54 protein-coding genes (2 of these 54 only partly in view) are annotated in these 56,387 nt (G+C 69.6%); 13 read left to right on the top strand and 41 right to left on the bottom strand.

Annotated features, from left to right (window positions below):
* Positions 1-124 carry the start of an IclR family transcriptional regulator gene (locus ACT541_RS12750; RefSeq protein ID WP_476137414.1) on the bottom strand. It extends 638 nt beyond the left edge of the window, so 124 of the gene's 762 nt are visible here — the first part of the coding sequence; the start codon lies at positions 122-124; its stop codon lies beyond the left edge, outside the window.
* A 229-nt stretch (positions 125-353) separates the two neighbouring features.
* On the opposite strand from ACT541_RS12750, the gene ACT541_RS12745 reads away from it, so the two are divergent.
* The 3 genes from ACT541_RS12745 to ACT541_RS12735 all read left to right on the top strand — a co-directional run bounded on the left by ACT541_RS12745 (position 354) and on the right by ACT541_RS12735 (position 4,869).
* Positions 354-1,262: a dihydrodipicolinate synthase family protein gene (locus ACT541_RS12745; protein WP_476137412.1), complete on the top strand. Its 909-nt coding sequence runs from the start codon at positions 354-356 to the stop codon at positions 1,260-1,262.
* Between the two features lie 53 nt (positions 1,263-1,315).
* Complete coding sequence (locus tag ACT541_RS12740; protein ID WP_476137410.1) at positions 1,316-3,292, top strand: YjhG/YagF family D-xylonate dehydratase; 1,977 nt, start codon at positions 1,316-1,318, stop codon at positions 3,290-3,292.
* Between the two features lie 227 nt (positions 3,293-3,519).
* Positions 3,520-4,869, top strand: a complete 1,350-nt coding sequence (locus ACT541_RS12735; protein WP_476137408.1) for a gluconate:H+ symporter — start codon at positions 3,520-3,522, stop codon at positions 4,867-4,869.
* Positions 4,870-5,408: 539 nt separating this feature from the next.
* Here ACT541_RS12735 and chrA read toward each other — a convergent pair.
* Positions 5,409-6,767, bottom strand: a complete 1,359-nt coding sequence (chrA, locus tag ACT541_RS12730; protein WP_476137406.1) for a chromate efflux transporter — start codon at positions 6,765-6,767, stop codon at positions 5,409-5,411.
* Between the two features lie 179 nt (positions 6,768-6,946).
* On the opposite strand from chrA, the gene ACT541_RS12725 reads away from it, so the two are divergent.
* The 4 genes from ACT541_RS12725 to ACT541_RS12710 all read left to right on the top strand — a co-directional run bounded on the left by ACT541_RS12725 (position 6,947) and on the right by ACT541_RS12710 (position 10,144).
* A complete protein-coding gene (locus ACT541_RS12725) occupies positions 6,947-7,291 on the top strand; it encodes a hypothetical protein (RefSeq protein ID WP_476137404.1) in 345 nt (114 codons plus the stop codon).
* A 112-nt stretch (positions 7,292-7,403) separates the two neighbouring features.
* Positions 7,404-8,225 carry a cupredoxin domain-containing protein gene (locus ACT541_RS12720; protein ID WP_476137402.1) on the top strand — a complete coding sequence of 274 codons (822 nt, stop codon included), beginning with the start codon at positions 7,404-7,406 and terminating at the stop codon, positions 8,223-8,225.
* 13 nt (positions 8,226-8,238) lie between these two features.
* The gene (locus tag ACT541_RS12715; protein ID WP_476137400.1) at positions 8,239-9,942 is read left to right on the top strand and encodes a cbb3-type cytochrome c oxidase subunit I; all 1,704 of its coding nucleotides are present in this window, start codon (positions 8,239-8,241) and stop codon (positions 9,940-9,942) included.
* 10 nt (positions 9,943-9,952) lie between these two features.
* Positions 9,953-10,144, top strand: coding sequence for a hypothetical protein (locus ACT541_RS12710; protein ID WP_476137398.1), 192 nt, complete (start codon positions 9,953-9,955; stop codon positions 10,142-10,144).
* A 423-nt stretch (positions 10,145-10,567) separates the two neighbouring features.
* On the opposite strand, the gene ACT541_RS12705 is transcribed toward ACT541_RS12710, so the two are convergent.
* The 23 genes from ACT541_RS12705 to ACT541_RS12595 form a co-directional block, all read right to left on the bottom strand.
* Positions 10,568-11,185: a TIGR04282 family arsenosugar biosynthesis glycosyltransferase gene (locus tag ACT541_RS12705; RefSeq protein WP_476137396.1), complete on the bottom strand. Its 618-nt coding sequence runs from the start codon at positions 11,183-11,185 to the stop codon at positions 10,568-10,570.
* Between the two features lie 5 nt (positions 11,186-11,190).
* Positions 11,191-11,844: a TIGR04283 family arsenosugar biosynthesis glycosyltransferase gene (locus tag ACT541_RS12700; RefSeq protein WP_476137394.1), complete on the bottom strand. Its 654-nt coding sequence runs from the start codon at positions 11,842-11,844 to the stop codon at positions 11,191-11,193.
* An 11-nt stretch (positions 11,845-11,855) separates the two neighbouring features.
* Entirely contained in the window at positions 11,856-12,809 is a 954-nt protein-coding gene (locus ACT541_RS12695) for a radical SAM protein (protein WP_476137392.1), read from the bottom strand.
* A gap of 5 nt (positions 12,810-12,814) precedes the next feature.
* The gene (locus tag ACT541_RS12690; protein ID WP_476137390.1) at positions 12,815-13,228 is read right to left on the bottom strand and encodes a rhodanese-like domain-containing protein; all 414 of its coding nucleotides are present in this window, start codon (positions 13,226-13,228) and stop codon (positions 12,815-12,817) included.
* 38 nt (positions 13,229-13,266) lie between these two features.
* Positions 13,267-14,256 (bottom strand): lysylphosphatidylglycerol synthase transmembrane domain-containing protein, encoded by a 990-nt coding sequence (locus ACT541_RS12685; protein ID WP_476137388.1) that lies wholly within the window; start codon positions 14,254-14,256, stop codon positions 13,267-13,269.
* Positions 14,253-15,008: a TVP38/TMEM64 family protein gene (locus ACT541_RS12680; protein WP_476137386.1), complete on the bottom strand. Its 756-nt coding sequence runs from the start codon at positions 15,006-15,008 to the stop codon at positions 14,253-14,255. The genes ACT541_RS12685 and ACT541_RS12680 overlap by 4 nt, the downstream gene beginning before the upstream one ends.
* Positions 15,009-15,117: 109 nt before the next feature.
* Positions 15,118-16,053 carry a sulfurtransferase gene (locus tag ACT541_RS12675; protein ID WP_476137384.1) on the bottom strand — a complete coding sequence of 312 codons (936 nt, stop codon included), beginning with the start codon at positions 16,051-16,053 and terminating at the stop codon, positions 15,118-15,120.
* A 344-nt stretch (positions 16,054-16,397) separates the two neighbouring features.
* Complete coding sequence (locus tag ACT541_RS12670) at positions 16,398-17,729, bottom strand: NAD(P)/FAD-dependent oxidoreductase (RefSeq protein ID WP_476137382.1); 1,332 nt, start codon at positions 17,727-17,729, stop codon at positions 16,398-16,400.
* Between the two features lie 35 nt (positions 17,730-17,764).
* The gene (locus tag ACT541_RS12665) at positions 17,765-18,667 is read right to left on the bottom strand and encodes an ABC transporter permease (protein WP_476137380.1); all 903 of its coding nucleotides are present in this window, start codon (positions 18,665-18,667) and stop codon (positions 17,765-17,767) included.
* A gap of 9 nt (positions 18,668-18,676) precedes the next feature.
* Positions 18,677-19,627 carry an ABC transporter permease gene (locus tag ACT541_RS12660; protein ID WP_476137378.1) on the bottom strand — a complete coding sequence of 317 codons (951 nt, stop codon included), beginning with the start codon at positions 19,625-19,627 and terminating at the stop codon, positions 18,677-18,679.
* A gap of 180 nt (positions 19,628-19,807) precedes the next feature.
* Positions 19,808-21,445 (bottom strand): peptide ABC transporter substrate-binding protein, encoded by a 1,638-nt coding sequence (locus ACT541_RS12655; protein ID WP_476137376.1) that lies wholly within the window; start codon positions 21,443-21,445, stop codon positions 19,808-19,810.
* Between the two features lie 84 nt (positions 21,446-21,529).
* The gene (locus tag ACT541_RS12650; RefSeq protein WP_476137374.1) at positions 21,530-22,864 is read right to left on the bottom strand and encodes an NAD(P)/FAD-dependent oxidoreductase; all 1,335 of its coding nucleotides are present in this window, start codon (positions 22,862-22,864) and stop codon (positions 21,530-21,532) included.
* Between the two features lies 1 nt (position 22,865).
* Entirely contained in the window at positions 22,866-23,561 is a 696-nt protein-coding gene (locus ACT541_RS12645) for an SDR family NAD(P)-dependent oxidoreductase (protein ID WP_476137372.1), read from the bottom strand.
* A gap of 23 nt (positions 23,562-23,584) precedes the next feature.
* Positions 23,585-24,067, bottom strand: coding sequence for a MarR family winged helix-turn-helix transcriptional regulator (locus tag ACT541_RS12640; protein WP_476137370.1), 483 nt, complete (start codon positions 24,065-24,067; stop codon positions 23,585-23,587).
* Between the two features lie 277 nt (positions 24,068-24,344).
* A complete protein-coding gene (locus ACT541_RS12635; protein ID WP_476137368.1) occupies positions 24,345-25,961 on the bottom strand; it encodes an ABC transporter ATP-binding protein in 1,617 nt (538 codons plus the stop codon).
* 285 nt (positions 25,962-26,246) lie between these two features.
* Positions 26,247-27,275 (bottom strand): ABC transporter permease, encoded by a 1,029-nt coding sequence (locus tag ACT541_RS12630; RefSeq protein WP_476137366.1) that lies wholly within the window; start codon positions 27,273-27,275, stop codon positions 26,247-26,249.
* Positions 27,272-28,789 carry a sugar ABC transporter ATP-binding protein gene (locus ACT541_RS12625; RefSeq protein WP_476137365.1) on the bottom strand — a complete coding sequence of 506 codons (1,518 nt, stop codon included), beginning with the start codon at positions 28,787-28,789 and terminating at the stop codon, positions 27,272-27,274. The genes ACT541_RS12630 and ACT541_RS12625 overlap by 4 nt, the downstream gene beginning before the upstream one ends.
* 68 nt (positions 28,790-28,857) lie before the next feature.
* Positions 28,858-29,937, bottom strand: a complete 1,080-nt coding sequence (gene torT, locus ACT541_RS12620) for a TMAO reductase system periplasmic protein TorT (RefSeq protein WP_476137363.1) — start codon at positions 29,935-29,937, stop codon at positions 28,858-28,860.
* 124 nt (positions 29,938-30,061) lie between these two features.
* Positions 30,062-31,036, bottom strand: coding sequence for a 5-oxoprolinase subunit C family protein (locus ACT541_RS12615; RefSeq protein ID WP_476137361.1), 975 nt, complete (start codon positions 31,034-31,036; stop codon positions 30,062-30,064).
* Positions 31,033-31,902: a 5-oxoprolinase subunit B family protein gene (locus ACT541_RS12610; protein WP_476137359.1), complete on the bottom strand. Its 870-nt coding sequence runs from the start codon at positions 31,900-31,902 to the stop codon at positions 31,033-31,035. The genes ACT541_RS12615 and ACT541_RS12610 overlap by 4 nt, the downstream gene beginning before the upstream one ends.
* 10 nt (positions 31,903-31,912) lie before the next feature.
* Positions 31,913-33,283: an acetyl-CoA carboxylase biotin carboxylase subunit gene (locus ACT541_RS12605; protein WP_476137357.1), complete on the bottom strand. Its 1,371-nt coding sequence runs from the start codon at positions 33,281-33,283 to the stop codon at positions 31,913-31,915.
* 10 nt (positions 33,284-33,293) lie between these two features.
* The gene (locus ACT541_RS12600) at positions 33,294-33,536 is read right to left on the bottom strand and encodes an acetyl-CoA carboxylase (protein ID WP_476137355.1); all 243 of its coding nucleotides are present in this window, start codon (positions 33,534-33,536) and stop codon (positions 33,294-33,296) included.
* A gap of 27 nt (positions 33,537-33,563) precedes the next feature.
* Entirely contained in the window at positions 33,564-34,382 is an 819-nt protein-coding gene (locus ACT541_RS12595) for a 5-oxoprolinase subunit PxpA (RefSeq protein ID WP_476137353.1), read from the bottom strand.
* Positions 34,383-34,641: 259 nt separating this feature from the next.
* On the opposite strand from ACT541_RS12595, the gene ACT541_RS12590 reads away from it, so the two are divergent.
* Positions 34,642-35,556: a LysR family transcriptional regulator gene (locus ACT541_RS12590; RefSeq protein ID WP_476137351.1), complete on the top strand. Its 915-nt coding sequence runs from the start codon at positions 34,642-34,644 to the stop codon at positions 35,554-35,556.
* Between the two features lie 38 nt (positions 35,557-35,594).
* Here the strand turns inward: ACT541_RS12590 and ACT541_RS12585 are convergent, their stop codons facing one another.
* From ACT541_RS12585 to ACT541_RS12565, 5 genes are all read right to left on the bottom strand, one after another.
* Positions 35,595-36,926: a DUF2325 domain-containing protein gene (locus ACT541_RS12585; RefSeq protein WP_476137349.1), complete on the bottom strand. Its 1,332-nt coding sequence runs from the start codon at positions 36,924-36,926 to the stop codon at positions 35,595-35,597.
* A 377-nt stretch (positions 36,927-37,303) separates the two neighbouring features.
* Positions 37,304-37,855, bottom strand: coding sequence for a heme utilization cystosolic carrier protein HutX (hutX, locus tag ACT541_RS12580; protein ID WP_476137347.1), 552 nt, complete (start codon positions 37,853-37,855; stop codon positions 37,304-37,306).
* Positions 37,852-38,199 carry a heme-degrading protein HmuQ gene (gene hmuQ / locus ACT541_RS12575; protein WP_476137345.1) on the bottom strand — a complete coding sequence of 116 codons (348 nt, stop codon included), beginning with the start codon at positions 38,197-38,199 and terminating at the stop codon, positions 37,852-37,854. The genes hutX and hmuQ overlap by 4 nt, the downstream gene beginning before the upstream one ends.
* A 27-nt stretch (positions 38,200-38,226) precedes the next feature.
* On the bottom strand, positions 38,227-39,174 hold the full coding sequence (locus tag ACT541_RS12570; protein WP_476137344.1) for an energy transducer TonB: 948 nt from the start codon (positions 39,172-39,174) through the stop codon (positions 38,227-38,229).
* 150 nt (positions 39,175-39,324) lie between these two features.
* Positions 39,325-41,508: a TonB-dependent hemoglobin/transferrin/lactoferrin family receptor gene (locus ACT541_RS12565; protein ID WP_476137342.1), complete on the bottom strand. Its 2,184-nt coding sequence runs from the start codon at positions 41,506-41,508 to the stop codon at positions 39,325-39,327.
* A gap of 210 nt (positions 41,509-41,718) precedes the next feature.
* On the opposite strand from ACT541_RS12565, the gene hemP reads away from it, so the two are divergent.
* The 4 genes from hemP to ACT541_RS12545 are packed head-to-tail and all read left to right on the top strand — an operon-like array spanning position 41,719 to position 44,788.
* Positions 41,719-41,931, top strand: a complete 213-nt coding sequence (gene hemP, locus ACT541_RS12560; RefSeq protein WP_476137341.1) for a hemin uptake protein HemP — start codon at positions 41,719-41,721, stop codon at positions 41,929-41,931.
* Positions 41,932-41,937: 6 nt separating this feature from the next.
* Positions 41,938-43,056, top strand: coding sequence for a FecCD family ABC transporter permease (locus ACT541_RS12555; protein ID WP_476137339.1), 1,119 nt, complete (start codon positions 41,938-41,940; stop codon positions 43,054-43,056).
* Entirely contained in the window at positions 43,053-43,892 is an 840-nt protein-coding gene (locus ACT541_RS12550; protein ID WP_476137337.1) for an ATP-binding cassette domain-containing protein, read from the top strand. The genes ACT541_RS12555 and ACT541_RS12550 overlap by 4 nt, the downstream gene beginning before the upstream one ends.
* A complete protein-coding gene (locus ACT541_RS12545; RefSeq protein WP_476137335.1) occupies positions 43,889-44,788 on the top strand; it encodes a heme/hemin ABC transporter substrate-binding protein in 900 nt (299 codons plus the stop codon). The genes ACT541_RS12550 and ACT541_RS12545 overlap by 4 nt, the downstream gene beginning before the upstream one ends.
* Positions 44,789-44,861: 73 nt before the next feature.
* Here the strand turns inward: ACT541_RS12545 and ACT541_RS12540 are convergent, their stop codons facing one another.
* The 11 genes from ACT541_RS12540 to ACT541_RS12490 form a co-directional block, all read right to left on the bottom strand.
* Positions 44,862-45,890, bottom strand: a complete 1,029-nt coding sequence (locus ACT541_RS12540; protein WP_476137333.1) for an ABC transporter substrate-binding protein — start codon at positions 45,888-45,890, stop codon at positions 44,862-44,864.
* A 28-nt stretch (positions 45,891-45,918) separates the two neighbouring features.
* Entirely contained in the window at positions 45,919-46,707 is a 789-nt protein-coding gene (locus ACT541_RS12535) for an ABC transporter permease (protein WP_476137331.1), read from the bottom strand.
* The gene (locus ACT541_RS12530; protein WP_476137329.1) at positions 46,704-47,537 is read right to left on the bottom strand and encodes an ABC transporter ATP-binding protein; all 834 of its coding nucleotides are present in this window, start codon (positions 47,535-47,537) and stop codon (positions 46,704-46,706) included. Before ACT541_RS12530 ends, ACT541_RS12535 begins: the two co-directional genes overlap by 4 nt.
* Before the next feature lie 192 nt (positions 47,538-47,729).
* Positions 47,730-48,887: a CaiB/BaiF CoA transferase family protein gene (locus ACT541_RS12525; RefSeq protein ID WP_476137327.1), complete on the bottom strand. Its 1,158-nt coding sequence runs from the start codon at positions 48,885-48,887 to the stop codon at positions 47,730-47,732.
* A gap of 37 nt (positions 48,888-48,924) precedes the next feature.
* A complete protein-coding gene (locus ACT541_RS12520) occupies positions 48,925-49,731 on the bottom strand; it encodes an IclR family transcriptional regulator (RefSeq protein ID WP_476137325.1) in 807 nt (268 codons plus the stop codon).
* Between the two features lie 49 nt (positions 49,732-49,780).
* Complete coding sequence (locus ACT541_RS12515; RefSeq protein WP_476137323.1) at positions 49,781-50,569, bottom strand: enoyl-CoA hydratase-related protein; 789 nt, start codon at positions 50,567-50,569, stop codon at positions 49,781-49,783.
* Positions 50,570-50,595: 26 nt separating this feature from the next.
* Positions 50,596-51,318, bottom strand: coding sequence for an ABC transporter ATP-binding protein (locus ACT541_RS12510; protein WP_476137321.1), 723 nt, complete (start codon positions 51,316-51,318; stop codon positions 50,596-50,598).
* A complete protein-coding gene (locus tag ACT541_RS12505) occupies positions 51,318-52,025 on the bottom strand; it encodes an ABC transporter ATP-binding protein (RefSeq protein WP_476137319.1) in 708 nt (235 codons plus the stop codon). Before ACT541_RS12505 ends, ACT541_RS12510 begins: the two co-directional genes overlap by 1 nt.
* Positions 52,012-53,007 (bottom strand): branched-chain amino acid ABC transporter permease, encoded by a 996-nt coding sequence (locus ACT541_RS12500; protein WP_476137317.1) that lies wholly within the window; start codon positions 53,005-53,007, stop codon positions 52,012-52,014. Before ACT541_RS12500 ends, ACT541_RS12505 begins: the two co-directional genes overlap by 14 nt.
* A gap of 10 nt (positions 53,008-53,017) precedes the next feature.
* Positions 53,018-53,890, bottom strand: a complete 873-nt coding sequence (locus ACT541_RS12495) for a branched-chain amino acid ABC transporter permease (protein WP_476137316.1) — start codon at positions 53,888-53,890, stop codon at positions 53,018-53,020.
* A gap of 64 nt (positions 53,891-53,954) precedes the next feature.
* Positions 53,955-55,133 (bottom strand): ABC transporter substrate-binding protein, encoded by a 1,179-nt coding sequence (locus tag ACT541_RS12490; protein WP_476137315.1) that lies wholly within the window; start codon positions 55,131-55,133, stop codon positions 53,955-53,957.
* Between the two features lie 366 nt (positions 55,134-55,499).
* On the opposite strand from ACT541_RS12490, the gene ACT541_RS12485 reads away from it, so the two are divergent.
* Positions 55,500-56,387, top strand: partial view of an AMP-binding protein gene (locus ACT541_RS12485; protein ID WP_476137313.1) — the start only. It continues 2,859 nt past the right edge of the window; the window shows 888 of its 3,747 coding nt (coding positions 1-888); its start codon is at positions 55,500-55,502; its stop codon lies beyond the right edge, outside the window.

Raw genomic sequence — 56,387 nt, 5'->3', positions numbered from 1 at the left:
AATGCAGGGTGCTCTTGTGGAGCCCCGTCTTCTGGCTGATTTCGGTGATCTTCAGCTCGGTCTCGCGCTCGTTGAAGAGATCGAGAATGCCGAGCGCACGCTCGACCGACTGGATGAGAGGCATCGTCCACCTGCGTCGCGAAAGGGCTCGCGCCAATCGAGGGCGCTCCATGGCCAGTCCTACATCATCGAACCGCGTCTTGCGACGCGGGGCGATCCCGCATGCCTCTGCGTTCGATCGGCGGCGGCACATCGAGCGCTTTTACGGATTTACGGCCTTCGTCGGACCATGTAAGTTTCTTTATGTCGAACACAGTTCTATAATATAGAACTCCACAGAGAAGGAGGTCCTGGTGACCAAGGCACTGTTCTCCGGCATCATCCCGCCGGTTTCCACCATCTGGACGCCCGACGGCGCGTTCGATCCGGTCGGCCAGACGGTGGTGATCGAGAAGCTGATCACGGCGGGCGTCGATGGGTTGTTCATGTGCGGCACCGGCGGCGAGTTCTCGCAGATGACGTCGGCCGAGCGCATGGCGGTCGCGGAGTTCGCGGTGAAGCTGACGGCCGGGCGCACCAAGGTGATCGTCGGCGTCGGCTCGAACGACCCGCGCGAGGCGATCGCACTGACGGAACACGCGAAGGCGATCGGTGCGGATGGTGTCGTGGCGGTCAATCCGTCCTACTGGAAGGTCACGGAGAGCAATCTCTTCAAGTACTTCTCCGACATTGCCCGGGCCTCGGACCTGCCGGTTCTGCTCTACAACATTCCCTTCCTGACCGGTCAGGACATCACCCCCGAGTTCGCCAGGTCGCTGGCCACGGCCCACGACAACGTCGTCGGCATCAAGGAGACGATCGACTCGATCGGGCACGTCCGCTCGATGATCAACACGGTCTGCGCCGTGCGTCCGGACTTCGCGGTGTTCTGCGGCTACGACGATCATCTCCTGACGACGCTGCTGCTCGGCGGCGCCGGGGCGATCACCGCCAGCGGCAACTTCGCTCCGGAACTGTCGCTCGCCATTCACCGCGCCTTCGTCGCCGGGGATCTCGCCACGGCGACGCGCGAACATGCTCGCCTCGTCCAGGTCCCGGCGATCTACGGACTGGATGCGCCCTTCGTGAACGTGGTCAAGGAGGCCATGGTTCTGGCCGGGGTCGGCATTTCCACCCACTGCCTCGCACCGGCGACGCCGCTCGCCGCCGACAAGATCGCGACGGTCGCGGAGATCCTGCGCCGCGCGAAGATCATCGACTGAACGATCGAAGAGACGACCAACGAAAACGCATAGGCCACATCAGGGAGGCCGACATGGCGATCGCCAGCATCTATGGACGCGAAACGGAAGAGCTGTATGTCGCGACGACCAACGTTCCGGGGCCGGAGGGCAAACTGCCCCTGACCCCGGAAATGTTGATCCAGCGCCCGAGCGGCGACATCTTCGGCATGACGCTCAACGCCGGAATGGGGTGGGATCCGACCAGACTGGTCGGCCCGGAAGTGCTGATGATCGGCACGACCGGCGGCATTCGCGGCGCCGACGGCAAGCCGGTCGCGCTCGGACTGCACACCGGACACTACGAGACGCCGCTGCAGTTCGCGGCGGCGGCCGAAACGGTGGCCGCGGCGGGAGGCATTCCCTACGCGGCCTATGTCTCCGACCCGTGCGACGGACGCACTCAGGGCACCACCGGCATGTTCGACTCGTTGCCCTACCGCAACGATGCGGCGGTGGTCATGCGTCGGCTGATCCGCTCGACGCCGGTCCGCAAGGCGGTCGTCGGTCTGGCGAGCTGTGACAAGGGCCTGCCGGCCGTGATGATGGCGCTCGCCTCCCAGCACGATCTGCCCACCGTGGTGGTTCCCGGCGGGGCCACGCTCATGCCGACCACGGGCGACGACGCGGGCAAGGTTCAGACCATCGGCGCGCGTTTCGCCGCCGGCGAGCTGTCGCTCGACGAGGCCAGCGTGCTCGGCTGCAAGGCCTGCGCGTCCGCCGGTGGCGGTTGCCAGTTCCTCGGCACGGCCGGCACGTCGCAGGTCGTCGCGGAGGGCCTCGGTCTGGCATTGCCGCACACGGCGCTGACGCCTTCGGGTTCGGCCGTATGGCTGGAGGCGGCGCGTCAGGCGGCGCGGGCGGCGCTCGAGCTCCACGAGGCCGGAATCACCACGAAGGACATCCTGACCGACAAGGCGATCGAGAACGCGATGGTCATCCACGCCGCCTTCGGCGGTTCGACCAACCTCCTGCTCCACGTGCCTGCGATCGCCCATGCGGCGGGGTTGAAGATCCCCTCGGTCGACGACTGGACCGAGATCAACCGCCGGGTTCCGCGCCTCGTCAGCGTCATCCCGAACGGCCCGGTCTATCACCCGACGGTCCGCGCCTTCATGGCGGGCGGCGTGCCGGAGGTGATGCTGCACCTGCGCAAACTCGGGCTGCTGCACGAGGACGTGCTGACCGTCACCGGCGAGACGCTGAAGGCCAATCTCGACTGGTGGGAAGGCTCCGAGCGCCGTCGCCGCTTCCGCGCGATGCTGCTCGCGCAGGACGGTGTCGAGCCCGACGACGTCATCATGTCGCCTTCGCAGGCGAAGACGCGGGGGCTCACCTCGACCATCACCTTCCCGATCGGCAACGTCGCGCCGGAGGGTTCGGTGATCAAGTCGACGGCGATCGACCCCTCGGTGATCGATGCCGACGGCGTCTATCGTCACAAGGCCCCGGTGAAGGTGTTCACCTCGGAGGCCTCGGCCATTCGTGCCATCAAGTCGGGCGGCATCCAGGCCGGTGACCTGATGATCGTGATGGGCGGCGGACCTTCGGGGACCGGCATGGAGGAGACCTATCAGCTCACCTCCTCGCTGAAGCATCTCTCCTACGGCAAGCACGTGGCGCTCGTCACCGACGCCCGCTTCTCGGGCGTATCGACGGGGGCGTGCATCGGCCACGTCGGGCCGGAGGCGTTGGCCGGAGGTCCGATCGGGCGCCTGCGCGACGGCGACGTCGTCGAGATGGTGGTCGACACCCGCAAGCTCACCGGGTCGTTGAACTTCCTCGGTTCCGTCGAGGCGCCGGTGAGCCCGGAGGAGGGGGCGAAGATCCTCGCCGCCCGCCCGGTCCATCCCGACCTGCGGCCCAATCCGGCGCTGCCCGACGACACCCGCCTCTGGGCGGCGCTGCAGGCGGCGAGCGGCGGCACTTGGCGCGGTTGCGTCTATGACGCCGATCGCATCATCGCAGCGCTCGGAGCCGGGCGAGCCGCGTTCGCCGACGCCGCGGAGTGAGCGGTGGGGGGACGGGAGGAGCCGCACCCCCGCCCCACCCGATGAAGACCCGTCGCGCCCCGAGGCGCGGCGGATCGCTGCGGCCGGCCGACCGGGCTCGGCGCTCCTTCCCACGACGATCGAAGACGGGCTCGCGGCCCTACCGGCCGCGGTCGGCGACGGCGTGCGCGCGAGCGACCCGGACCGGAACCACGAAGACATCCCGTATCATCGGGGGGAGTGAAGTCATGCCAATTCTCATCGTCGTAGCCGGCATCGTTCTGCTCTTGCTTCTGATCATGAAGCTGAAGCTCAACACCTTCGTCTCGCTCATCATCACCTCCTTCGTCGTCGCGCTGGCGCTGGGGCTGCCCTTCGACAAGATCGTCAAGTCGATCGAAGGCGGCATCGGCGGCACGCTCGGCCACATCGCCCTGATCTTCGGCCTCGGCGCCATGCTCGGCCGCCTGATCGCCGATGCCGGCGGTGCCCAGCGCATCGCGGTCACCCTGATCGAGAAGTTCGGCGAGAAGAACGTCCAGTGGGCGGTCGTCGTGTCGTCCTTCATCATCGGCATCGCGTTGTTCTTCGAGGTCGGCCTCGTCCTGCTGATCCCGATCGTGCTGACGATGGCCAAGCAGATGCGCATCTCGGTGCTGCATCTCGGCGTGCCGATGTGCGCCGCCCTGCTCGCCACCCACGCCTTCCTGCCGCCCCACCCCGGCCCCACCGTCATCGCGGGTGAATACGGCGCCGACATCGGCAAGGTGCTCGTCTATGGCATCCTCATCGCCATCCCGGCGGTGATCATCGGCGGCCCGGTCTACAATGCGATCGCCAAGAAGCTGGTGCCGGAAGGCTTCACCAAGAGCCCGGATCTCGATGCCATCGGCGGTCAGACGCTGATGGCGATCGAGGCCACCCCGGCCTTCGGCGTCTCGGTCTTCACCGCCATGCTGCCGGTCATCATGATGTCCTTCGCGGCGATCGTCGCGGTGGTGCGCTCGTCCTATGGGATCGGCGACAATGTCGCTTTCCAGATCATCCGTCTGGTGGGTGACGCCTCGGTGTCGATGGTCGTGTCGTTGCTCTTCGCGATCTGGACCATGGGCCTGAAGCGCGACATTCCGATCAAGGACGTCATGGCCTCGTGCTCGACCGCGGTCGCTCACATCGGCATGATGCTTCTGATCATCGGTGGCGGCGGCGCCTTCAAGCAGGTGTTGATCGACGGCGGCGTCGGCAAGTACGTGGCGCAGCTCTTCGCGAACTCGTCGGCTTCGCCGCTGCTCTTCGCCTGGGGCGTTGCCGCGATCCTGCGCATCTCGCTCGGTTCGGCCACGGTGGCGGCGATCTCCACCGCCGGTCTCGTCATTCCGATGCTCGCGACGCACCACGTCAATCTGGCGTTGATCACGCTGGCCACCGGCGCCGGTTCGGCCATCTGCAGCCACGTCAACGACGCCGGCTTCTGGATGTTCAAGGAGTATTTCGGCCTGTCGATGAAAGAGACCTTCGCGACCTGGACCGTGCTCTCGACGATCGTTTCGCTGGTCGGTCTGATCGGGGTGTTGCTGCTCGAGGGCTTCGGCCTCTGACGCACCACGAGCGAAACGACCGATACTCTCGCGGGCCCGGCGAAGACCGGGCCCGCGCATCATGTCGATGGCATTTGGTCGCCGACATGGAAACGGCCTGTCTGCTCCGGCCGAGAAGCCCGCACGGGAGGGGCGAACTCGTGGACGCGATCCGGAGGCCGCGGCGTTTCACGGCCGGTCGGCAATTCGATCGGATCGCGGGCGATCGCCTTCAGAAGAGATGGAAGGCCTGCGGCGCCGGGAGGCGGATCGCGGCGAAGGCGATGCCGAACGGTCCGAGGCCGCCGGCGACGACGGCGAAGGAAGGCCGTGCCGGCGATCGGTCCGATCCCTGAAGACCCGATCACTTCGAGTTCTCGGCCTCATCCCCCCGAGGCAGGGAAGGAGCAGGGCCGACGACGGATTCCAGATTCGGCGCAGCCGTCTCGCTTCCCTGTTCGGCCGAGACCGCGATGCTGCGGTTCCCTGAATTCTCTCCACCGACCCGCTGTTCGGGGACCCAGGGAAATCGAGCGTATCTATCGGAAATTGCGCACGTTTCAGATGCCGACCAGGGACGAGACCAATCCGATCAGTCCGCAGGCGGCGATGACGACGGCGACGTTCTGCTTGAACCGGAAGAGCGCCAGTGCCGCGCCCAGCGCGATGAGCGCGGAGAACCAGTCGAAGCGACCGCCCCAGCCCGCCGGCCACAGGACATGGCGGCCGAAGAACAGCGCGAGATTGAGGATCACGCCGACGATCGCCGCGGTGATCGCGGTCAGTGGCGCCGTGAGCTCGAGGTTGCCGTGGGAGCGCTCGACGAGAGGTCCGCCGGCGAGAATGAAGACGAAGGACGGCAGGAAGGTGAACCACGTCACCAGAACCGCCGCCGCGACCGCCGCGAGGAGCTTCGCCTCCGGGCCGAACGGCGCCTGCGTCCAACCGCCGACGAAGCCGACGAAGGTGACGACCATGATCAGCGGCCCCGGCGTGGTCTCGCCGAGCGCCAGACCGTCGATCATCTGGGCCGGCGTCAGCCAGCCGTAGTGCCCGACCGCGCCCTGATTGACGTAGGGCAGCACCGCATAGGCGCCGCCGAAGGTCAGCAGCGCCGCCTTGGTGAAGAACCACCCCATCTGCGTCAGCGTATGGCCCCAGCCGAAGGCCGCCGTCAGGCTCGCCATCGGCAGCAGCCAGAGGAGGGCACCGCCGACGGTGACGACGGCGAGGCGCCCCCACGAGAAGAGTGCGTGCGGTGGCGTCGCCGTGTCGTCGTCGATGACGGCGGCGCCGAAACGCGCCTGCGCCGCCCCGTGACCGCCGCCGGTCCGAAACGCCTCGGGCAGGGCGCGCGATCCGATCCAGCCGATCAGCGCCGCAATCGCCACGATCGCCGGAAACGGCACGTCGAACAGGAAGATTCCGGCGAAGGAGGCGGCGGCGATCGCCCACAGGACGCCGTTTCGGAGGGCGCGCCGGCCGATGCGATACGCCGCCTGCAGGACGATCGCGGTGACCGCCGGCTTGATGCCGAAGAAGAGCCCGGCGACCAGCGGCACGTCGCCGAAGGCGCAATAGATCCAGGAGAGCGCGATCAGCACGAAGAGCGACGGCAGCACGAAGAGTCCACCGGCGACGATCCCGCCCCAGGTCCGATGCATCAACCAGCCGACATAGGTCGCGAGCTGCTGCGCCTCCGGTCCGGGCAGGACCATGCAGTAGTTGAGGGCATGGAGATACCGACGCTCCGAGATCCACCGCCGGTCCTCGACCAGTTCCTTGTGCATCAGGGCGATCTGCCCCGCCGGACCACCGAAGCCGAGACAGCCGATCTTCAGCCAGACGGCTGCCGCCTGCCCGAGGCTCGGGGCGGGCGGGGGGCCGGAAACGGCATCGGAGGGAATGGGCGCGTCCAAGCGGGGACCTCGTCGGAAGTGACCGGGAATTCGCAGCAGAGCACGGTTCGCCGCGTCTCGACCGTCCTGCCCGTCGGTACGGATCTCTCCGGTAGAATACCCATCGATCGCCGATCCGTCGCCGATCGATTGACCCGGCCCCGTGATCGCCTAGAATCGTGCACGATGGGAGTTGCTCCGTGACGCTGCTTTTGCGCCTCGCACTGGCCTTCGTGATCGTCGTTGCCGGCTCGCTGCCGAACGCAACGGCGTATGCGAACGCGTCGGCACCGTGCGACCACGGTGTCGTCGAGCATCTCGCCCGCAGCAGCGACGAAGGCTGCTCGGGGACCCATGGCGCCGAGGTCGACCATGGTCTCGACCACTGCACGGCAGCCGTCGGCGGCTGTTGCGCGCCGCTGCTCGCGGCGCCCGTGATCGGGGCTCCGGTGACGACGACGGTCGTCGTCGCCTGGATCTCCGCGATCGATCGTGCGCCCGTCGGCCACAGCTTCGCGCCGGCGACACCTCCCCCTCGCGCCTGACCCGTGTCTCGAGGTCTTTCGACCTCGCCGCGTGGCGTGTTCCGCACGTCCTCCACGCATGTGGCGTGCAACCGCACGCCCGTCGACACACGTCTCGTTCGAGAAGGATCTCATGACCAACGACAGACACTTCACCACCCGACGCGGCTTCGTCGGGGCGATGGGCTTCGGTGCCCTCGGTCTCTACGCCACCTGGGCGGCCTATGGCGCGTCGCCTCTGCCCTTCGGCTCCGTCGGATCGTCCGGCGCGCCCGACCCCCATGCCGGTCACGGCGGCCTTGCCGAGCCGGCGTCCGGCGAGCCCCACGAGGTCGCGCGCCTGTCGCCGGCCGAATTCGAGAAGCGGCACGCCGACTTTCTGAAGACCCATCGGCAGGCGGACGGCTCGGTCCGGCCGCACGCCGCCGCGCCCCACGACGAGACGGCCCATGACGAGACGGCCCATGGCGCGACCTCCCACGCGGGACACGCCGGCCACGAGGCGCCGACGCCGTCGCCCGATGCCGGCCACGATGCCCACGCCGGCCACCCGCCGGCGCCGCCCGCCGCGGCCGGACACGATGCTCACGGCGCCCATGGCGCCGCCGCGCCGTCGACGGTCGCCGTTTCGCCGCCGCCCGCTCCGGCCCACTCGGCATCGGCCCACGACGACGCTCCGATCGAGGTCTATCTGAGCGCCGGTCGCTTCGCCTTCGAGCCGGACGATCTCCGCCTGGAAAAGGGGCGGACCTATCGCTTCCACATGATGGCGACGGACGTCGCGCACGGCGCCTCGATCGCCTTCGGCAGCGCCAGCCGCATCGTCCGCCTCCGCCCCGACACCGTCACGACCCTCGACCTGACGTTCCGCGAAGCGGGCCGCCATCTCGTCTACTGCACGGTCTACTGCGGCCCCGGCCACGACGCGATGCACGCGTCGATCACGGTCGCCTGAGGTGGAGGACATCATGACCGACATCACCCTCTCGACCGGGACCGACGACGTCCACGCGGTCGCCCACCCGAAACTCTCCGAGCGGCTCGCGGGCCTCGCTTCTTGCGACCGCCGTCTGATCCTGGCCTGCGTCGTCGCCTCGCTCGCCCCCCTCGTGCTTGGCCTCGGCTTCGGCCTGCTCGTCGTGCTGGCCCGCGGCGGCTTCCTCGCCTTCGACCCGGAAAACGCCTACCGGCTGTTGACGCTCCACGGCACGTCGGCCTTCTTCTGGTGGCTCTATCTCGCCCAGGTGACGCTGATGGTGTCGCTCGCCGCCGGCGAAAGCCCGGACGGGCTGAAGGCGCGTGCGCTGATCCGAGCCGGTCTCGTCGCCCTCGTGATCGGCATGATCCTGTCGGAAGCGACCGCCCTGTCGAAGACCGCGCTGCTCTACGACGCCAACCCCGACCTCGGTCACGAAGACCCGGCGGCGGTCGCGGGCATGGCCGGCGGCTATCTGCTGCTCGGTCTCGGCCTGACGCTCGCGAGCCTCGGTGCCATCGTCACCGTGCTGCGCGCGCGCGACGAGGACGGGTCCATGAGCGCGATGGGCTTCGGCGTGCTCGCCTGGGGCGGCTTCCTGATCGTCTCGGCCATCGCCGCGGTCAACGCCTTCCTGCCGAACCTGCTCTGGGCGCTCGACCGCGGTCCGTTTCCGGTCCATGCCGCGACCGAGTGGCACATCCTCTTCCACAATCTGCACTACCTGCCGCTGATGGCGGCGGTGTTGACCTGGTACGCCATCACCCGCGAGACGACGGGGATCGGATCGGTCTTCGGCGCGACCTTCTCCAAGGTCGTGTTCGCCGCCTATCTCGTCTTCGTGCCGCCGACCTCGCTCTACCACATGTTCCTCGAGCCCGACCTCGCCGAGGGCGTGCGGGTGGTGGGAACGCTGCTGTCGCTCTTCGTCTCGGTGCCGACGCTGATCGCCTTCCTCGTCATCGTCTCCTCGCTCGAGGTGTCGACCCGCAGGAACGGCGAGACCTCCGGTCTCTTCGGCTGGATCGGGCGGCTGCCGTGGCGCAATCCGGCCTTTTCGGCGATGGGCGTGGCGATCGTCTCGACCCTCCTCGGGCTGGTCTTCGCCTTCGTCCTGATCCAGGAGAAGTTCGCGCCGCTGATCTCCGACACGTTCTTCGTGCCGGGCTACTTCCACTTCTTCGCCGTCGGCGCGGTGAGCCAGTCGTTCCTCGCCGCCTTCCTGATGATCCTGCCGCCTCTGACCGGACGGCGGGTGTGGCGACCGCATCTCCTGTCGCTGCTGCCGTGGATCGTGCTCGTCGGCCTCCTGATCTTCGGCGCCTGCGGCATCCTCGCCGGTCTGGAGGGCGTCCCGCGCCGGACCTTCGACATCGGCTACGACGGCGCCGCACCCGCCGCGTGGGGCGTGCTGATGCGCGGCGTGGCGATCGGCGGCGTGGTCTTCGCGGCGGCCCTCGCCGTCGAGGTCTTCGGCGTGGCCATGACCTTCTTCGGCCCGGTGGCGGCCGAAGCGACGTCCGCCCCGGCGCCGGCTTCGGTGGTCACCGAGGCGACGGCGGCTCCGGCCGCCTGGACCGGACCGATCGCCGTCGTCCTGCTGGTCGTCCTGATGACCGGCGCGACGATCGGCGCCTTCGAACTGATGCACACGCTGCCGATCGTCGCCGTCGGCGGCGGCGGCCACGCCCATTGAGGAGAGCGTCATGACCCGTCGAACCATCGGAATCGAGGCGACCCTCGTCCTCGTCGTCGCGGCCGTCTGGGCGATCCTCGCCGCGGTCTACGCGTTGTCGCCGTCACTCGGCATGCCCGGCTACGTCCGCGTCTGGGGGGCCGGAGCCCTGGTGTTCCTGGCGCTGGCCGTACCGCTCCTGCGACGACGCAGGGCGAGGTGAGAAGGAACGGCCCTCGAGACGGGCCGCTCCGCACCCCAGAGGGTTCCTCCTGCCGATCGAAAACCGGCACGGGGAGTTGGGCGGTCGCTCCTGCGTTCGACGGCTCGAAGTGTTTGATCCTCACGGGAGGAAAGGATGACGGCCAGGCAGCCATGCGGGTGCAGGGGCCGTTTCGATCCACCCTCCGCGAGGGGGCGACGACACCGGCTCGCCGACCATGCGGGGCATGACGTCGTTTCGATCCACGCCCCCCACCGCCACCAGCCCTCGACGACGAGGGGCTTTCTGTCTTTTCGCGTGCCACGCCGAGGCGTTCCGACACGTCTGCGACCTGTGCGGGTGCGTCCTCGAGCTCCGCGCCTCGAGACCGGCTCGGTACGGGAAACGCGCCTTCACGGAACCCTCCTCGTCCCGATCGCGGGATCACGATCGGAAAGTTCCGGCCCGGATCGGTCCGGGCCGGCGCGCGTATTCCATGAAGGCCGCTCCGTCGTCGACGTCCGCGCGCGTTTCGACGAATGCCACGCGCGCGCTCCGGAGGTTTGCCGACACGTCGGCCAGCGTGTGCGGGCTCGACCAACGAACGTCGGCGAAGGGATCGACGAACCTCGGAAGGCGCTTCCATCCGACGAGCCAGAAACCGCCGTCGACCGCGGGGCCGAAGACGAGGTCGTGGTTCCCGAGGGCACGGAATGCCGCTTCGATGTGGTGGGGGCGTATGCCCGGAACATCGGAGCCGACGAGCACGACCGGGCCGGGTGGCTGGATGCGGGCGACCCCGGTCATCCGCGTGCCGAGATCGCCCCCCGGCTGGACGATCCGGGGAATGCCCGGCGGCCAGGGGCCGCTTCCCGCCGGGGTCACGGCGAGTAGGGTCTGCCAGCGCGGGTCGCGCCCGACCGATCGAATCGTCTCGGCCAGGATCTTGCGCTGAAAGCCGACGGCGGCGACCGCGCCGATGTCGCGGGCGAGGCGCCGCTTGCCGGCCCCCAGACGTGGCAGACGCGCGAAGACGAGCAGATGGCGTCGGATGGGAGCCATGATCCTCACCCGTAGAGACGTGCGATGGTGGTCGCCGGCACACCGGCGAAATGGAGCGTCAGGCAGGTGAGATTGCGCGCCGATCGCCGCCACCAGCCGTCACGCTCCCAACGCTCGGCCGAGGTGATCGCGGCGGTTTCCAGGGAAACGATGCGGGACCGGCCGATCCGGCGCACCAGATCGACGTCCTCCATGATCGGCAGGGCGGAAAAGCCGCCGATCGCCCGGTAGAAGGCGCGCGAGATCAGCAGGCCCTGGTCGCCGTAGGGCAGGCCGAACCAGCGGACGCGAAGCGCGACCAGCCGTTCGAGGCGCCGGGCCGCAGGCGTCGCCGTGTCGAGTGCGAAGCGAAAGACCGCCGCGCGTTCGCGGTTCGCGTCGTCCGCGATGAAACGCTCGACCTCTTCGCGCCAGGTCGGCGCGAGGACGGTGTCGGCGTGGAGGAAGAGAAGCCAAGCACCCTTCGCCTCCTCGGCGCCACGCGCCAACTGGGTGCCGCGCCCGCGCGGGCCGACGACGAGCCGGGCGCCGGCCCGTCTCGCGACATCGACGGTCTCGTCCGACGAACCGCCGTCGACGACGATCACCTCGTCGCCCGAGCCGAGCGCGGCGAGGGTCGCCGGCAGGTGCGCAGCGGCGTTCAGGGCCGGGACGATCACCGACAGCACGATCAACCGGAGCAGGAGGCGCCGCCGAGCACGCAGAAGCGGGCGCAGTGGCGATGGTTGAGACTGACGGGACGCGCCGCTTCGGCGAGCGAGCCACCGAGATCGAAACGGCGATCGTCGGGCAGCAGGGTGCAGGCGACCACGCGCGGGCCGGCGTCCTCCTTGCGGCGGACCACCATGCGCGACGTCGCGCACATGACGGTCTCCGGCGCCTTGCCGAGGATCCCCCAGCAGGCCTCGGAGATCTCGGGCACCTCGACGGTGTCGTCGAGATCGGGAAACAGCACCAGCCGCCCGGGGTGGTGCGCGTCGATCGCGAGCCCGAGCGTGTCGAACAGGCGCCGAAACCCGTCGCGGACGGTCTGCTCGTGCTGCCCCCGTGTCAGACGTGCGGCGACCGACGTGTCGAACCCCTGAGCCGCCAGCCAGCGCAGCCCTGCGATCGCCGGCGCCCAGGAGCCGGCGCCTCGGATCGCCTCGTGTTCCTCGGGTGTGGGACCGTCGAGCGAGACGCGGAGCGCGATGCGCCCGGGGTGGGCGCGCGCCAGTGCGACGAGTTCGGCCTCGAGGCGGCGCATCGGTCGCATCGCATTGGTCAGGATCAGAACACGGAATCCGAGATCGAGCGCATCCTCGAGCATGCCGATCAGGTCGGAATTGACGAAGGGCTCGCCGCCGGTGAAGCCGATCTCGCGGACGGCGGGTCGGAGCCCGGCGGCCTCTGTCAGAAACGGGCGGACCTCGTCGCGGCGGATCGACGACAGGCGGTCGTTGCGCGGCGAGGAGTCGATGTAGCACCCGGCGCAGGTCAGGTTGCAGAGCGTTCCGGTGTTGATCCAGAGCGTCTCCAGCGCCTCGAGCCGGACGTGTGCCCGCGGCAGTCCGGCCTGGGTCCACCTGGGATCCGAAAACCGCTCCAGAGGGACGATCGTCGACAGGTTCGTGCGCTCGTTCATGACTGTCACCGCACCTCGGGCAGCCCGGCCCGCCGCCAGGCGAGGATGCCGCCGGCGATGTTGTGGAGATCGGAAAAGCCCTGTCCGGCGAGCCGCTCGCAGGCCGTCGCCGAGCGCTTGCCACCGTGGCAGATCACCACGATGGTCCGGCCGCGATGGGGCTCGAGTTCGCCCACGCGATCGACGACCTGCCCGAGCGGGATCAACAGGCTGTCCGGCACGTGGCCGATCTCGTATTCGTGCGGCTCGCGCACGTCGAGGACGAGCGCTCCCATCTCGATCAGGGCCTGAGCCCGGCGCGGGTCGATGTCCTCGACGCCGCGCAGAATGTTGACGAAGCGCTTCCACACCTCGCGGGGGCCGTCGACGAGCGCGGCGAGAGCGGAAACGGCGGGTGAGCGAGTGGTCTGGGTCGTCATGATGCGGGATCCTCGGGATTCGGGTGTGATCATCGATCTCAGATCGGCGCGGGGACGCTCCCTTGCGGGTCGGCGGTCTCCGGTCGGCGACGGTCGAAGGCGAAGAGGCCGGCGCCCGGCAGGCTGGCGAGCCCGACGATGACGAAGAAGGCCAGCGACGCGCCGACGGCTTCCACCTCGCCGACACCGGCCTGGGCGAAGAAATAGAGGTAGGCCGCCTCGCGGACGCCGAGGCCGGAGATCGACACCGGCAGCATGGTCACGGTGAAGATCATCGGCGTGTAGACGAGGCAGGCGGCGAGGCCGACCGGTATGCCCATCGCCTCGAAGATGCAGGCGTTCACGGCGGCCACGAACACCTGGAACAGGATCGAGAGCACGAAGACGCGCAGGAACAGGGCTCTGTTCCGGATCGTCGCGCGGACGGCGGCGACGGTCGCGCGCGCGGTCTCGCCGATGCCGGTGAAGCGCGGCGGCAGCAGCTTGGTGACCGCCGCTTCGGCGACCCGGGGGACGAGGAACAGCGCGACGAGGGCGAGGTCGATCGCCAGGAACAGGGCGACGAGAGCGGCGACCCGTCCGCCGACCGCGACGAAGGGGAGGCCGAGCAGTGCGGTGAAGCCGAGCGCCACGCCGGCGACGAGCCGTTCGGTGATGACCGATCCGACGGCTTCCGGCGTCTCGCCGGTATCACGGGTCGTCGCCCAGGCGCGCACGGCGTCGCCGCCGACCGTCGTCGGCAGCACGTTGTTGAAGAACAGGCCGACGAAATAGTGGCGGAGCAGCCGCGCGAACGGCAGGGCATGGCCGCGCGCGGCGAGGATCAGTCCCCATTTCCAGGCCGAGACGGCGACGGCGACGAAGACGGCCACGAAGGCGAGTGCCGTCCAGGCCGGATCGAGAGCGAGAAGCCTGCCGCCGAGGCTGCGCAGGTCGAGCCGCCACGCCACGACGCCGATCAGGGCGAGGGTCACGACGGTGCGCGGCGCCCAGGTTCGGAACGCCGATTTTTCGCGCGGGGTGCTCATGGTTCGACTCCGGTCGGTTGCGCGGCCTCGATCAGGGCGCGCCGGGCGCGCAGGCTCCGGACGACGAGGGGGGCGACGGCGGACCCGGCCAGCGTGATCGCCACCGTGATCGACAGAGCCCAGAACAGAACCTTGGCCGACTGCGTCAGCTGCCCGCCGAGACAGGCGTAGAGGAGGGTGCCCGGCAACTGCCCCAATCCGGTCGCCGCGAGGTAGCGGGTGAAGGACATCGGCGTCAGTCCGGCGGCATAGCTGACGGCTCGGAACGAAACGAAGGGCAACAGTCGGGCGATCAGGACGGCGCGATTGCCCCAGCCGAAGAAGAACAGGTCGGTGACCTCCAGCGCCCGCGTGTCGCCGACCAGCCGCTGCACGACGGGGCGGCCGAGGCCCCTGGCGATCCAGAAGCAGATCGCCGCCCCCACCATCGAACTCGCCCAGGACAGACCGGCACCGGCGAGCCAGCCGAACAGCAGCCCGTTGGTGAAGGTGACGAAGAAGGTCGGAACCGGGATGAAGGCGACCTGGATCGCCACCATCAGCGCGGCGGAGACCAGCGGCGCCCACAGGCCGAAGCTCAGGAAATGGTCGCGCAGCCCGCGGATCGTCTGTTCGACGTCGCCCTCCGAGACGACACGGATCGCCCCGGCGATGCCTTCGCGCACACCCGGTACGATGAGACAGAGCCCCGCGCCGGCCGCGAGCAGTGCGATGACCGCCAGGGTGGCGCGTCTGGAGACGGCGACTTGCATGGATGAGAACTCCGGGATGGGTTCCGATCGGATGAGGGACGGTGTCGTCGCGTGCGATCGCGGTGAGGGGCGGCGCCGGCGATCCTCTCGCGGCACCGCCCCGTCCGGTTCACTTTTCGAGCGGGTACTGGGCCGGATCGGCCGACGACCAGTCCCACATCGAGCCGGCGTAGTTGCGGATCCTGTAGCCGGCGTCGGTCAGGGTCGAGGTGAAGAAGCCGGAGCGGATGCCGCCGGTGCAATAGGCGATCACCTCGGTGTTCCGGTCGATGCCCAGCCCTTTCAGCCGTTCGGCGAGCTGCTCCCTGGTCAGGAGATGGCCGTCGGTGCCGATGAGGTCCTTGTACCAGATGTGCCTGGCGCCGGGGACGTGACCGCCGCGGCTCTCGCCGTAGGGGGTCTTGCCCTCGTACTCGCGCGGCTCGCGGGTGTCGAGGATGACGACGCCCGGCTTGCCGATGGCGGCCTTCACGTCCTCGCGCTTGACCTCCCACCTGGCGGTGCGGGCGACGACGAAGTCGCCGGGGGTCTTCGGCGCGGTGACGGTCGGGATGCCGCCCTTCACCAGGGCCTGATAGCCGCCGTCGACGAAGACCGCGCCGGGGTGGCCGAGCGTGCGCAGCGCCCAGGTGACGCGACCGTCTTCGCCCCAGCCGTTGATCGGATCGGCGATCGCCACCACCGGCTTGTCCCTGGCGATGCCCGCTCCCTGCAGCACCCTGGTCAGAGCCCGATCGTCGTCGAGCAGCTTTCCCTTTTCGGGAACGTTCGGATAGGTCAGTTGCGGCCAGACCAGCGGAACGGCATTGGGCAGCGGATCCTTGGCGCTCAGCTTGGGATCGCGATTGTCGAGAACGACCGCACCGTCGGCGATGAGCCGGCGCGCCTCTTCGGCACTCACCACCCATTTGCGATCGAGCGTCTCGACCCCGGTCGGCGAGGCGGCCGACGCCGGACGAATCCCGACGTGCGGCGCCATGCCGACCGTCGCGGCGATCAGAGCGCTCGCCAGGAAGCCGAAGAGTATTTCACGACGGTTCGACATGTTGCTCTCTCTGTTGGACAAATCTGACTGTTTCTATATATTTAGTAGACTATCAGTGCGGCGCCGCCGGCGCAGCGGACGAAATCCCATTCTCTCGCCGAGAAGCGAAATACGTTTGCGCCGCGCTCGGGGCTCCGAACGGTGGCGATTTCCGGCGGCGTGTGTGGCGGGAGGTGCGTCGGTTCCGCGGGGTTGCTCGGCGGCGGCGAGCGCCGAGGCGAGGAAGTCCATCGTGTCGGTGGTGACCCGACAGCCCGACGTCGGCCGGCGCCGGGGCCGATGATCGTCTTCGACGACGATCACTGCGACATGGGCGGCATCTTCGCCGAACTCCTCGCCTCCGGCTAGGCATGGGGCGGCAGGGGGACACCTGCCGCGCGGGCGCGGATGTTGTCGCGCAGGCGGTGCCATCGCAGCACCGTCTGCGGGGCGAAGCGCATGTGGAACGGGGCGGAGCGGAGTGGTTCGACGCGCAGGGCGAGGTCCTGTTCGCGGACGCCTTGCGCCCATTCGGCGAGGATGCCGCCGAGCATGCTGCCCGTCGGCACGCCGCGTCCCGACAGTCCGGTCAGTGCGGCGACGCCCGGCGCGAGGTCGTAGAGGCGCGGGACGGTCCGCGACTGCATGTCGAGTTCGCCGAACCAGAAGAACGGCCACTCGATCGGTCCTCGGATCTGCGGATGGAGCCACTTCAACCGGTCGGTCATGATCTGCCGGGTGTGGGCGAGATCGCGCCCGCGCCGTCCCATCGGGAACATCGAGGCGACGATCCGGCCCGCGGCATCGTACTTGTAGACGTAGATGTCGCCGCGGCCGTCGTGGATGGTGGTGTTGCGCGGCAGCACGCTGCGACGTTCCTCCGGCGGCAGCGGCGCCGTCGCGGCGACGAAGACCCGCATGATCCGAAAGGTTCGATCGAGCCCCGGCCAGCCGCCGACCGTGTAGGCCCCGGTCGCGAACAACACCTTGTCGGCGACGACGGCACCGCGCGGGGTGACGACGCGCCAGCCGGCCGCGGTGCGATCGATGCCCGTGACCGGCGTGTCCGGATGGACGCTGCCGCCTTCCGAGAGAACCGCCCGGGCGAGGCCACGGGCATAGCCGAGCGGGTTCAGGTGGCCGGCCTCGGCGTGGAACCAGCCGCCGTGGAAGCGCGGGCTGCCGGTGATGCGTTCGGCCTCGTCGCGGTCGATCAACCGTGTATCGGCACCGACCGCGTTGTAGTCGCGGACCTTGTCGGCGAGACGCGGCAGATCGCCGGGCGTCGCCGCCGCCATCACGTAGCCGTTCTGCTGCCATTCGCAGTCGATGGCATAGTGCGCGATCATCGCCGAGACACGCCGGTTCGCCTTGGTCTGGCGATCGATCAGGCGCTCCGCCCAGGGCTCGCCCAGCATCCGACGGATCTCGGGAAGTTCGTAGTGGGTGAAGGTCGGCGTGCAGTGCCCGGCATTGCGCCCCGACCCGCCGAAGCCGATCTCCCGCGCCTCGAGGAGGACGACGCCGACGCCGGCTCGCGCCAGTTCGAGCGCCGTCGTCAGCCCGGTGTAGCCGCCACCGACGATGCAGACATCGGTCCTGCGATCACCGTCGAGCGGCCGCATGTCGGGAGGCGGCGCGGCGGTGGCGTACCAGAGGGTGGTCTCGAACGGCGAGAGCTTCGGATCGGCAGCCATGATCGGAACCCTCCGTTTCGGGCGGGAGCGCCCGCTCAGCCGGCATCACTGCGTGCGTCGAGCGCGTCGCGCAGACCGTCGCCGATGAAGTTGAAGGCGGTGACCGCCATGGTGATGGCGACGCCCGGCACGACGGCGAGCCAGGGCGCGCCGGCGAGATACTGCTGGGCTCCGTTGAGCATGTTGCCCCAGCTCGGCACCGGCGGCTGGATGCCGTAGCCGAGGAAGCTGACGTAGGCCTCGAGCAGGATCGCGCGGGCGATCGTCAGTGTCGCCGCGACGATGATCGGGCCGGCGACGTTGGGCAGCAGTTCGCGGAACATGATCCAGCGGTTCGACAGCCCGAGCATGCGGGCGGCGAGCACGAAGTCGCGGTCGCGCAGCGAGCGCACTTCCGCCTCGACGATGCGGGCGACCTCCATCCAGCTGGTCAGGGCGATGATGACGGTGATCATCGCCGGGCTCGGCTTGATGAAGGCCGCGAGGGCGAGCAGCAGGAAGATGCTCGGAAACGACAGGATCGCATCGACGAACCGCATCAGGACGGTGCCGACGAAGCCGCCGCGATAGCCGGCGGTCACGCCGACGATCGAGCCGATCGCCGTGCTCATCAGCATCGCCATGAACCCCACCAGCAGCGAGATGCGTCCGGCCATGAACAGGCGCGCGGCGAGATCGCGGCCGAGCGGGTCCGTGCCGAACACGTGGGCGCCGGTCATCGGCGGCGCGAAACGGGCGCGCAGGTCGATGTGGAGATCGTCGAAGGGCAGCAGCAGCGGCCCGAAGACACAGGCGACGATCAGGACGAGGATCATCCCGACCCCGATCAGTGCCAGACGATGGCGTGAGAAACGGCGCACCGAGCGATGGCGCCACCACCGTTCGGGCGGCATCCGGTCGGGCGCGGGATCATCGGGCATGACGCTGGCGACACTCATGGGGCGCTCCTATCCGAGCCGGATGCGGGGATCGACGAAGGCGACCAGAAGGTCGGCGATCAGGCTCCCGAGAAGCACGAGGACGGCCGAGAACATGAGCAGCCCCATGACCACCGGGTAGTCGCTGTAGCCGAGGCTGTCGAGGAAGAGCCGCCCCATGCCGGGCCAGGTGAAGACGGTCTCGGTCACCAGCGCGCCGCCCAGCATCGCCGGCAGCTGCATGCCGGCGAGCGTGATCATCGGCAGCAGCGCGTTGCCGATCACGTGACGCCGCAACACGACGGCGGGCGCCAGACCCTTGGCCCTGGCCGTGCGCACGAAGTCCTGGTTGATCACCTCGAGCGTGGCGGCGCGCATGTAGCGGCTCCAGATCGCCACGTCGACGAGACCGAGCACGCTCGCCGGCAGGATCAGGTGACGGACATGGTCGAGCACCGAGCCGTCGCCGACCGTGTACATGTTGCCGGCCGGCAGCCAGGCGAGTTCGACCGAGAACAGGTAGATCGCGACGAGGCCGAACCAGAAGGTCGGGATCGACAGGGCGATCATGGCGCCGACGGTCACGGCATAGTCGAAGACCGAGTTGCGATGGATCGCCCCCTTGATGCCGGCGAAGACGCCGACCGTCAGCGAGATGGTGGTCGCGGTCACCATCAGCAGCAGCGTCGCGGGGAGATGGTCGAAGACGACCTGCATCACCGGGCGATTGTCGCGATACGACCGCCCCCAGTCGCCCTGCAGCATGTGGAGCAGCCAGTCGAGATACTGGACCGGCAGCGGGCGATCGAGCCCCATCTGCGCGGCGATCCGCTTCATCTCCGCCTGGGTCATGCCCGGCGTCAGCGCGAACTGAGACAGCGGGCCGCCCGGCGCGAGATGCAGCAGTGCGAAGCCGATCATCGACACCAGAAAGAGCAGGATCAGGCTCTGCCAGAGCCGACCGGCGAGATAGCGCAACATGACGGCCTCCGTCCTCGGCCTGGATCTCGGGGCTCCCGCGATCTGCGATCGCAGGGAGCGATGGCCTCGTCCCTCGCCACCGGGCAGGCCCCCGCCGCCCGGTCACCTCACCCTGAGACGCGCGGCGCGGCGGGCGGCGAGGTCGTGGGTGCCGGTTCGGCGCTCACGACGAGGGGCGGGTCACGAACGGGACCAGTCGCCGATGTTCCAGGTGTCGATCCGGGTGTTGACGTTGGCCTTGAAGCCCTCCACGCCCTTGGCGCGGCCGCGCACCGTCGCGTACTGGAACATCGGCAGGAACGGCAGGTCGGCGCGCATGATCTCCTGGATCTTCAGGTAGGCGGCCTTGCGCTCCTCGGGCTTGAAGCTCGAGGCGCCCTGCGCCAGCAGCTTGTCGACCTCGGGATTGGCATATTGCCAGGTGTTCTGGCCCGCCCCGCCCTTGCCGGCGCTCGACGTCGACAGGAAGTAGTCCGAGGTATCGGGATCGCCGGAGACGAAATCGAGGCCGACGATGACCGAATCGAACTTCGACAGCATCCAGTAGTCGCCCCACATCACGGCCGGCGGCAGATTGGAGATCGTCATCTCGATCCCGATCGACTTCAGGTTCTGCTGGATGAACTGCTGGACCTGTTCCCGGATGTGGTTGCCGGCGGTGGTGGAGTTGGTGAAGGCGAGCTTCACCCCACCCTTGGCGCGGATGCCGTCGGCGCCGACCTTCCAACCGGCGTCGTCGAGCAGCTTCTTGGCCTTGTCGAGGCTGAACTCGTGCTTGGGCAGGTTCGGATTGTAGTAGAACGACTCCTGCGGCATGTAGGTCTCGGTCGGGCGCGGCAGGCCGTAGTAGAGCGCCTCGATGATCGTCGCCTTGTCGAGCGCATGGTAGAGCGCCCGGCGCACCGCCGCGTCCTTGAACTGCGGCCGTTCCATGTTGAAGGTGAAGGATTCGACCGTCGACCCCGGGACGACCTGAACGATCTTGCCGGGCAGCGTCTTGGCCTCGGCATAGTGATCCGGGGTGATCCACTGCAGGCCGGACACGTCGACGTCGCCGGTCTTGAACTGGGTATAGAGGACGGTCAGATCGGGGATGTACTTGTAGATCACCTTCTCCAGATGCGGGCCGGCGCCGAAATAGTCGGTGTTGGCGGCGAGCAGGATGTGGTCGCCGGCGACACGCTCCGACCACTTGTACGGTCCGGTGCCGATCGGCGCGTTGTTGAACGGCGCGTTGTTCTTGTCGGCGACGCCGGCGAAGGCGTGCTTCGGCGTGATGAAGGTCGAGGCGAGGATCGAGGCATAGGGCGCATAGGGCTTCTCGAGCCGCCACGTGATCTCCGTCGGCGAGACGACGGTCAGATCGCGCACCAGATCATGGCCGGCGCGGCGCCAACTGCGGAAGGCCGGATCGACCAGCAGTTCGAGCGTGAACTTGACGTCCTCGGCGGTGAAGGGCTTGCCGTCGTGCCACTTGACGCCGTCGCGCAACTTGACGCGCCAGGACAGACCGTCGGCCGAGATGCCGCCGTTCTCCACCGTCGGCACTTCCGCGGCCAGCGCCGGCGTGAACTTGCCCGTCTCGTCGATGCCGAACAGCGGATCGAAGATGCTGAAGTGAATGCCTTCGTCGACCTCGATGTGCGGCATGTGCGGGTTGAACACCGTCGGCTCCTGCGAGAAGGCGACGGTCAGCTGGCCCTTGACGGCCTTCGCCGCCGCCCAGACGACGGTGTCGGACAACGCGACGCCGGCGGCGGTGCCGCCGAGAAGGGCGAGGGCCTGGCGGCGGGAGAGGGGGGCGAACCTGTCGGTCATGCGTAGGAACTCCTCTGTCTGTCGTCTCGTCGGCGAGCGTGGCGGGTGAGCGGAACGGCGCCGCGGCGCCGCCCCGGATGTCGATCAGAAACCGCTGATCGGCCGGACCTTCGATCCGTCGGTGAAGCGGGAGAACCGGAAATCCCTCGGATCGACCAGAGGCGCACGGCCGATCACCAGATCGGCCATGAGGCGGCCCGCGGCCGGACCGATGCCGAAACCGTGGCCGGAGAAGCCGGTCGCGATGTGGAAGCCGGGTATGGCGTCGACGGCCGAGATCACCGGCACGGCATCCGGCGTCACGTCGATGTATCCGGCCCAGGCCTGCGCGGCCTTGGCGCCCTCGAACACCGGATAGGCCCGTTTCAGCGCCCGCATCGCCTTGTCGACGACCCGTTGCGACGGCGTCGGATCGAGCACGCGGCAGGCCTCGAAGGGCGACGCCCCGTCCATCGACCAGTCCCGCGACTGGCGCGCCTCCTCCAGGAAGCGGGGGCCGACGCGGAACGACAGCGCGCGCCATTCCTGGGCCAGCGCCGGCAGAAAGGCGCGGGCGTAGCGGAAGGACTTGGGAACGATGTCGACGATGTTGGTCCGCCCGGATGCGATCGTGTAGCCGCCGTCCTGACGCTTGCGGAACGCGAAGTCGTCGTCCCACAGGGCGTAGTCCGGGCCGCCTTCGAAGGGTTCGGTGCGAATGACCGAGTTCATGACCTTGAGCTGGGGGAGGTCGATGCCGAACCGGCCGCAGAACAGGTTCGACCAGGCGCCGCCGGCGAGGACGACGGAACTGCAGGCGATGGACCCGCGTTCGGTGACGACGCCGGAGATGCGCCCGCCCGCCGTCTCGATGCCGCGGACCGCGCATTCGGTGAGGATCGCCGCGCCGCGATCCCGCGCCGCCTCGGCGATCGCCGGCGCCGCCTTCTGCGGTTCGGCCCGACCGTCCATCGGGGCGTAGAGCGCCCCCTTGGTCTTCAGCCGGGTGCCGGGATACAGGGCCTCGAACTCCTTGGCGTCGAGCATCCGCATCCCGACCTGATAACGCGCGACGTTCTGGTCGATCCAACGCTCCATCTCGGCGCGGTAGGCGTCGGTGGCGCAGGAGAAGGCGATGCCGGACCGGGTGTAGCCGGTGTCGCGGCCGATCCGTTGATCGAGCCCGGCCCAGATCCGCAGGGCCTCGACCATCAGCGGCACTTCGCGGGGGTCGCGGCGGGCGAGGCGGACCCAGCCCCAGTTGCGGCTCGACTGTTCCTGTCCGATGCCGCCCTTCTCGCAGAGGGCGACGACGAGGCCCGCCTCCGCGAGTTCGAGCGCAGTCGAGGTTCCGATGATGCCGCCGCCGATGACGACGACGTCGACCTTCTTCGGCAGGGCATCATCCCCCTTCACCGGGACGACCTGGGGACCGGGCATGTCAGAACGACTCCTCGAGCTGGCAGTTGAGGGCGAACTCGGCGACGCTCGCTTCGTTCGGCAGATCCAAGAGCATGGCGACGACGCGGGCGAGATCGGCCGGGTTCGTCATCTCGTCGTCCGCCCGCGACGACAGGGTCCTCGCCATGTCGGTCGACACGAAACCGGGACAGACGGCGGTGGCGCGGATGCCGAGGTCCCAGCCGGTGTGGCGAATGCCGTGGGCGAGCGCGACGGCGGCGAATTTCGACAGCGAATAGAGCGACGCGGCGGGCGACTTCACGCGCTTGCCGGACAGCGAGGCGATCACCACCACCCGCCCGCGCCCGGAGGCGCCGAGCGGCGCCCAGGCCGCCTTGGCGAGCCGGCGCGGCGCCTTCACGTTGACCTCCAGCATCGCGTCGAGGTCGGCGTCGTCGGCCTCGATCACCGTCTTCGGGATCATGACGCCCGCATTGGCGACGAGGGCGTCGACCACCCCGAAGCGCGCGAGGGTCGCCGCGACCCAGGTCTCCTCGCCCGCCTCGCTCGCGTCGTAGGCGTGAACGAGCGTGCGGTCCGGATCGAGTTCGGAGGCGAGCTCCGGCCGGCGCATCCCCAGCGAGAGGCGCCACCCTCGCGTGGAGAGCTCGCGAGCGATCGCGGCACCGATGCCGCGGTTCGCTCCCGAAATCATGGCGACGCGCGCTTCCGTCATCACGTCTTCCTTTCCGATCGCACTCAGTCGAGGCCGGCGATCCGGCGGTAGGTCCGCCGCAGCATGTCGAGGAGCAGCTGCTTCTCCGCCTCGGGTACGCCGGCGAAGAAGTCTTCCGACTGTTTGGTGACCCGGGCGCGCACCTCCACGGCGAGAGCGGCGCCCTCGGGCGTGATGTGGAGTTCCTGGACCCGGCTGTCCTCGGCCGAGGTCTCCCGCCGCACCAGGCCGGCGGCGACCATCTGGTCGACGATCCGACCCATGGCGGAGCGGTCCTTGAGCGTCAGCTGCGCCAGGTGGGAGGAGCGGATGCCGGGATGGGAATCGACCAGGAGCAGCGTCGAGATCTTGCCCGTCCCCTTCGCCACCTCGAGACCGTGGAGCCTCTCGTCGAGATCGCGGGACACGGCGATGTTGATCGAACGGATGTAGAAGCTCAGCGTTCCCTCCAGAACGTCGAGATCGATTTCGTCTATCGAGACTGGTGGCTTGTTCTTGTCGCTCATTTTGCTTCGAAAATTTCCAGGCACGAGTTTTCGCGGCACGCGAAGCGGGCTCCGCGCGAGTGAAGGCTGCACATCTGGGTACGTCTCTATGTAACAGTGCTTATAGTTTGCAGGATGGTGGATATTTGCAACCATTTTTTTGACGCTGGCGAATAATTTTCAGCCACTGGAATATCTGCTTAATATTGCGCCATATGCACAGCACCCGTGCCGCTCTGGTGAGCGACACGGGTGCTGCGAGGTCGACGGCGATCGTGGTTTCGAGGGGAGGGCCGTCTCAGGCGGCGGGCTCCCAGCGTCGCCCGGGAATGGCGGCGACGAGCTGGCGCGTATAGGGGTGCGTCGGCGCGAGGAAGATCTGGTCGGGGGTGCCGAGTTCGACCAGGCGACCGCGGTGCATGACCGCGATCTCGTCGGAAATCCGGCTGGCGACGCGCAGGTCGTGAGTGATGAAGATCATCGACACGCCGGTCTCGCGCCGGATCTCGTCGAGCAGGTCGAGGATCTGGGCCTGGATGGACACGTCGAGCGCGGAGACGGACTCGTCGGCGACGAGCAGCACCGGATCGAGCATGAGCGCACGGGCGATCCCGATCCTCTGGCGTTGGCCACCGGAGAACTCGTGGGGGAACCGGTCGTAGCTGCCGGCCCCGAGCCCCACCCGCTCGAGCAGGCGCAGGGCCTTGGCGCGCGCCTCCTTCGCGCTCACACCGTGGGACACCGGCCCGGCGGTGAGGATCCGGCCGATCGTCCGCCGCGGATTGAGCGAGGCGAACGGATCCTGGAAGATCATCTGCACATAGGGACGCAACGCGCGGAACTCGGTTTCCGCCATGGCCGCGATGTCACGACCGTCGAAGAGGATGCGACCGGCGTCCGCATCGATCAGCTTGAGCAGAACGCGCCCCAGCGTCGATTTTCCCGAGCCGGACTCGCCGACGACCCCGAGCGTCCGGCCCTTTTCGAGCGAAAAGCCGACGTCGTCGAGCGCGCAGACCTCGCGGGAGCGGCCGAAGAGACCCTGCGAGACCCTGAACGTCTTGCGGAGTCCCTCGACCTCCAACACCTTGACCCTGTGCGTCGAGGTCTCCGCGCGGCCCGTCTCCAGCCTGGGCACGGCGGCGATCAGGCGCTGCGTATAGGGATGGCTCGGCGACGAGAGCACCTGTTCGGTCGGCCCGGCCTCGACCATCCGGCCCTTCTCCATCACCACGACGCGGTCGGCGATGTCGGCGACCACGCCGAAATCGTGGGTGATGAACAGGACGCTCATGTTCTTGCGGCGCTGGATCTTGCGGATCAGCTCCAGGATCTGCGCCTGGGTCGTGACGTCGAGGGCGGTCGTCGGCTCGTCGGCGATCAGGACGTCCGGATCGAGCGCCAGAGCCATGGCGATCATCACCCGCTGGCGTTGGCCGCCGGAGAGCCGGAACGGATACTGGTGCCGGATCCGCTCCGGGTCGGGCAGACCGACCTCCTCGATCAGGGCCGTGACCCGGCCGGCGCGGCTCTCCGCCGTTCCCACCCCATGGGCTTCCATGACCTCGGCGATCTGCCGGCCGATCGTCATCAACGGATTGAGCGCGGAGAGCGGATCCTGGAACACCATGCCGATCGAGCGTCCGCGCAGCTTCTGCAACACGTCGTCCGCCTCGCCGACGAGATCGTGCCCCTGGAAACGGATCGCGCCGCCGACGACGCTCATCGACTTCGGCAGAAGCCCCATGATCGCGGACGCCGTCACCGACTTGCCCGATCCGGACTCGCCGATGATGCACAGGATCTCTCCGCTCGCGAGGTCGAAGGAGACCTCTTCGACCGCATGCCGGCGTTCCATCTCGCGCGGCAGCGCGACGGTCAGATTCTCGATCGACAGAACTGTGGATCGCGTCATGGACGGTGTCTCCCTCTCTTCCGAAAGCGGCATGCCGGACCGACGGACGACCGGGCCGTCCGTCGACCGACCCGCGGAGCTTAGCAAGAACCCTGCCGTGCCCCGAACGTCGGATCGGGCCCGCAGGCCGAAGGACCCGGCGGCCGGGAAGCCGGCCCCGGATCGCCGGCACCGCCTCGCGCCGCATCTCCGATCTGCTCGGCGCCGAACGTACCGCGAAGTGACGGCACGGACCCGTGCGGGCCTCGGTCCCGGTCGTCGGGGACGACGACCGGGACGTCGTCGTCAGGACCGGGCGCCCAGCAACTGGCGATAGCGGATCTGGTCGGCGACCACGGCGGCGACCAGGAGAAGGCCGATCAGCACCATCTGCATGTAGGAGCCGATCTGGGCGAGGTTCATGCCGTTCTGCACCAGGACGATGAAGAAGGCGCCGAGGACGACGTTCTCGACCCGCCCCATGCCGCCGCGCAGCGACACGCCGCCGATGACGCAGGCCGCGATCGACTCGAGCGCGATGGTGCCACCGAGGTTCGATTCCCCCGATTCCACCCGCGCCGTCAGCAGGAGGCCGGCGATCGAGGCGAGGAACGAGCACAGGCAGTAGGCGACGATCAGCGTCCGCGTCACGTCGATGCCCGACAGACGCGCCGCCTTGGCGTTGCCGCCGATCGCCAGGATGTGACGGCCCACCCGGCCGCGCTGGACGAAGACCCAGACCGCCGCGATGCAGACGATCGCCACCAGCACCGGCACCGGCAGCCCGAGCACCCGGCCGAAGCCGAACGTGTCGGCGAATTCCGGCGGCAGCCCGGAGATCGGCACGCCGCCGGTCAGGAACAGCGACGCGCCGGCGCCGATCGACTGCACGCCGAGCGTCATGATGAAGGGCGAGACGCCGAACTTGGCGACGCCGACGCCGTTGACGATGCCGAGCACCAGTGCCGCGGCGATGCCGGCGACCGCGCCGAGGGCGATCGCCACGCCGACCGCGTCCGGAAAGAAGGCCGCGACCCGGACCATCACCATCGCCGAGACCACCGAGGTCAGGGCGATCGCCGTGCCGACGGCGAGGTCGAAGCCGGCGGTCATCAGCACCAGCATCTGCCCGAGCGACACCAGGATCAGATAGACCGACTGCCGCGCGACGTTGACGAGATTGTCGACCCCGAGGAACTGCGGCGAGGCGAGCGAGAAGACGACGAGCGCGATCGCCAGGAAGAACGGCAGCACGCCGACGGCGAGGAACAGGCTGCGCACCGGTGCGATCAGGGACGGTCCCAGCGGCGGGCGGTCATCGATGATGGGGCTCATGCGGGGGTCCTTTCGTTGTCGAAGAAATGGCGCAGCACTTCGGTCTCCGAGATCGCGTCGCCCTCGAGTTCCGCGGTGATGCGGCCGTCGGCGAAGACCAGCAGGCGGTGCGACAGGTTCATCACCTCGTTGAGGTCGGAGGAGACGACGATCACCGCCTTGCCGGCGCGGACGAGGCCGTCGATCAGCCGGTAGAGCTGGGCGCGGGTGCCCATGTCGACGCCGACGGTCGGTTCGTCGAAGACGTAGACGTCGAAGTCGCGGCCGAGACCCTTGCCGAACAGCACCTTCTGCTGGTTGCCGCCGGAGAGTTGCGAGACGAGGCGCGGCAGGTGGCGGCGGGCGACCTCGACCCGGTCGGCGATCGCCCGGGCGACGCGGCGGGCCGCGCCGATCGACACCAGACCGAGCGGGCGGACGACCTCTTCCGCCTCGAGCAGGCCGAAGACCAGATTGTCCTCGACCGAGGCGGCGAGCTGCAGCCCGTCCTCCTTGCGGTCGGGGGGAAGGTAGTGGAGCCCGGCCTCGACCAGATCGGCGACCGAGCCGGCGGAGACGTCGCGCGCGCCGAGGGCGATGCGGCCGGCCTTCTTCGGCACGAGGCCGAGCACCGCCTGCCACAGTTCCGACTTGCCGGAGCCGACCAGCCCCGCCATGCCGAGCACTTCGCCGGCCCGCGCGGTGAAGGAGACGCCGTCGACCGAACGGGCGACGAGACCCTCGACCTCGAGGCGCACCGCGCCGGGATGGCGCGGGATGTCGGGATAGATCTCGCCGACCGCGCGCCCGGCCATCAGCTCGAGCAGGGTCTCCTCGGTGACGCCCGCCGCCGGCACGGTGGCGCAGAGGCGGCCGTCGCGCAGCACGGTGATGCGGTCGGCGATGCGGGCGAACTCGTGGATGCGATGGGAGATGTAGACGATGCCGATGCCGTCCGCCTTCAGCGCCTCGACCACGCCGAAGAGGTGGTCGGTTTCCTTGTCGGAGAGCGAGGCGGTCGGCTCGTCGAGGATCAGCACCGAGAGATCCGAGCGCAGCGACTTGGCGATCTCCACCATCTGCTGCTCGGCCCGCGACAGGCCGGCGACGACCGCATCGGGATCGATGGCGAAGTCGAGCCGGGCGAGCAGTTCGACGGCGCGGCGGCGCTGCGCGGCGCGGTCGACGAAGGGGCCGGCGCCCAACTCGTCGCCGAGGAACATGTTCTCGGCCACCGTCAGGGTCGGCACCAGCGAGAATTCCTGGAAGACGGCGGAGATGCCGGCGGCGCGCGCGTCGCGGACGGAGGTGAAGGCGACCGGTTCGCCGTCGCGCAGCACCGTGCCTTCGCTCGGCGTGGTGACGCCGGCGAGGATCGAGATCAGCGTCGACTTGCCGGCGCCGTTCTCGCCGAAGAGGACGTGGACCTCTCCGGGCCGGACGGAGAAGTCGACGCCGTCGAGCGCCACCACGCCGGGCCAGCGTTTGGTCAGTCGGAGCGCTTCCACCAGCGGCGGGCGGCCGAAGTCGGTCATCGTCGTCTCCCGGGGCGTGGTCGAAAGGGGGGCGGCCGGCGCCGGGTGGCGCCGGCCGGAGGGCGGGATCAGTCGACCTTGAAGACCGGCTGGAACGACTTCGGCGGCAGGATGTTCTCGCGGGCCACCGACTTGAGCGAGGCGGCGTCGACGGCGAAGATCTTCGGGCCGACGTGCTTGACGACCTCCTTGCCTTCCAGGATGCGGACCGCCTGATCGATGGCGATACGGCCCTGGATGACCATGCTGTCGGCGGGGGCGGCGGTGATGAAGCCGCGCTCGATGCCTTCGTAGACGCCGGGCGTCATGTAGAAGGCGAGGAGGCCGAGCTTGCCCTTGAGGCCGCGCTCGCGCACCAGACCCTGAGCGGCCTCGGCGGTCACGGCAGTGCCGGCGACATAGGCGATGTCGGGGTTCGACTGCAGCACGTCCTCGACCAGCTTCAGCTGGGCTTCCTTGCCGGTGTCGCCGTACTTCGGATCGAGCACGGTGAGCGCCGAGCCCTTGGTCGCCTCGAGGAAGCCCTTGTTGGCCGCCTCGACCCAGCCGGCACCGGCCGGACCCGGGAACCAGCCGACCTTGGCGGGCTTGCCGCCGGCCGGATGCAGCTTGGCGAGATAGGCGCCGGTCTGGAAGCCCATCGTGTAGAAGGAGACGAGCGACTTCGCCGCCACGTCGGGCGAGTTGATGCCGTTGACGAGGTCGACGACCGGCACGTTCTTCTTCTTCAGCTCGCCCACCACCGAGGCGAGACCGTCGGCGGAGATGGCGCCGATCGCCACCGCCTGGGCGCCGTTGGCGACGCAGTCCTCGATCTGCGAGATCTGCTTGGCGAGTTCGGTGTAGCCGCCGGCCTCGACGACGACGAGCTTGACGCCGAGGCGCTTGGCCTCCTCGACCACGCCGTAGTCGACGCCGAGCCAATAGGCGTCCTTCATGTGCGGGAAGGAGACGCAGATCTTCCAGGGCTTCGAGGCCTTGGCGAGCGGCTCGTAGGAGATCGGCTCGGCCTTGCTGTCGGCGGCGAAGGGCGGGACGACCTTCTCGGCCGGATAGGGGAACCAGGGCGCGTCGGCGGCGCGCACCAGCGTGGCGGAGGCGAGGGTCGCCGCGAGGGACGCGGCCATCAGAGACGGAATGCGACGCATGGTTCCGGTATCCTCTCGGTTGCTGGCGAGCAGAGGGGAGGGTTCGGAGAAGCCGTCGGCTTCTCCGTCTTTCGGTCTGGGATGGGGAAGGCGGACCTTCCGGGAGGCGACGAGGGACGCGACCTCAGGCGAGGGCGCGGCGGATCTCGTCGAGCGCACCGCGTCGGTCACGGCGGGCGGCGAGCGCCGCCGTCATGTCGACGGGAACGAAGCGGGTCTGGGTGTTGGGCTGCAGCTGGCCGATCAGGTCCATGTCGGCGGAGATCACCGTGCCGACCATGAAGTAGCCGCCGCCCGACACCGCGTCGCGATGCAGCACGATCGGCTCGAGACCGCCGGGGATCTGGATCGAGCCGTAGGGATAGCAGCAGTCGACCACGTTGGAGGGATCCGAGCCCGCGCCGAAGGGCGGGTCGCGATCGACGAAGCTCATCTTGCGACCGCCGCGGAAGCGATAGCCGATGCGATCGGCCTCCGGCGCCACCTTCCAGGTGTCGGCGAAGACGGTCGCGCCGGCCTCCTCGGTCAGGCGGTGCCAGTAGAGCCCGGGGATCATGCGCAGCTCCGCCGTCTTCGGCAGCGGCCGGCGCAGTTCGGGGGCGAGGCTGCGTCCCTCGGCGACGGTCTTCTCCGGCGTACCGATCGGCAGGACGTCGCCGGCCTCGAGCTTGCGACCCTGATGGCCGCCGAGCGCGCCGAGCGTGTAGGTCGAGCGGCTGCCGAGCACCACCGGCACGTCGATGCCGCCGGCGACCGCCAGATAGGCCCGCGCTCCCGCCTTCAGGAAGTCGAAGGTGAGCGTCTGGCCGGCCTCGACGCGGAAGGCGGTCCAGGTCGGGCGCGCCGCGCCGTCGACCTTCGGCGGCAATTCGGCGCCGGTCACCGCAACGAGGGCGGCTTGCGTGAAGCGCAGCTCCGGGCCGAGGAAGGTGATCTCCAGCGTTGCGGCGCCTTCGTCGTTGCCGACGAGGAGGTTGGCGGCACGCAGCGACTGCCGGTCCATCGCACCCGAGACCGGGATGCCGAGATGGTACCAACCGGGGCGACCGAGGTCCTGGACCGTGGTCGAAAGGCCGGGTTTGACGACCGCGATGGTCATTGCAGCGCCTCCTGGAGCTTGGCGGTGGTGGCGGCGGGATCGGCGTGGAAGGCGTCGAGCGAGAAGGTGACCGGCCGGATCAGCGGGTGGTAGCGGCCGGCGTCGACCTCGGCGACGGCCTGGTCGTATTCCTCGCGGCCGACCGAGCGGAACTGCACGATGTCGCCCGGCAGGAAGAAGGTCATCATCTCCTTGAGATAGCCGATCTCCTGCCTGGGGTCGTAGATCGGCATCGGGGTGATGCCGAACATCTGGTAGCCGCCGGCGCCGCGAACCGAATAGATGCAGCCGAAGCAGCCGCCGTGACCGACCGTGAGACGCGGCGTGTCGGTGCGGGGGCGCAGATACTTCGGCACCTCGATCTGCTTCGCCCGTTCGACCATCTGGTACATGAACGGCAGACCGGCGACGAAGCCGACCATCGACACGAACCACGGCGCGCCGGAATGGGCGGCGACGAACTCCGGCACGCCGGCGTAGCCGTTGATCGCGGCGGCATATTCGAGGTCGGTCTTGCTCGGGTCCTGATGCCGCTCGCGGAAACGCATCAGCGTCTCGTGCGTCCACGGGTCGTCGTAGAAGACCGGGATCTCGACGATGCGGGTCTTCAGCACGTGGTCGGACTTCTCGGCCACGGCCTCGAGCGCCTTCACCTCGGCGAAGAGATCGTCGGGGGCGATGAGATCGGGGTCGAACTTCACCTGCATCGAGGCGTTGGCCGGGCAGATCTCGGTGACGCCGCGAATGCCGGCCTCCTTGACCGCGTTGCACATCGACAGGCTCTTGAAGAAGGCGTCGAGCGACATGGCTTCGTCGATCTCGACGAAGAGATGCTCGTCGCCTCCGAAGGAGTAGCGCGTCTTCATGGGTCTCTCCTCAGGCGTCGGCGGGGGCGACCGGATTGGCGGCGAGCCAGCCTTCCAGCCAACGGGTGTGGACGTCGTGGGCGGCGACGCCGGCGTCGGCGGCGAGAGCCCGGTGCAGCGGAATGGTGGTCGCCACGCCCTCCACCCGCAGATCGGCGAGAGCGGCGGCCATGCGCGTGCGGGCCTCGTCGCGGCTGGCGCCGTGGACGATCAGCTTGCCGAGCAGGCTGTCGTAGAAGGGCGGCACCGCGTAGCCCTCGTAGAGGTGGCTGTCGAAGCGCACGTGCGGCGCCTCGGGGACGGTGAGCCCGGTCACCACGCCCGGCGAGGGGGCGAAGTCGCGCGACGCGTCCTCGGCGTTGATGCGGCACTCGATGGCGTGGCCGGTGAGCCCGATCGTCGCCTGGTGGAGGGAGAGCGGCGCGCCGCCGGCGACCCGGATCTGCTCGGCGACGAGGTCGACGCCGGTGATCATCTCGGTGACGGGATGCTCGACCTGGATGCGGGTGTTCATCTCGATGAAGAAGAACTCGCCGGTCGCCTCGTCCCAGAGGTATTCGAGCGTGCCGGCGCCGCGATAGCCGACCGACTCCGCCAGCCGCACCGCGGAGGCGCAGAGGGCTGCGCGCGTCTCGGGCGTCAGGCAGGCGGCCGGCGCCTCCTCCCACACCTTCTGACGGCGACGCTGGAGCGAGCATTCGCGTTCGAAGAGATGGACCGAGCGGCTGCCGTCGCCGAGGATCTGGACCTCGATGTGGCGGGCGCGGCCGATGAAGCGCTCGAGATAGAGCCCGCCGTCGCCGAAGGCGGTGGTCGCCTCGAGGGTGGCCTGGGGGATCTGCTCGGCGAGCTCGATCGCGTCGCGGGCGACCCGGATGCCGCGGCCGCCACCGCCGGCGGCGGCCTTGATCATCACCGGCCAGCCGATCGTCCCGGCGATCCGCAGCGCTTCGGCGAGCCCGTCGACGCGACCGTCGCTGCCGGGCACCGTCGGCACGCCGGCGGCGGCGGCGATGGCGCGGGCGGTGGCCTTGTCGCCCATCTTGCGGATGGTGTCGGCGGAGGGGCCGACGAAGATCAACCCGGCCGCCTCGACGGCTTCGGCGAAGGCGGCGTTCTCCGACAGGAAGCCGTAGCCGGGATGGATCGCGTCGGCGCCGGTCTTCTTCGCCGCCTCGATCAGCAGTTCGGGGCGCAGATAGGACTTGGTCGCCTGGGCCGGTCCGATCTCGATCACCTCGTCGGCGAGACGGGCGGCGAGCATGTCGCGATCGGCCTTGCTCACCACCTGGACGGTGGCGATGCCGAGGCTCTTGGCGGCACGGACGATCCGGACCGCGATCTCACCGCGGTTGGCGACGAGGAGACGCTCGATCGGCATGGGCGTATCCTCAGACGTCGAGATCGTAGAGGGGGAAGCCGGCCATCACCGCGTCTTCGTTCTCGACGTGGAAGGCGGCGATCTTGCCGGCGACTTCGGCGACGACCGGGGTGAAGGTCTTCATCACCTCGATCAGGCCGATGGTCTCGCCGACGGCGACGGCGTCGCCCTCCTGCTTGAAGGCCGGTTGGTCGGGGGCGGGGGTCCGGTAGAAGATGCCGGGGATGGGGGCGAGGATCGTCTCGATGGTCATGGTATTCTCCTGGTCTCTGCCGTCGGTTCAGCCCTGGATCGCGGGCGGCGCGATGCGGATCTCGGCGGCCACCAGCGCGGCGCGCAGCGCCTCGCCGATCGCCAGGGCGCCGGGCGTGTCGGAATGGAAACAGACGGAGTCGAAGTCGATGTCGATCACGTCGCCCTCCACCGTCTCGACCTTGCCGTCGACACAGGCGCGCAGCACCTTGTCGGCGAGGCGCTGCGGATCGAGGGTGCCGACGCGGCGGGTGAAGACGATCGAGCCGGTCCGGTCGTAGTCGCGGTCGGCGTAGAACTCGCGCACCGTCGGATGTCCGGCCGAGCGGGCGACCTCGCAGGTGACCGACGAGCCCATGCAGTAGAGCGCCATGTCGGGGGCGGTGCGACGCAGCATGTCGACCAGCGTCCGCGAGAAGGCCTCGTCGCGGGCGGCGTGCATGTAGAGGGCGCCGTGCGGCTTGACGTGCTGGAGGCGCAGATCGTGGCGGCGGGCGAATTCGCGCAGCGCCCCGACCTGATAGACGATGTCGTTGACCAGTTCCTCGGCGCTGGCGCCGATGAAGCGGCGGCCGAAGCCGAGCAGGTCGCGGAAGCCGGGATGGGCGCCGACGCCGACGCCGAACTCCTTGGCGAGACGGACGGTGCGGTCCATCAGGTTCGGGTCGCCGGCGTGGAAGCCCGTGGCGATGTTGGCCGAGCTGATCAGCGGCATCAACGCGGCGTCCGCGGTGTCGCCGAGCGTCCAGTGGCCGAAGCTCTCGCCCATGTCGCAATTCACGTCGATGATCGTCTTGGCTGGCACTGCGGCGCACTCCCGAATTGTCTTCCTCGGTCGGCTCGACATCGGCGGCTCGATCTCGCCGACCTCGCGTCTTCCGTCCGTAGAAAACGCTAGCAGCGACCCTGGAATTTGGAATTATTGTTTTTGGAACACATGAATTCTGAAAATCAGAATGCTGCACATGCTTTGGCTGTGATCAAGCCATTGAAAACACGTGGTTCGCTTTATCGGTGCCCGGAAATTGGGCTGTGATTTTCGATTTTCTCGTATCAGCCCATCTGATTTTCGGATATTCCATGCTCGAAAGTGGAGCACGCGTCCGATGAGCTTCTCCATCCGCCAGTTGAAGTATTTCGTCGCTACCGCCGAATTGGGGCAGGTCTCCCAGGCGGCGGTCGGTCTGTCGATCTCGCAGTCGGCGGTGACGACGGCGATCAAGGAGCTCGAGCAGACGCTCGGCACCGACCTGTTCCGTCGCTCCTCGGTCGGCATGGAACTGACCGACACCGGGCGGCGCTTCCTCGAACAGGCCTACGACATCCTCGCCAAGATCGACGAGGCGATGTCCCTGCGGGTGCCCCATCGCGAGGTGCGCGGCACGCTGACGGTGGCGGCGACCTACACCGTCATCGGCTACTTCCTGCCGGCCCATCTCGAGCGCCTCGAACGGCTGCACCCGGAGCTGAAGCTGCAGCTCTTCGAGACCAACCGCGAGGCGATCGAGGAGGGACTGCTCACCAATCGCTACGACATCGCGGTGCTGCTGACCTCGAACGTCGCCAATCCGGAGCTGGTCTCCGAGACGCTCCATTCCTCGATCCGGCGGCTGTGGATGGCGGCGCGCCATCCGCTGACCCAGCTCTCGACCGTCAGCCTCGAGCGCGTCTCGGCCGAGCCCTACGTCATGCTGACCGTCGACGAGGCCGCCTATTCGTCGCTCAAGTACTGGAACCGCGCGCAGGCGCAGCCCAACGTCATCCTGCGCACCTCGTCGGTCGAGGCGGTGCGTTCGATGGTGGCGAACGGGCGCGGCGTGGCGATCCTGTCGGACCTCGTCCACCGTCCGTGGTCGCTCGAGGGCAAGCGGATCGAGACGCGGATGCTCTCCGACCCGGTGCCGTCGATGGACGTCGGTCTGGCGTGGAAGCGATCGGCCGAGATCACCCCGGCGATGGCGACCTTCCGCGACTACTTCCGTCAGGTCTTCCAAACGCCGCGCGCCGACCATCGGCTCTGACGGGTGGGTCCGATCGGGCCGGGGAGCGATCTCCGCGCTCAGGCCGCCAGTTCGCCGAGCGCGTCGACGAGCGAGCCGAGGCCGCTCGAGCGCAGGGCGCGGAAGGGCAGGGCGCGCCGCTCGCACAGGCGCTTGACGCAGTTGATGGCGTTGTGGCTGACGCAGTCGACCGGGAAGACGACGGCGTCGGCGCCCATCAGCGTGCTCTCCAGTTCGGCGACCGACTGTTCCAGCCCGCCGTCGTGGTGGAGCAGGCAGCCGTTGCAGCGCTCGACCAGACGACGGGCATGGGAGACCGTGCTCTTGCGTCCGCCGACATAGAGGATGCGGCGGCCGGCGAGATCGACGCGGCTGTCGCCCTCGCTCTCCTCGATCTCCGGGGCGATCGCCTGGAGGGCGCGTTCGGCGCGGGCGAGTTCCATCAGCAGGGCGCGGTTCTCGTCGTGCAGACGCCGCCGTTCGGCGGCACCGTCGGCGAGGAGGCGGGCATTCTCCTCGGCGTCGCGTTCGAGCGTGGCGAGCCGCGCCTCCGCCTCGTCGAGACGACGGGTCCGGCGGGCGGTGTCGGCGTCGTCGACCAACGCGGCGAGCCGTGCCGCTTCGGTCTCGGCGGCGCGGGCCTGGCGTTCGGCTTCGGCGAGCGCCCGGGCGAGGCGTTCGATCTCGGCGTCGCGGCTGGCGATCGCCTGCATCCGGTCGGCTTCCGATCGCTTCAGCTTCGCCGCGAGCCCGTCGCGCTCCTGGCCGAGCGTGGCGACGGCGCGTCGGTCGCCGCGCGCCGAGGCGCCGACCAGATGCGACATCATGTGGACCTCACCGAACAGGCGCCCCTCCAGATCCGCATCGATCGCCGGATGGGTCATGGCGGCCCAATAGGCTCCGGCGACGTCGCCGCTCTCCACCGCCGCATCCCAGGCGCGCGCCAGCTCCTCGACGTCGCGGCAGCGGGCGAAGCGGCGCAACGTCCCCTCGTGCGCGCCGTCCAGCATCTTCTGCAGCAGCCGGCCGACGCGATTGTCGGTCTTGGCGTCTTGGACGAAATAGCCGTGCAGCTCGTAGTCCGTGAGTTCGGCCGTCCCGACGTAGAGGCCGAGCCGCGTCGCCGTCCGCCTCAGGTCGCCGAGCGTCAGGCAGGTGCCGATCACCGAGCACTGCCAGCCGTGCGGCAGTTCCCACAGCCGCCGTCGGCGGGTGCGCGGCTCGGCGGGCGCGGCGGCGACCGGGGGCAAGAAGGCCGGCGCGGCGAGATCGCGCGTCTCGACCGCCTCGGCGAAGGGCGTGGCCGTCGCGTCCGCCGTGTGAGGGGATCGCGCGGCCTTCGCCGTCGCGGCGTGCTTGCGGGCGAGACTGTTGCGGCACTTGGCGCACATCGGACGGTCCTCCGACGGATCGGGGTGGGTTCGGTCGGTATCGTAATGCATATGCGAGGCATTCGCAATAATGGTTCGGCGATCGGCCGAGGGTGTCGCGATGTTTCGCGACGGCGTCCTTCGGACGCCTCCTCGGCTTGAGGTGTTTGTTTTTCCTTGAAAAAAGCTCCTACGCCTCATCCCGAGGAGCGCCGTAGGCGCGTCTCGAAGGATCGCGCACGGACTCGATCCACACGTCCGTGCAATGACGCAAGGGTCCCGTGGCGTGGGGAAGACCCGCCGCGGGCACGTCGCGTTGGCGCGGGATCGGCAGGCACCGCGGTTCGCGGCGTGCCGATCCCTGTCGTCGAAGGGAGCCCCGTGGCGCGGGCTCGGACTCACGCTCCGCCGACGGCGTCGCGCAGGGCCTCGAACCGTGCCACCTGCGTCTCGTCGAGCGCGCGGGCGGCGTCGCGGGCGACGAAGACCTTGAACATCGCCTCGCCGTCGCCGTCGACGAACCACAGCGAACACGACCGCCGGCCGAAGAAGAGCCGGTCGACGAACCAGATCGTCGCGCAGCGATCGGCCCGGAGGTGACCGCCGAGCGGCGTGTCGCCGTGGACGTTGAACCAACCCCGCCCCGAGGCGCCGGGCGGCAGCGCCGTCTTGATCTCGAAGACGCCGTTGCGGCCGTGGACGAGGAAGAGGACGGGGCCCCAGCCCGTCAGCGCCTGCCAGATCTCCTCGAAACGTCCGCCCTCGACCGCCCGCGCCGCCTCGGGCGGGAGCAGGCCGAGGACGTCGGCGATCGTCAGACCGTGGGCCTCGGCGACGGTCTCGAGCACGCCGTCCGGCTGGGCGGCGAGGGCGGCCCGCGCCGCGGCGACGGCGTCCTCGCGCCCGGCGGCTTCGCCGCTCGCCGGATATCGAGCGGTCCGTCCGCTCATGCCGCCGCCTCGTTCGGCTCGACGGCGCCGGGACCGGGCACGACATGGACGACGTCGAAGCCCTCGAACTCGTTCGGCGCCACCATCAGGCCGGCCGACTTCGGCGCGTTGCGATGGGCGGCCTCGAACTCGGCCGAGACGGTCCAGGCCTCGAAGTCGTCGCGGCTCGCCCAGGTCGTGTGCGAGGAGAACAGCGTGTGATCCTCGCGCGTCGGCCCGCGCAGCACCAGGAAGCCGAGGAAGCCGGGGCGCTTGTGCAGATGGCTCTCGCGGTTCTTCCACACGGCTTCGAACTCGGCCTCCTTGCCGAGCGCGACCCGGAAGCGATTCATGGCGATGAACATCGGTCGTTCTCCTTCGATGGACGTCTCTCAGCGCAGGTCGTAACGCACGCCCGCGGTGAAGCTCTGGGAGGACCCGGCCGCAGCCGGCATGGCGGGAAACCGCGCCCGGCGCGGCATGGCGAGCGTCGCCGCGTCGAGCGTGGCGACGCCGGACGACGCGGCGAGCGCGACGCCGTCGACGCCGCCGTCGCGGCGGATGGTGAAGCGCACCGCCGCCCGCCCGCCGCGACCCTGCGCGCGGGCCTCCTCCGGATAGGTCTTGGCGGCGGCGAGCGCCGCGAGCACGGCGGCGCGCCACGATCTGAGTTCACCCTCGCGCGCCGCGGCCGCCTCCGCCGCCCCGACGACCGGCGCGCCGCCGGAATGCCGTTCGGCGACGGCGCCGGGTGCTGCGGCCGCACGGGGCGGGGACGGCCGGTGCTCGACCGGCGTGACCGGCTTGCGACGGGCCTCGACCGGCCGCTTGCGGATCGTCGGCGCGGCTTCGGCCGGGCGGGGCGGCGTGATCTCGGGCGGTCGGACGGGTTCGGGCGGCAGCACGGCGTCGGGCTGCGGCGGTTCGGGCGCGACGACCGGCGCGGCGGTCGGAGCGGTCGTTTCCGCCGGCGGTTCGCTCTCGGGCTTCTCGACGGTTTCGGTCTCGATCGGCGGGGAGGGGACCGCGCCGGCCGTGGCGTCGACGCTGTCCTCGGCGTCGAGTGCGACGAAATCGATCGCCGGCACCGCCGCGGCGCCTTCGCCGGCATCCGGCACGACCGTCGGTGCGAGCGCCCAGACGGCGAGACCGTGCAACAGCAGCACCGCCGTCAGCGCCGCAATCCAGCGCGGCGCCGCCGGATCGGCGAGGGCAGGGGCCGCGCCCTCGCCGATCCGGCCCGGCGGCGGGAGGACCGTCGCCACGGGAAGCAAAGCCGGCGGCGGTGCCGCCGTCACGACGGGAACCTCGGCCGTCGCGATCGACGGCTCGCGCGGCATCGCGTCGACGTCTGCCTCCCCCGGCGTCTCGCGCCGGAGGACCCGCATCGTCGGCACCGTGTCGCCGGCGATCCTCGGATCGACCGCCGGGCGCCGGGACGTCGCCGCCCCTGGCCTGCGTCGGGCGATGGGCGCCGCGGCGACCATGGCTCAGAACCGGACGGTGGCGGCGACCGCGAAGGTGCGGCCGGTGGCGCGATAGGTCTCGAGCAGCGGATCGGACTTGGTCAGGCCGGCGACGTCCTGGGCGACGAAGTAGCTCTTGTCGAGCAGGTTGTAGACGCCGGCCGAGAGCGTCAGCCGCGGCTTCCATTCCCAGGTGGCGAAGGTGTCGAAGGTCGCCCAGCCGCCGGGCTTCACGACGGTGGCGTCGTCCGACACCCGCGTCTTGCCGCCCGCCGCCCGCATGCGGCCCTCGATCGTCCAGGCCTCGTCGGGACGCCAGACGACGCCGAGGACGCCGGAGACGGGATCGACCGAGTCGATCGGCCGGCCGGTCTCGAGGTTCTGCCCGTAGGCATAGGCGACGGCGGCGTTCAGCGACCACTGCCGGTTCACCTTCCACTCGCCGCGCGCCTCGGCGCCCCAGATCTCGGCATTGGCGACGTTGGTGTACTGGTACTGCGTCAGCCCGCCCGAGGTGCCGACGATCTTGGTGTCGATGAAGTCGCGGTAGTGGTTGTAGAACACCGTCGCCCGGGCGCTCGACCCCTCTGCGAAGGAGGCGCGCACGCCGACTTCGAAGCCGTCGCTGGTCTCCGGCTTCAGATTGCCGTTGGGCAGGATCTGATAGCCGAACATCGGGTTGGAATAGGTGAAGTTGGCGCTGTCGTAGGGCGGCGCGCGGAAGCCGCGGGCATATTGGGCGACGAGCCGCCAGGTGTCGTCGATGTCGTAGGACAGGCCGAGCTTCGGCGACAGCGACAGATGGCTCTGGCCCGAAACCGGCGAGGTCGAGCTGTTGAGCAGCGCCTGGTCCGACGACGGATCGAGCCGCCAATGGTCGAGCCGCAGTGCCGGGGTCAGGCGGAAGGCGCCCCAGCGCACCGTGTCCTGGGCGAAGATCGCGAGCTGCGTCGTCGTCGTGTCGGGGAACAGCTTGTTGGGATAGACGTCGCCGGTGAAGGTCCGCGTCACCGCGCCGGTCGCTGAGTTGATCTCCCAGCGGTCGCGCAGCCGCTCGGTCGACGTCACGACCGCCGAGGCGCCATAGACGAGATCGTGCGGCAGGCCGAACCAGTCGCGGTGCAGGGAGAGCTGGACGTCGCCGCCCCAGATCGACTGGTTGTAGTCGGCCGTCGTCGTCCGCCAGCGCACGATGCCGGAGGAGAGGCGGGTCTGCGGATTGACCTCCTCGCGATCGAGCCGGCTCCAGTAGACCTTGGCGTCGACCGTGTCGGCGAAGGCGAGATCGAGCGCCTGCGTCCAGTCGAGGCTGATGCGCGAGCGCGTCGTGGTGTCGTCGGCGGTCGAACGCAGGACGGACGAGCTCAGATCGCTCTTCAGCTCCGTCCAGTCGCGCCGATGCATGTGATCGAAGGTCAGGCGGATACGGCCGGCGTCGGGCGTGTCCCAGACGATCTTGCCGAAGACGTCGTCCTTCTGTCGGGTCTGCGGGTTGAGCGCGGCGGAGGTGTTGGCCTGGGTCTCCTCGCCGTCGCGGCGCGAATAGGAGACGACGGCCGACCACGGCCCCGCCTTGCCGGCGATCGTGGTGTTCTCCGAGAGCGAGCGGTCGGCGCTGTCCCAGGCCGCCTTGAAGGCGAGGTACCAGTCCTTGCCGACGACCTTCAGGAAGTCCTCCGGATCCTTCGTCACGAAGGAGACCACGCCGCCGATCGCCTCCGAGCCGCGCAGCGCCGAGGCCGGGCCGCGGATGATCTCGACCTGCTTCAGATTGTCGAAGTCGACGAAGTCGCGGGTGTACATGCCCGGGCCCTTCTGGCTCTCGGGATAGTCCTGCACGCGAATGCCGTCCTCCTCGACGAGGACGCGATTGTCGCCGATGCCGCGGATCGTGTAGCTGCCGGCGCCCGCCCGCTTCGGCGAGGAGCCGACCGACACGCCCGGCTCGTCGGCGACGAGATCGGTCGGCCGCGTCGCCAGATGGCGATCGATCTCCTCGGAAGACTTCACCGACACGGTCGCCGAGGCGTCCTTGACGCTGGTCGGCCGCCGCTCGGCCGTCACCGTGATGTCGTCGAGTTCCGTCGGCTGGGCCGCGGGCTCGGCGCCGGCTGCGAAGGCCAGCCGGACGGGCGACGCCGCCAGCGCGACGGCGAGGACGAAGAGAGAAACCGAACCGATCGAACGGGCACGACTGCCAGCGAACATCACACCTACCCCTGTTGGACATGCGGGTCGGCTGGCGACGAGCGCTGGGCTCCGGCTGGCACCGTCTTGCACGAGACTCAGTTGCAAATGCCTCGCAATCTTGACTGAACCTACGAGGCGTGATTGAGCTTGTCAACGGACGGCGCAGGCAGATCGCCGTCTGGAATTGGATCAATTCCAGAATTCACTGAAGCAAATGGAGATTTCGTCTTGAACAGCGAAGAGAGGAGAGCGTTTTCGCGACGGCCCGCGCCGGTCGATACGCCCGTCGATACGGCGAAGGCCGCGGTCGCGCCGTCGCCGATCGCCGAATGGTCGATCCGCGAGCTGACGCGGGGCGGTCGCGAGGCGCGGATTCTCCATGCCGGTTCGCTCTACGTGCTGCGCATCACCTCGAACGACAAGCTCATCCTGACCAAGTGAGGCGTCATGCTCGCCGTCCCCGAAGTCCCGCGTCGCGTTGCCGATGCCTCCGACGCGTCGGCGGACGGAACCGCGCTCGAGGACCGTCTCGCCGGTCTCGCCCGCCGGCGCCGGGCCCGTCTCGTCGTCACCGCGGCGGTGCTCGCCGTCGTGGTCGTCGTCGGCGTGGTGATGTCGATCGGCATCGGCGCCCATGCGATCGCCCCGTCGCGCACGCTCGAGGTGCTGTTCGGCGGTCTCGGCGGGGCCGACCGCGATGCCGTCGTCGTCCGCCACATCCGCCTGCCGCGGCTCGTCGCAGCCGCCCTCGTCGGCGCCGCGCTGGCGGTCTCCGGCGTGACCATGCAGGGCCTCTTCCGCAATCCGCTCGCCGACCCCGGCATCCTCGGCGTCTCCTCGGGGGCGGCGCTCGCCGCCTCGGTGGTGATCGTGCTCGGCGACCGGATCTTCGGCACGACGCCGTTCCACGCCCTGCCGCTCGCCGCCTTCCTCGGCGCGCTCGCCGCCACCGCGGTCCTGTCGGCGGTCGGCCGCAGCCGCGGGCGCACCGAGACCGGCACGATCCTCCTCGCCGGCCTCGCGCTCGCAGCACTCGCCAACGCCTTCGTCGGCCTGCTGGTCTTCGTCGCCGACGACCGCCAGCTGCGCGACCTGTCGTTCTGGACGCTCGGTTCCTTCGGCGGCGTCACCTGGGAGAAGCTCGTCGTCGCCGCGCCCTTCCTCGTCGCCCCGCTCCTCGCCGTGCCGCGCCTCGGGCGGGCGCTCGACGCGCTCGCCTTCGGCGAGGCCGAGGCGCGCTACATGGGGCTCTCGGTCGAACGGGTGAAGACCACGGCGATCGCCGTCACCGCCCTCGGCGTCGGTGCCGCGGTGGCGCTGGTCGGCGCGGTCGGCTTCGTCGGCGTGGTGGTACCGCACGTGCTCCGGCTGGTGATCGGCCCCGCCCATCGGCCGCTGCTGTGGCTGTCGGCGCTCGCCGGGGCGCTCCTGACCATCCTCGCCGACCTCGTCGCCCGCACCGTGGTGGCGCCGGCCGAACTGCCGATCGGCGTGCTGACGGCCCTGGTCGGTGCGCCGATCTTCCTCCACCTCGTGATGAAGCGCCGGGGAGGGACGGCGCCATGAGCGTCGATGCCCGCACACCGCTCCTGACGATCGAAGGCGCCGGTATCACCGTCGCCGGCCGGACCATTCTCGACCGCGTCGATCTCGAACTCGCCTGCGGCCGGCTGACGGTGGTGGTCGGTCCGAACGGCGCCGGCAAGACCAGCCTGCTGCGCCTCGCCGCCGGCGACGTCGCCCCGTCCCGCGGCCGGGTGGCGTGGCGCGGCATCGCCGTCGCCGATCTGCCGATCTGGCGCCTCGCGGCGCTCAGGGCGGTGATGAGCCAGTCGACCGAGATCGGCTTCGCCTTCACCGTCGCCGAAACCATTTCTCTCGGTGTCGACGGCGTCGGGCGCAGGCTTTCCCCCGCCGCCCGCCGGGCGATCGTCGCCGCGGCCGCGGCCCGCGCCGACGTCGGCGACCTCGTCGCCCGCGACGTCCGCACGCTGTCCGGCGGCGAACGCCAGCGCGTGCTCTTCGCCCGTGCGCTCGCCCAGCTCGATGCCGGCGCCACGGTCGAGCCCGCCCGCGCCCTGCTGCTCGACGAGCCGGTCTCCAGCCTCGATCTGCCGCATCAGATGGCGCTGATGGAGGCAGCCCGCGCCGTCGCGGCGCGCGGCGTGGCGGTGCTCGCCATCCTGCACGACCTCAATCTGGCGGCGAGCTTCGCCGACACGGTGATCGCGATGCAGGCCGGGCGGATCGTCGGCCGCGGCCGGCCCGAAGAGGTCTTCGACGACGCCATGCTGGCCGGGGTCTTCGGCCTCGCCCCGCGCCCCGCAGCCCTCGCGCCGCGGCCGATCGTTCCCCAGACGTGGGGGCTCCTGCCCGCGTCGCAATCGAGTGCCTGCCGATGACCCGCATCGCCCTTCTCCTCGCCGCCGCCCTCTTCGCCGCGACCGCGCCGGCGCGCGCCGCCGAACGGATCGTCGCGGCCGGCGCCGCCGCCACCGAGATCCTGTGGGAGATCGGCGCCGAGGCCTCGGTCGTCGGCGTCGACGCCACCTCGACCCATCCGCCCGAGGCGCTCGCGAGCCGGGCGAACGTCGGCTATTTCCGCAAGCTCTCGGCCGAGGGCCTGCTGTCGCTCGCCCCGACGCTGATCGTCGCCGTCGGCGGCGCCGGCCCGCGCGAGGCGCTCGACGTCGTCGCCGGGGCGGGGGTGAAGGTCGTCCAGCTCGACGACGTCTGGACCGAAGCCGGCGTGATCGACCGGATCGAGCGGATCGGCGCGCTGGTCGGGCGGAAGGCCGAGGCCGAGCGGGTCGCCGGCCGCGTACGGGCGGAGTTCGCCGAGCTCGCGAGCGAAAGGGCGGCGCGGCTGACCAATCCGCGCGTCCTCTTCCTGCTCGCCTTCTCCAACGGCCGGCCGGTCGTCGGCGGCAGCGCCACGGCGGCCGACGCGATGATCGCGCTCGCCGGCGGCATCAACGTCGCCGGGGATTTCCAGGGCTACAAGCAGATGACCGACGAGGCGATCCTCGCCGCCGCGCCCGACGTCGTCGTCACCATGGCGAACGGCCCCGACGCGCTCACCGCCGACACGCTCTTCGCCATGCCGGCCTTCCGCGACACGCCGGCCGCCGAGGGGCGGCGCCTCGTCGCCATGGAGGGGGCGGGGCTCCTCGCCTTCGGCCCGCGCACGCCGCGCATCGCCGCCGACCTGATGACGCGGATCACGCTCTCCGAGGCCGCCGCCGACATCTGCGCCGTCGACACGCGCCGCCCGGTCCACGTCCATCCGGTCCGCTGAGGCGGGCCGCTTCCGATACGGCGGCGGTGCGGCGATCGCGTAAGCGATCCGCCGCGCCGCGCGCTTTCGTCCGTCACTTGATGGTTTCGGCCGCCTTCTTGACGAAGCGATCGTCGAAGGTCTTCGGCAGATCGATGGTCTGGCCGGCGAAGGCCGCCGGTTCGGTCGTCTCGAGGAACTTCAGCGTCGACGTCATGCCCTCGGCCGGCACGATGCCGGTCTTGGAATAGGTCGGCAGCGAGGCCTTCACCGACGTCAGATAGAGCGTCTTGTCGCCGAGCCAGTAGTCCTCGGGAACCGCGGCGGCGATCTCTTCCGGCGTCGCCTTCTCGATCCACTTCAGCGTCTTCCAGAAGGCGTTGGTGAGCGCCTGCATCGTGTTCGGATTGGCCTCGGCGAAGTCGGTCTTGACGTAGAGAACCGCCGCCGGATTGGTGCCGCCGAAGACGGCGCGGGTGCCTTCCTCGGTGCGGGTGTCGACGAGGATCTTCACCGCGTCGTCGGCCTGGAGCTTGGAGATCACCGGGTCGAGATGGGCGACCGCGTCGACCGCGCCGTTCTCCAGCGCCGCCACCGCCGAGGCACCGCCGCCGACGCCGACGAAGGCGACGTCGTCGGGCGTCAGCCCCGCCTTGGCGAGCTGATAGACCGTGGTCAGGTGGGTCGAGGAGCCCGGCGCGGTGACGCCGATCTTCATGCCCTTGAGGTCGGCGATGGTCTTGACCTTGTCGGCCTTGGCCTTCGAGACCGCCCAGACGATGCCGGGGAAGCGGCCGAGCTCGATCACCGCGGTGATCTTCTGGCCCTTCTGCTGCATCCGGATCGTGTGCTCGTAGGCGCCGGTGACCGCGTCGACCGAGCCGCCGACCAGCGCCTGCAACGCCTTGGCGCCGCCGCCGAAGTCGTTGATCGTGACGTCGAGCCCCTCGGCCTTGAAGTAGCCGAGCCGGTCGGCGAGCGTCAGCGGCAGATAGTAGAGCAGCGGCTTGCCGCCGACGCCGATCTCGAGCTTCGGCTTCTCCGGCGTGCCGGCGAGCGCGGGCGAAAGGCTCGCGCCCAGCAGGGCGAGGCCGGCGGCCAGAATTCTCGTGAGGCGTTTCATCGCGTCTTCTCCCTTTTCGTTGGTTCGATCAGTCCTGTCCCGGCGCCTGTTGCGGTCGCCACACCAGCAGTCGGTCCTCGAGGCGGGTCACGCCCCAGTCGATCACCAGCACGAAGGCGGCGAGCACGAACATGCCGGCGAAGACGCCGGCGATGTCGAAGACGCCCTCGGCCTGATGGATCAGATAGCCGAGCCCCGCCGACGAGCCGAGGTACTCGCCGACCACCGCGCCGACCAGCGCGAAGCCGACGGAGGTGTGGAGCGAGGAGAACATCCACGACAGAGCCGACGGCCAGTAGACGTGGCGGAACAGCTGGCGCTCGTTCATGCCCATCAGCCGCGCGTTGGCGAGCACCACCGGGCTCACCTCCTTCACGCCCTGATAGACGTTGAAGAAGACGATGAAGAACACCAGCGTCACCCCCAGCGCCACCTTCGACCAGATGCCGAGGCCGAGCCACAGCATGAAGATCGGCGCCAACACGACGCGGGGGAGCGCGTTGGCCATCTTCAGCCACGGATCGAAGACGGCGGCGACCGTCGGCTTGCGGGCGAACCAGAAGCCGAAGACGATGCCGCTCGCCGCGCCGATGCCGAAGGCGAGCGCCGTCTCGAGCAGCGTCACGCCGAGATGGCGCCAGACGAGGCCGGTGGCGAACATCCGGACCACCCGCGAGAAGACGTCGGCCGGGGTCGAGAAGAAGAACGGCGGCAACAGCGTGACGCCGAAGATCTTGGTCGACGAGCCGATCCACCAGAAGCCGACGGCGACGACGCCGACGAGGATCTGCAGGGCGAGGAGCTTCCACCGGTTCATGCGCTGGCCTCCCCGTAGGTCTTGATCACTTCGGCCTTGAGCTCGCTCCAGATCGCCTTGTGGATCTCGTGGAAGCGCGGGTCGAGGCGGATGTCGGCGGCGTCGCGCGGCCGGGCGAGATCGATCCGGTGATCGCCGACGATGGTCGAGGCCGGGCCGGCCGACATGATCACCACCCGATCGGCGAGCGCGATCGCCTCCTCGAGGTCGTGGGTGACGAAGAGCACCGCCTTTCGGTCGGTCGCCCACAGGTCGAGCAGCAGATTGCCCATGATCTGCCGGGTCTGGGCGTCGAGCGGCCCGAAGGGCTCGTCCATCAGCAGGATCTTCGGATGGCGGATCAGCACCTGGGCGAGGCCGACGCGCTTGCGCTGGCCGCCCGACAGTTCGTGCGGATAGCGGTCGACGAACCGCGACAGGCCGACCCGGCCGAGCCAGGTACGTGCCTCCGCCTCGGCCTCGGCGTGCGACCGTCCGGCGACCTCGAGCCCGAGCGCGACGTTCTCCAGCGCCGTCTTCCACGGCATCACCGCGTCCTGCTGGAAGAGGTATCCGGCATCGCGGCAGAGGCCCGTGATCCGCCGGCCGAGCACCTCGACGGTGCCGGAGGCGGGCTTCAAGAGGCCGGCGACGGCGTTGAGCAGGGTGGACTTGCCGCAGCCGGTCGGGCCGACGATCGCCACGAACTCGCTCTCGGCGACGGCGAGATCGGTCGGCGCCACCGCCTCGTAGACGCGGTTGCCCTTCATCGGGAAGGCGATGCCGACGCCGTCGAGGCGGATGGCGGTCGGGCCGGCCGTCGCGACGGCGGGCGTGTCGGGCGAGGACATGTCGCGGCTCCGAAAGACCCCGATTCGACTGGATCGGGGGCGACGGAAGGGGCATCCGCCGCTCGTGAAGGGGCGTTACTTTCCCCGCCCGTCCCGAACCGGTCAAGGTCGACACTCGACCGAGACGCCTCTCGTCGCGCGCCGTTCAGCAGGCGAACGGGTCGTCCGGCGACGGTGGGGAAAACCGAGGCGTCACTCGCGCCAATGTGCCGAGGACGCCGCCGCGCCGAGCTCCGGCGGCGTCAGGCGGACCGGCACGCGACGGCCGTCGACCCGGTAGGGCGGGGCGAGAACCCAGCGCGAGGCGCCGCCGTCCGTGCCGCGGTCTTCGACCATGCCGGCGGTCCGGGTGCGCTCCGAGGTCAGCGACCGGTGGAGGCCGAGCACCTCGCCCGCCGGGATGCCGGCCTCGCCGAGTGCGGCGAGCAGTTCGGCACGGCTGCGGCGGCGGAGTTCCCGCTCGAGCTCGGGCAGCAGCGCGGCGCGATTGCGGGCGCGGTCGATGTTGGTGGCGAAGCGCGGATCCTTCGCCAGATCCGGCCGGCCGATGACGACCGAACAGAAGCGCTCGTACTGGGCGTTGTTGCCGACCGTCACGAGGACCGGGCCGTCGGCCGCCTCGAAGACGCCGTAGGGCACGATCGAGGGATGGGCATTGCCGTAGCGCGCCGGGTCCTTGCCCTGCACCAGCGCCTCGAGCCCGTAGTAGGAGGTCAGCGCCACGCCGCAGTCGTAGAGCGCCAGATCGACCTTGCCGCCGCGTCCCGTCCGCTCGCGGCGGAAGAGGGCGGCCAGCACCGCCTGCGCCGCATATTGGCCGGTGAAGAGATCGACGGCGGCGACGCCGAACTTCAGCGGCGGCCGCTCGGCCTCGCCGTTCAGCGCCATCAGCCCGGCCTCGCCCTGCACCAGCAGATCGTAGCCCGGCCGCTCGGCCTCGGGGCCGGGGCCGTAGCCGGCGATCGAGCAGTAGACCAGCCGCGGATTCTCCCGCGCGAAGTCGTCGTAGCCGAGACCGAGCCGCTCGGCGCCGCCGGTCTTGAAGTTCTGCACCACGACGTCGGCCTCGCGGGCGAGCGCCCGGACCTGCGCCAGCCCCTCGGGCGTGCCGAGATCGATGCCGATCGAACGCTTGTTGCGGTTGACCGCGTCGAAGTAGGAGGTCGTCGTGCCGCCGGTGCGCAGGCCCCAGTCGCGGGTGTCGTCGCCGCGGCCGGGGTGCTCGACCTTGATCACGTCGGCGCCGAGATCGCCCAGCACCTGGGCACACCAGGGGCCGGCGAGAATGCGCGAGAGATCGAGCACGCGTACGCCGGCGAGCGGCAGGTCGAGGTCGGTGGATGCGGTCATCGGCAGGCTCCGGCTTCGGCTCTGGCTCGGGTCGGGGTCAGGCGCCCATCACCCCGTCGAGGCCGGCGACGACCTCGCGGAGGCGGGGGCGGACCTCGTTCAGGAGGAATTCGGGCGAGGCGATCACCGTCGGCGCGCCGCAGTTGATGACCATCGGCGGCAGGCCGCCGCCCGGCCGGAAGCCGAGCGCGATGGCGCTGACGTTCTCCTGCCAGTCGCCGAAGGACGAACTGCAGCCGAGCCGCTCGTGGTCCTCGAGCGCACGGGCGAGGGCGGCCTCGGTCTTCGGCCAGGCGAGGGGGTCGAGCATCTTCAGCTCGTGGCAGAGGCGCTCGCGCTCGGCCGGCGTCAGCGCGGCGATGAAGGCGCGGCCCATCGAGCTGCGCGTCATCGACAGGCGCGAGCCGACGTCGATGTTGAGGGCGATCGCCGCCGGACCGCGGGCGATCTCGACGTAGCGCATCGACAGATTGTCGCGCACGCCGAGGCCGACCGAGGCATTGGAGAGATTGGCGAGATCGCGCATCGCCGGCCGGGCGATCTGGCGCACGCTGAGCCCGCCGAGCGCCACCGTGCCGAGCGCCATCAGCCGGCTGCCGAGCCGGTACTTGCCGACGTCCTCGACGAAGTGGAGATAGCCGAGTTTGGTCAGCGTGTAGGTGAGCCGCGTCACCGTCGAGCGCGGCAGCCGGCAGCGTTCGGCGATCTCGTGGTTGGCGAGCCAGGTCTCGCCGGGTCGGAAGGCCGAGAGCACGTCGAGCCCCCGCGCCAGCGCGGTGACGAAATGGCGGTCTTCCCTGGACGGGTCGTCCGGGTCCGCCGCATCGGTGAGGTGTTCCGCCATGTCCGGCCTCTCGTTTCGGTGGTCGCTCTGGTCTTGTGCCACGCCGGGCTCACGAAGGCGACGCGGTCGTCGCCGCCGCGTCGTTCGCGCCGCGCCGTCGGAAGAAGGCGGCGAAGGCCGCCTGCGCCTCGGGACCGCGCCTCAGCGCATGGAAGACCTCGGCCTCCCGCATCATCGTCGCCCGCACCTCGTCGGCGCTCGCCGCCCCCATCAGCCGCTTGGTGGCGGCGAGGGCCGCCGGCGACAGGCGGGCGAGGGCTTCGGCCCGTTCGAGTGCCGTCGAGAGTGCCTCGCCGCGCGGCACGACGGCGTTGACGAGACCGGCCTCGCGCGCGGCGTCCGCGTCGAAGGTGTCGCCGAACATCAGCAGCGCGCGCGCCCGCTTCGATCCGGCGGCGCGGGCGAGGAGCAGGCTCGACCCGCCTTCCGGACAGAGCCCGAGCGGCACGAAGGGCAGACGGAACGTCGCCCCGGCGCCGGCATAGGCGAGGTCGAAGTGTAGCAGCATGGTGGTGCCGATCCCGACCGTGACGCCTTCGATCGCCGCGATCGCCGGCTTGGGGAAGGCGACGAGCCGGCCGAGGAAGGTCAGGCCGGGGCTGGGCTGGCCGGTCTCGGCGGTGTCGCGGAAGTCGGCGAGATCGTTGCCGCTGGTGAAGTCGCCGTCGGCACCGGTGACGACCACGACGCGGACGTCGTCGTCGGCCGCCGCCGCGTCGAGGGCGTCGCCGAGGGCGCGATAGGTGGCGCGGTCGAGCGCGTTCTTCCGCTCGGGGCGGGCGATGGTGACGAGCCGCACGCCGGGGCGCGGGGTTTCGACCAGGATCGTCGGCGACATGGGCGGCTGCTCCTCCGGTCGGGCGGTCAGGGCGTCGCCGCGGACGGCTTGCCGTCGCGGGCGAAGTAGAGATCGTGCAGGCGGTCGAGGTCGACCTCCGCCGCCGGGCTCGAGAAGGCGACGCCGCCGGCGCGCATCAGGTGGACGTCGTCGGCGACCGACAGCGCCACGTTGGTGTTCTGCTCGATCAGCACGATGGTGGTGCCCTCCTGCTTCAGCCGGGCGATGATCGAGAACACCTCCTTGACCATCACCGGCGCGAGACCGAGCGACGGCTCGTCGATAAGCAGGATGCGCGGCTCGGCCATCAGGCCGCGGCCCATCGCCACCATCTGCGCCTCGCCGCCCGACAGCGACCCGGCCGCCTGATGACGCCGCTCCTTCAGGCGCGGGAAGAGCTCGTACATGCGCTCGAGATTGCTCGCGAGGTGCGGCCGGCAGCGCTTGGGGAAGGCGCCGAGGCAGAGGTTCTCCTCCACCGTCATGTCGCGGAAGATCAGTCGCCCCTCCGGCACCATGACGAGACCGTCGGCGGCGAGGTCCCAGGTCTTGCCCCGCAGCGGCCGACCGTCGAGCAGGATCTCGCCGCGGTGGGGGACGAGACCGGTCAGGGCGCGCAGCAGCGTCGTCTTGCCGGCGCCGTTGGGGCCGACGATGGCGGTCAGCGCCCCTTCGCGGAAGCCGATGGTCAGGTCCCAGAGGACGGTGATCGCCCCGTAGCCGGCACCGAGGTTGCGGGTCTCGAGCATCAGTGGGCTCCTCCGGTGTAGCTCTTCACGACGTCCGGGTTGCGGAAGACCTCGTCCGGGGTGCCGTCGGCGATCAGGCGGCCGAAGTCGAGCACCACGGCGCGCGAGCAGAGGTTCGAGATCGTCTCGATGTCGTGCTCGACGATGACGATGGTCAGACCGTAGAGCGCGTGCAGCTCGCGCAGCTTCAGCATGAAGAGATGTTTGGCCCGGCTCTCCAGCCCGGCCAGCACCTCGTCGAGCAGCAGCACGCGCGGGCGGATGGCGAGCGCCTTGGCGATCTCCAGCCGCTTCAGCTCCTGCAACGCCAGCGACGTCGCCGCGTCGGCGTCGGCCTTGTGGGCGAGTTCCATCACCGTCAGGATCTCGTCGATCCGCGCCGGATCGTGCCGGCCGGCACCGAAGACCTGCGCCACCTCGAGGTTCTCCCGCACCGTCAGCCGCTGCATCGGCTGCGGGATCTGGAAGGTGCGGCCGATGCCGACCCGGGCGCGCTGGTGCAGCGCCGTCGCCGTGATGTCGCGTCCGTCGAAGCGGATGCGGCCGCGCGGCCGGACGAGGCCGGAGATGGTGTTGAAGAGCGTGGTCTTGCCCGCGCCGTTGGGGCCGACGAGACCGAGGATCTCGCCCTCCGCCACGTCGAAGGAGACGTCCGTCAGGGCGGCGAGGCCGCCGAAACGCACCGAGACGCCGTCAAGTCGCAGCATGGCGACGCCCTCCCGCGAACTTTCCGAAGAGACCGTCGACCAGACCGGCGATGCCGTTGGGGGCGATCAGCACCATGGCGGCGAGGACGAGACCGAGCAGGATCTCGTGGCCGACCGGGATGAGGCTCTTCGCCACCAGCTGGTCGAAGAGATAGATCACCACGGCGCCGAAGATCGGCCCGAACACGGTGTGATAGCCGCCGAAGATCGCGGCGATGATCGGCATGACGCTCCAGGTGCCGCCGAAGGCGTAGTCCGGCTCGAGGAAGCCGATCACATGGGCGTTGAGCGCGCCGAAGACGCCGGCCATGAAGGCGGAGAGGAGCAGCATCCACGCCTTGAGGCGGACGCTGTCGACGCCGACGACGCGGGTGGCGACCTCGCTCTCGGCGATCGCCCGGAGCGCGGTGCCGACGTGGCTGCGCCGGATCGCGACATAGACCGCGGCGAAGACGGCGAGCACGGCGAGGACCACGAGGTAGGAGCCGGTGCGGGTCGAGAGATCGAAGCCCAAGACCGTCGGCAGCGTGGGATAGCGCTGGAGTCCCGCCGCGCCGCCGGTGATCGGCGTCGCCTCGGTCGCCAGGATCCGGAAGATCTGCGCATAGGCGAGGATCGCCAGCGCGAAATAGGGCCCCGACAGCCGCAGCGTCGGCAGCATGGTCAGCGCGCTCGCCGAGGCGATCAGCCCGCCGAGCGGCACGGCCAGTGCCACCGGCACGCCGAGCCGGGCGGAGAGCAGGGCCGAGCCGTAGGCGCCGACCCCGAAGAACGCCGCATGGCCGAAGGAGACCATGCCGCCGAGATTGCCGAGCAGCGCCCAGGAGAGCGCGAGGCCGGAGAGCACGAGCGCCGAGACGAGTAGGCCGAGCGCATAGTTGCCGAGGCCGAGCACGATCGGCGCCGCGGCGACGACGAGAAGCGCCGCCCCGGCGAGGAGCACGGTCGTGGTCGGCCCGGAGGAGACGGGTTTCGCGGACATGGAGCCCCTTTCAGCCGCGCCGGGCGCGGGCACCGAACAGGCCGTTCGGAAGGAAGAAGAGGACGAGCAGGAAGAGCACCATCCCGGCGAGTTCCTGCAGGGCGGAGCTCGCCAGCGTCACCGTCAGCGCCTCGGTGACGCCGAGCAGGATCGCGCCGAGGAACACGCCCGGGATCGAGCCGACGCCGGCCAGCACGGTGACGATGAAGGCCTTGACGGTGAAGGCGTGACCGACCGCCGGCTGGACCACGCTCATGGTGTAGAGCGCGATGCCGGCGAAGGAGGCGAGCGCGCCGGCGACCAGGAACGACACCGTCTCGATACGGGCGGGATCGATGCCCATCAGCGCCGCCGCCGCGCGATCGGAGGAAACGGCACGCACCGCACGGCCGTACCAGCTCTTCTTCAACCACCACCACAACACCGCCATCAGCACCAGCGAGACGCAGAAGGCGACGATCTCGCCCTTCATGGCGAAGAGATCGCCGAAGGAGATCGCGTCCTGCAGCGTCGGCGAGGAGGTGGAGCGGACGTCGGAGGCGAAGATCAGCAGGATCGCGTTGGTCAGCACGATGCCGACGGCGAAGGTGAGGATCAGCGAATTGAGCTCGCGATGCTCGCGGATCCGGTCGATCGCCTTGAAGACCACCCAGCTCAACGACACCACCACCACCAGGGCGAGGGGGATCGCCGCCCACGGGTTCTGGCCGAAACGGTTCTCGACCACGTGGGCCATGTAGGCGGCGAGCAGCACCAGCTCGCCGTGGGCGAGGTTGATGATGCGCATGGCGCCGAACGTCACCGCCAGACCGAGCGCGACGAGGGCATAGACGCTGCCGACGAGCACGCCCGAGAAGACGGCCTGCAGAACGAGTTCGAACATGATGCCTCGAGGGGTCTGCGGGACGGGAGGGACGCGGCGCCGGGGCGGGCGCCGCGACGAGGGCTCACCAGGGCAGGGCCGGATAGGCGAGCGGGCCGGTCGCGGCCTCCTTCGGCGAGACCAGCACGATCTTGCCCTCGCGATGCTGGCCCATCGACAGCGCGAAGTTCGGGTTGTCGCCGGTGGCGTCGAACTGGATGCGGCCGAGGATCGACGGCCGGTCGGTCTTGCGCATCTCGTCGGGCAGACCGCCCTTGGCGAGGGTGCCGGCGTCGCCGGAGCGCACGATCGCCTCGCACAGCGCCATGGTCTCGACATAGGCGAGCGAGGAGAGATACTCGATCTCCTTGCCGAACATCTTCTTGTAGGCCTCGGCGAAGCGCTGGCCCTCCTCGCTCTTCACCTCGACGGGGAAGGGCAGGAACGAGGTGCCGATGACGTTGTTCATCAGGTCGGGGAATTCCTGGTACATCTTCGGCGTCGCCAGCGACCAGGCGCCGACGATCAGCTTGATGTCCGGCTTCAGCACCTTGGCGGCGCGGACGATGCCGACGTAGTCGTTCTCGTAGGCCGACATCATGATGACGTCCGGCTTGTCCTGGAGCTTGATCTTGTTGACGATCGGCTTGAAGTCGGTGATCGCCGGATCGAACTTGTGGACGGTCACCTTGATGCCCTTGGCGGAGAGCTCCTTCTCCAGCCCGTCGGCGAGCAGCGCCGGGGCCTCCTTGGTCGAGGCGACGATCGACACCGCCGTCGGCTTCAGCTCGGTCAGGAGACCGGCGATGCCGCGCTGATAGCCGGCGTTGTTGTTGATGCGGAAGAAGGTCTTCAGCCCGCGCGCCGTCAGCTCGTCAGAGACGGCGCCGGCGGTGATGTAGGTCTTGCCGAGCTTGTCGGAGGCGTCCGAGGCCGGGCCGACGATGTTCGAGCCGTAGCCGCCGATGATCGCCGTGGCGCCGGAGGCGGCGAGCTTCTCGACCGCCGAGACCGCCTTGGCCGGGGTCGATTCGTCGTCGATCTCCTCGATCTCGAAGCGCCAGCGCGGCTGGGCGGCGTTGCAGGCCTCGATCGCCACGCGCATGCCCTCGTCGAAGGCGCGGCCGGAGCGGGCGAGCGAACCGGTCAGCGGCATGTGGGCGCCGATGACGATCTTGGTGGCGGACTGGGCGTGTCCGGCGGTGGCACCGACGGCGCCGAGCGCCAGACCGAGAGCCGCGGACACCAGGGCATTGCGGACCATTTCTTCCCTCCAGAGGTTTGCTCGCGAAGGGGGGTGCGGAACCGCTGCCGCCGCGATCGCGCGCCCCAGCCGAGGCGACGTCCGCGGCACCCGTTCCGGCGCCTCTCTCCGAGTTCGCGCGGGTCGGTCCCCGCGTCGTTTCCTGTCCGCCGGTCGAGCGACGGTCGCCCATCGAGTGCCACGGCCCCGGAAGCTTGTCAACAAAGTGCAGTCGGCAATTCCGCACAGCAGAATGATTTGTTCGAGAATGGTGCCAATGGCGCCGCAACCCGCTTGACAACCCCATCCGCGTCCCGCATTTCATCGTGACAACGAAAATATGCGGTTTGCAATTCCGCTATGCAGAACAAAATTCAGGGGGGATGCATGAGCACGGTCTCGAGGCGGAACGTCGGCTCCGTCGCGCTTCTCGTCATCGACAATCCGCCCGTGAACGCGCTCTCGGCGCGGCTGCGCGGCGATCTCGTCGCCGCGATCGCGGCCGCCGAGGCCGATCCCCCAGTGCGGGCGATCGTGCTCTCCGCCGCCGGCCGCACCTTCGTCGCCGGCGCCGACATCACCGAATTCGGCAAGCCGCCGATCCCGCCGTCGCTGCCCGACGTGCTCGCCCGCATCGAAGCTTGCGCCAAGCCCGTGGTCGCGGCGCTGAACGGTGCGTCGCTCGGCGGTGGTTTCGAACTGGCGCTCGCCGCCCATGCCCGCGTCGCCGCACCCGGCGCGACCGTCGGCCTCCCCGAGATCAAGCTCGGTCTGCTGCCCGGAGCCGGCGGCACGCAGCGTCTCCCCCGCCTGATCGGCGCGGCGAAGGCCTTTTCCATCATGCTCTCCGGCGCTCCGGTCGAGGCCGGCAAGGCCGCCGCCCTCGGTCTCGTCGACGCGGTCGCGGACGGTGATCTGATCGAGGCCGCCGTCGCCCTGGCGCTCGAGATCGCCGATCGCGGCGAACCGCGCCGCCTCTCCGCCGTCGTGTGCGCGCCCGACGCCGACGACCGCGCCGCCTTCGAGGCCGCCGCCCGCGAGGCGCTGGCGAAGTCGCCCGACGCGCCGAACGTCGCCGCTCTGGTGGAATCCGTGCGCGCCGCGCTCGACCTGCCCTTCGCCGAGGGGCTGGCGCTGGAACGCGCCCGCTTCACCGCGCTGCTGCGCGATCCGCGCTCGAAGGCGGCGCGTCATCTCTTCTTCGCCGAGCGCGAGGCGGCCCGCGTTCCCGGCGTCGGCAGGGACGATCGTCCGCGCGCCATCGCCCGTGCCGCG

The sequence above is a fragment of the Pinisolibacter sp. DMC100 genome, assembly GCF_056313705.1.
Note: the sequence above shows the minus strand (reverse complement) of the source record. Positions and strands in the feature narration are given on the sequence as shown.

Coding starts and splice junctions, on each gene's coding strand:
- ACT541_RS12740 (WP_476137410.1), top strand. CDS start 1,316: ATGGCGATCGCCAGCATCTATGGACGCGAAACGGAAGAGCTGTATGTC.
- ACT541_RS12735 (WP_476137408.1), top strand. CDS start 3,520: ATGCCAATTCTCATCGTCGTAGCCGGCATCGTTCTGCTCTTGCTTCTG.
- ACT541_RS12720 (WP_476137402.1), top strand. CDS start 7,404: ATGACCAACGACAGACACTTCACCACCCGACGCGGCTTCGTCGGGGCG.
- ACT541_RS12715 (WP_476137400.1), top strand. CDS start 8,239: ATGACCGACATCACCCTCTCGACCGGGACCGACGACGTCCACGCGGTC.
- ACT541_RS12710 (WP_476137398.1), top strand. CDS start 9,953: ATGACCCGTCGAACCATCGGAATCGAGGCGACCCTCGTCCTCGTCGTC.
- ACT541_RS12705 (WP_476137396.1), bottom strand. CDS start 11,185: ATGGCTCCCATCCGACGCCATCTGCTCGTCTTCGCGCGTCTGCCACGT.
- ACT541_RS12695 (WP_476137392.1), bottom strand. CDS start 12,809: ATGAACGAGCGCACGAACCTGTCGACGATCGTCCCTCTGGAGCGGTTT.
- ACT541_RS12690 (WP_476137390.1), bottom strand. CDS start 13,228: ATGACGACCCAGACCACTCGCTCACCCGCCGTTTCCGCTCTCGCCGCG.
- ACT541_RS12685 (WP_476137388.1), bottom strand. CDS start 14,256: ATGAGCACCCCGCGCGAAAAATCGGCGTTCCGAACCTGGGCGCCGCGC.
- ACT541_RS12680 (WP_476137386.1), bottom strand. CDS start 15,008: ATGCAAGTCGCCGTCTCCAGACGCGCCACCCTGGCGGTCATCGCACTG.
- ACT541_RS12675 (WP_476137384.1), bottom strand. CDS start 16,053: ATGTCGAACCGTCGTGAAATACTCTTCGGCTTCCTGGCGAGCGCTCTG.
- ACT541_RS12670 (WP_476137382.1), bottom strand. CDS start 17,729: ATGGCTGCCGATCCGAAGCTCTCGCCGTTCGAGACCACCCTCTGGTAC.
- ACT541_RS12665 (WP_476137380.1), bottom strand. CDS start 18,667: ATGAGTGTCGCCAGCGTCATGCCCGATGATCCCGCGCCCGACCGGATG.
- ACT541_RS12660 (WP_476137378.1), bottom strand. CDS start 19,627: ATGTTGCGCTATCTCGCCGGTCGGCTCTGGCAGAGCCTGATCCTGCTC.
- ACT541_RS12655 (WP_476137376.1), bottom strand. CDS start 21,445: ATGACCGACAGGTTCGCCCCCCTCTCCCGCCGCCAGGCCCTCGCCCTT.
- ACT541_RS12650 (WP_476137374.1), bottom strand. CDS start 22,864: ATGCCCGGTCCCCAGGTCGTCCCGGTGAAGGGGGATGATGCCCTGCCG.
- ACT541_RS12645 (WP_476137372.1), bottom strand. CDS start 23,561: ATGACGGAAGCGCGCGTCGCCATGATTTCGGGAGCGAACCGCGGCATC.
- ACT541_RS12640 (WP_476137370.1), bottom strand. CDS start 24,067: ATGAGCGACAAGAACAAGCCACCAGTCTCGATAGACGAAATCGATCTC.
- ACT541_RS12635 (WP_476137368.1), bottom strand. CDS start 25,961: ATGACGCGATCCACAGTTCTGTCGATCGAGAATCTGACCGTCGCGCTG.
- ACT541_RS12630 (WP_476137366.1), bottom strand. CDS start 27,275: ATGAGCCCCATCATCGATGACCGCCCGCCGCTGGGACCGTCCCTGATC.
- ACT541_RS12625 (WP_476137365.1), bottom strand. CDS start 28,789: ATGACCGACTTCGGCCGCCCGCCGCTGGTGGAAGCGCTCCGACTGACC.
- torT (WP_476137363.1), bottom strand. CDS start 29,937: ATGCGTCGCATTCCGTCTCTGATGGCCGCGTCCCTCGCGGCGACCCTC.
- ACT541_RS12615 (WP_476137361.1), bottom strand. CDS start 31,036: ATGACCATCGCGGTCGTCAAACCCGGCCTTTCGACCACGGTCCAGGAC.
- ACT541_RS12610 (WP_476137359.1), bottom strand. CDS start 31,902: ATGAAGACGCGCTACTCCTTCGGAGGCGACGAGCATCTCTTCGTCGAG.
- ACT541_RS12605 (WP_476137357.1), bottom strand. CDS start 33,283: ATGCCGATCGAGCGTCTCCTCGTCGCCAACCGCGGTGAGATCGCGGTC.
- ACT541_RS12600 (WP_476137355.1), bottom strand. CDS start 33,536: ATGACCATCGAGACGATCCTCGCCCCCATCCCCGGCATCTTCTACCGG.
- ACT541_RS12595 (WP_476137353.1), bottom strand. CDS start 34,382: ATGTCGAGCCGACCGAGGAAGACAATTCGGGAGTGCGCCGCAGTGCCA.
- ACT541_RS12590 (WP_476137351.1), top strand. CDS start 34,642: ATGAGCTTCTCCATCCGCCAGTTGAAGTATTTCGTCGCTACCGCCGAA.
- ACT541_RS12585 (WP_476137349.1), bottom strand. CDS start 36,926: ATGTGCGCCAAGTGCCGCAACAGTCTCGCCCGCAAGCACGCCGCGACG.
- hutX (WP_476137347.1), bottom strand. CDS start 37,855: ATGAGCGGACGGACCGCTCGATATCCGGCGAGCGGCGAAGCCGCCGGG.
- hmuQ (WP_476137345.1), bottom strand. CDS start 38,199: ATGTTCATCGCCATGAATCGCTTCCGGGTCGCGCTCGGCAAGGAGGCC.
- ACT541_RS12570 (WP_476137344.1), bottom strand. CDS start 39,174: ATGCCGCGCGAGCCGTCGATCGCGACGGCCGAGGTTCCCGTCGTGACG.
- ACT541_RS12565 (WP_476137342.1), bottom strand. CDS start 41,508: ATGTTCGCTGGCAGTCGTGCCCGTTCGATCGGTTCGGTTTCTCTCTTC.
- ACT541_RS12555 (WP_476137339.1), top strand. CDS start 41,938: ATGCTCGCCGTCCCCGAAGTCCCGCGTCGCGTTGCCGATGCCTCCGAC.
- ACT541_RS12550 (WP_476137337.1), top strand. CDS start 43,053: ATGAGCGTCGATGCCCGCACACCGCTCCTGACGATCGAAGGCGCCGGT.
- ACT541_RS12545 (WP_476137335.1), top strand. CDS start 43,889: ATGACCCGCATCGCCCTTCTCCTCGCCGCCGCCCTCTTCGCCGCGACC.
- ACT541_RS12540 (WP_476137333.1), bottom strand. CDS start 45,890: ATGAAACGCCTCACGAGAATTCTGGCCGCCGGCCTCGCCCTGCTGGGC.
- ACT541_RS12535 (WP_476137331.1), bottom strand. CDS start 46,707: ATGAACCGGTGGAAGCTCCTCGCCCTGCAGATCCTCGTCGGCGTCGTC.
- ACT541_RS12530 (WP_476137329.1), bottom strand. CDS start 47,537: ATGTCCTCGCCCGACACGCCCGCCGTCGCGACGGCCGGCCCGACCGCC.
- ACT541_RS12525 (WP_476137327.1), bottom strand. CDS start 48,887: ATGACCGCATCCACCGACCTCGACCTGCCGCTCGCCGGCGTACGCGTG.
- ACT541_RS12520 (WP_476137325.1), bottom strand. CDS start 49,731: ATGGCGGAACACCTCACCGATGCGGCGGACCCGGACGACCCGTCCAGG.
- ACT541_RS12515 (WP_476137323.1), bottom strand. CDS start 50,569: ATGTCGCCGACGATCCTGGTCGAAACCCCGCGCCCCGGCGTGCGGCTC.
- ACT541_RS12510 (WP_476137321.1), bottom strand. CDS start 51,318: ATGCTCGAGACCCGCAACCTCGGTGCCGGCTACGGGGCGATCACCGTC.
- ACT541_RS12505 (WP_476137319.1), bottom strand. CDS start 52,025: ATGCTGCGACTTGACGGCGTCTCGGTGCGTTTCGGCGGCCTCGCCGCC.
- ACT541_RS12500 (WP_476137317.1), bottom strand. CDS start 53,007: ATGTCCGCGAAACCCGTCTCCTCCGGGCCGACCACGACCGTGCTCCTC.
- ACT541_RS12495 (WP_476137316.1), bottom strand. CDS start 53,890: ATGTTCGAACTCGTTCTGCAGGCCGTCTTCTCGGGCGTGCTCGTCGGC.
- ACT541_RS12490 (WP_476137315.1), bottom strand. CDS start 55,133: ATGGTCCGCAATGCCCTGGTGTCCGCGGCTCTCGGTCTGGCGCTCGGC.